This is a genomic window from Streptomyces sp. Isolate_45 (assembly GCF_024721315.2).
GTDB lineage: Bacteria > Actinomycetota > Actinomycetes > Streptomycetales > Streptomycetaceae > Streptomyces.
Genome location: NZ_JANFAK020000025.1, coordinates 1 through 55714, shown reverse-complemented (window position 1 = coordinate 55714; position 55714 = coordinate 1). Strand labels below are relative to the sequence as shown.

The following is a 55714-nucleotide window of genomic DNA, read 5'->3' as shown; positions in this document are numbered from 1 at the left end:
ATGACTTTCTGGCGGTACATCGCGGTCCCCCGATTTCAACGTCGTGTATGCAAGTGATGCTTCGCGGGCGCCGAGAGTTGCAGAGGGTTCCGGGATGTTGCGCCATTGTGACCAGAGGCCGTCGCGGGACGGTTCTACCAGCCCCCGGACCCGCCGTCGCGGCGGCGCCCCGGTGGCCCCGCCGTCGCGGTGTCCCAGCCCGCGAAACCCACTGGGGACAGGTGCGTACCTGTGCGACACTCCTGCCCATGCTGGGTGTCACAGACCTTCCTACGTACCTCGCCGGCCTGGTGCTGATCGTTCTGCTGCCGGGGCCGAACTCGCTCTACGTGCTGTCCGTCGCCGCGCGCGGCGGGGTGAAGGAGGGCTACAAGGCGGCCTGCGGGGTGTTCACCGGAGACACCGTCCTCATGGTGCTGACCGCGGCCGGCGCGGGCGCGCTGCTCCAGGCGAGCCCGCTGGTGTTCACCGTCGTCAAGTTCCTCGGCGCCGGATACCTGGGCTGGCTGGCCGTCGGCATGATGCGGGCGGCCTGGGGGATGTGGCGCGACCGCAAGGCCCACCAGGAGGAGTTGCTGGCCGGCGAGGCGCCGGCGGGCGGCGCCGAGCGCCCCTACCGGCGGGCGCTGGTGGTCAGCCTGGTCAACCCCAAGGCGATCCTGTTCCTGCTGTCGTTCTTCGTGCAGTTCGTGGATCCCGGCTACGCGTACCCGGCGCTGTCGTTCCTGCTGCTGGGCGTCGTGTCGCAGCTGGTGAGCCTCCTGTACCTGTCGACCCTGATCTTCACCGGGACCCGGCTGTCGGCCGCCTTCCGCCGCCGCAAGCGCCTCTCGGCCGGGGCGACCTCGGCGGCGGGCGTGCTCTTCCTGGGCTTCGCCGCCAAGCTCGCCACCAGCTGACCGGGGTCCTTCGGGTACCCCTCGGCTACGAACGGCCCCCGGTCGGCGCCCCGAACCGGCGCCGCAGGCGGTGCGCCACCCGGCGCACGGCCGGACTGCGGGGCAGGAACGCCAGTTGGGCGGGGATCCCTCCCGGCAGGCCGAGCGTGGTCAGCCGGCGGCGCCCGAAGTACCGCCGGGTGCCGTCGTCCGGGTTTCCGGCCAGGTAGCGCTCGGCGTCCGCGCGCCGCTCCGCCAGCACCTTCGGCTGCATGGTGAACCCGACCGCGGCGACGAGGCCGGGGAGATCGGCGGGGGCCGCCGCGGGAGCCGTCGCCCCGGCCGCCAGGTCCGGCACCAGCGCGTCCACCAGCGTCAGGGGGATCCGGTTGCTGTTCTGGTACGGGCTCAGGCGGGCCAGCACCGCCGCCGTTCCGGTGCGGGCGACCGGGATCCCGTACAGCGCCCGGGCCGTCAGCAGCCCCGTCGAGAAGCAGCCCACGACCAGCGCCGGGCGCAGCTGTTGGTACAGGGTCTCGGCCAGCACCGGGGCGTCCAGCACCGTCAGCCGCGCCCCGAGGCGCGCGGCCTCCGCCTCCGCCCGCCGGGAGTAGGCCGCGGGGGCGCTGGGATGCGGTTTGAAGACCAGGTCCCGGTGGCCCCGTCCGAAGGCTCCCCGCACCATCTCCACGTGCAGTTCCTCCTCCTCCGCCGGGGACAGCAGCTCCAGCGCGGACAGGTACTGGCCCAGCAGGAGGGCGGGGCCCCCACCCTCCTCCCCGGCGGACGGGCCGGGCAGCGCGGGGCCCGCCGGATCCGTCAGCTCCGCCAGTTCCGCCAGCACCTTGAGGACGGCCGGCGCCGGGACCACCTCCGCCGGAACCCCGAACTCGGTCAGCAGCAGCGGCTCCAGGCCCGGTACGAGGTCCAGGTGCAGGACGCGCCGCACCCGCATGCCGATCTGCGGGTCGAGCCGGAAGCGGGTGGGGCCGTAGGACATCAGCCCGTCCGCGTAGACCTCGACCGCGGCGCCCGGGAAGAGCCGGCACAGGCTCTGCGCGGGCGGCACCTGGAGGGACTCGACGATCAGCTCGATCCGGTCCTCGCCGAGCCCCCACAGGGTGCGCAGCTGGCGTTCCCACATCGGGACGTCCTCGGGCCGCGGGGCCCAGACGCTGGGGTGCTGCGGGGCGATGACGGCGTTCCAGTCCAGCACCTCGTCGAAACGGGTCCGCAGCGCGGCGAAGCCGGGCAGGGTGGGCAGGCCCGGGGTGATCTCGGGGGTGGGGGAGTGGTTGCTGGTCAGCAGGATCCGGCGGGCGGCCGGGGGCAGGGCGCCGGAGTCGAGGGCGGCGGCGAGCGTGGCCGTCCCGTAGAGGGTCGAGGCCAGGAACACCTGGGTCACTCCGGTGCCGTTCACGCGGCCACTCCCGAGGTCCGGGCGGTCCGCCCGGGGCGTGCGGATGCGCGGCGGCGCAGTTTGCGCAGGAGGGCCGAGCGTTCCGCGTCCATCGAGTCGAGGGCCCGGTCCAGTACCGGCCGGGGCATGCGGCCGAGCGCGTCCGCGCTCATGACACTGAGTTTTCCGGCCACGGCCGGTTCGAATCTTTCGATGGACCCGATATGGTGCGCGATAATCGCGCAATACGTTCGAACCGCTTTGTGGATCAAGAGTTCGCATTCCGGATCGGTGGCCGTGTCCGTCAGGACCTGATCGAATGCGCGGATGAAATCGAGCTGCCGTTCGTCACCGATCTGCGTCAAGGACGTGGAAATGCCGCGCCGGTAGAAGACCCCGGGCATTCCGACCGCGGCGAAGGAACGCGCCTCCCGGTGCAGCCGCCAGATCCACGGCCGGTCCTCGGCCGTCCGCAGTCCGTCGGTGAAGTGCAGCAGCCCGCGGTCCAAGAGTCGCCGGTGGTACATCCCGGCCCAGGCGTACGCGTAGTCCACGCCGGTGGCCCGCGAGACCGGCAGGATCGCCGCGCGCGGATCGGCCGGCACGCCCTGCGGCCCGTACGGAACGCGCTGCACGCTCCGGTTCCGGCCCGTGACCTGCACGTGGTCGGTCCGGACGAAGTCGCAGCCCAGGGCCTCGATGGCGGCCAGCGTACGGGCGAGGTGCCCCGGCTCCAGCCAGTCGTCGCCGTCCAGGAAGGTGACGTACTCCCCGCGGGCCGCGTCGAGACCGGTGTTGCGCGCCGCGGCCAGCCCGCCGTTGCGGTCCCGTCTGAGGTGCACCGCGCCGGGCAGCTCGGCGGCGGCCCGTTCCAGCAGCTCGGGCGTCCCGTCCGTGGAACGGTCGTCCACCAGCAGGAACTCGAAATCCTCACGGGCGTTCAGTTCGAGACTCTTCAGGGCATCCGGTGCGTATGTCTGCACGTTGTAGAACGGCACGACGACAGAGAGCTTGAGCACCTGCGAGACAATAGGGGGCGGTGCGTCATTCGCCATGGCCCGTACGCGGATTCCATGTGAACGACGGGCGGCGGGCACGTTAACCCGCACGCTTTCGCATTTCGTCGACGGGTTGTTAACCCACCGTTGTGCGTTCGTTGGGCCGAACACCGGAAATGCGGAATAGCTTCTGCCGGGTGCCAGTGCCACTCAGCAGCAGCCGAGCCGATCTCCGCATCGCCGTCATCGCCGATTCCGACACGCGATGGAAATGGGGCGCGCTCACGGCCCGCCGTCTCGCCCCCGACCCGGAACAACGCCGGGTCACCGGCTACCTGTTGCGCGGCCGGGCCACCCCCACGCCGCGCCAGCTCGGCGAGGTCGGGGTCGCGACCGACGGCCTGCCGACGGAGGTGACCTGCGCGGAGTTCCTCGACGTCCTCGGGCGCGAACGGTTCGACGTGGTCGTCCTCGCCCTCGTCGGCGGCGCCGTCCAGGCCGTCCTGCACGGGGTCCGCGCCCTGTGGCCGGGCCCGGCCGCCCGCCCCGTCCTCGTCACCGGGTACGTCGGCGTCGTCTACGAGAAGCTCGCCGACGGACTGCTGCTGCGGCACGGCGCCGACCTCGTCCTCGCCAACTCCCGCCACGACGCGGACCGTTTCCGCGCCGTGTACGAGGGCGTCGGCGCCGACCCGGACGCCGTCACCGAGACCGTCCTGCCCTTCCTCGGCGGGGCCCCGTACGCCCCCGCGGGCAGCCGCGCCCACACCGTCGTCTTCGCGGTGCAGCCCTCCGTTCCCGAGAGCCGCGCCGACCGGACCTACCTCCTGCGGCGGGCCGCCGGACACGCCCGGCTCCATCCGGGCCGCGAGGTGCTGATCAAGCTGCGCAGCAGGCCGGGGGAGCACACCACGCACCTGGAGGAACACCCCTACCAGCGCCTCGCCGACCGGCTCCCCGGCGGGCTGCCGGCCAACTGCCGCCCGGTGTACGGGAACATGGGCGAGGTCCTGGACGGCGCCGACCTGCTGGTCACGGTGTCCTCCACCGCCGCCCTGGAATCCCTGCACCGCGGCATCCCGACCGCCGTCCTGACCGACCTCGGCATCCGCGAGGCGCTCGGCAACCACCACTTCCTCGGCTCCGGCTGCCTGACCTCGTGGGACCGCCTCGACGAGGGCCTGCTCCCCCGGGCAGACCCGCACTGGCTCGCCGCCCAGGGCGTCACGGCCCGCCCACCGGACCCCACCCCGGCACCGGACGGGGCACCCGACGCCCACGCCGCCGCCCGGGCCCGTCTCGCCGAGCTGCTGTCCCGCGACCGGCTTCCCGCCGTCGCCCCCTACTACACCGCCGCCACCGCCCCCGGGTACCTCCCCGGCATCCTGGCCCGCCACCACCTCGACATCGACGGGACCCCGCTCCCCGGGGCCGCCCGACAGGCGCCCGCCGGGTCCGGGCCGCGCCGCTGGCTCCGCGCCCGACTGCGCGAGGGCGCCCGCGGGGCCTACCGGCACGGAGTCCAGCGCGTGGCCCCCGTCATCCGCCGGCTGGGGGAGCTGTGAGGGTCCTCGCGGTGATCCCGGCCCGGGGCGGCTCCAAGGGCGTGCCGGGGAAGAACACCGCCCCGGTCGGCGGCGTACCGCTCGTCGCCCGCGCCGTCCGCGCCTGCCTGGCCGCGCCCACCGTCACCGACGTCGCCGTCTCCACCGACTCCGACGCGGTCGCCGACGCCGCCCGCGCCGCCGGGGCCCGGGTGATCCGCCGCCCGGCCGGGATCTCCGGGGACACCGCGAGCAGCGAGGCCGCCGTCCTGCACGCCCTCGACGCCTTCGAGGGGGCCCGCGCCGCGACCGTGCACGTGGTCGTCCTGGTCCAGTGCACCAGCCCCTTCCTGACGCCCTCGGACGTCGAGTCCGTGGCCGCCGCCGTCGCGTCCGGGGCGGCCGACTCGGCCCTGACCGCGGCCCCGTTCCACGGGTTCCTGTGGCGCCGCGGACCCGACGGTTCCGGTACGGGGGTCAACCACGCGGCCGCGCACCGGCCCCGCCGCCAGGACCGCCCCGCGGAACTCCTGGAGACCGGCGCCGCCTACGCCATGTCCGTACCCGGCTTCCGCGCCGCCGGGCACCGCTTCTTCGGGCGGACCCTCCCCGTCGGCGCCGACCCGGCGCGGGTCCTGGAGATCGACGACCCCCACGACCTCGCCCGCGCCCGCCTCCTCGCCCCCCTCTTCGACACCACCCCCACGGCTGCGGCCGAGCTTCCCGAACCCCCGGCGCCCGCCGGGACCCCGCGCACCGAACGAAGGGCATCCCCCGCCATGACCGTCACCCCCGACTCCCGCCTCCGCGCCTTCGGTTCGCGCACCGCCGGCCCCGGCCGGCCCGTCTACGTCGTCGGCGAGATCGGCATCAACCACAACGGCGACCTCGGCACGGCCCTCGCCCTCGTCGACGCCGCCGCCGAAGCCGGCTGCGACGCCGTCAAGTTCCAGAAGCGCACCCCGGAGATCTGCACCCCGCGCGACCAGTGGGACATCGAACGCGACACCCCCTGGGGCCGGATGACGTACATCGACTACCGCCACCGCGTCGAGTTCGGCGAGGCCGAGTACCTCGCCATCGACGCGCACTGCGCCAAGCGCGGCATCGACTGGTTCGCCTCCCCCTGGGACACCGAGGCCGTCGCCTTCCTGGAGAAGTTCGACGTCCCCGCCCACAAGGTGGCCTCCGCCTGCCTCACCGACGACGAACTGCTGCGCACCCTGCGCGCCACCGGCCGCACCGTCGTGCTGTCCACCGGCATGTCCACCCCGAAGCAGATCCGGCACGCCGTCGAGGTGCTGGGCAGCGCCAACATCCTGCTCTGCCACGCCACTTCCACCTACCCGGCCAAGGCCGAGGAGCTCAACCTGCGGGTCATCAACACCCTCCAGGACGAGTACCCGAACGTCCCCATCGGCTACTCCGGCCACGAGACCGGCCTCCAGACGACCCTGGCCGCCGTCGCCCTCGGCGCCGGCTTCGTCGAGCGGCACATCACCCTCGACCGCGCCATGTGGGGCTCCGACCAGGCCGCCTCCGTCGAACCGGGCGGCCTCACCCGCCTCGTCCGCGACATCCGCACCATCGAGACCGCCCTCGGCGACGGGATCAAGCGCGTCTACGACTCCGAACTCGGCCCGATGAAGAAGCTGCGCCGCGTCCAGGCCCCGGTCCCGGCAGCCGTCTGACCTCCGCTCCGGCCCCGCACCCTGACGAGGAGTACGTGGTGTCCCCCTCCGCCTCCACCCTGGCTTTCGTCGAGAGTCCCGTCCAGCTCCTGAACGTGCTGGAGTGGGCGTACGCCCACGACGCCGCCCCCGCGGGCGCGGCCCCCACCGGCGCCGCCCCGCTGCTCGACGGCGTACCGCCCCAGCGCGACCGCCGCCCCGGCCCGACCCCGGCCGGCTCCCCGCCACGGATCGTGGTGCTGCCGCCCACCGACCCGATGTCCCGGGGCCAACTGCGCCGGGTCGCCTCCCTCGCCCGCGACGAGGGGTACGAGGTCCACTGGCAGGAGGCCCGCGGCGGCTCCGGCGCCCCCCTGAAGGCCCTGGCCTCGCTCGCCGTCGCCGTGCGCGGCGCCGAGCGGATCGTCGTCGGCGACCCGTTCTCCCGCTTCGTGCAACTCCTCCTGGCCCCGGCCCGCGCCACCGAACTCGTCGTCGTGGACGACGGCACCGCCACCATGGAGTTCGTCGCCCAGCTCGGGCGGGGCGAACGGCTGCGCCGCTGGCACCGAACCGGCGGCGGACCAGCGGCCCGAGCACGCGAGCTCGTGTACGCGCCGGTGTCCGGCACGGCCCGCCGCCGGCTGACCCCGGGGGCGCGCCGCCGGGTGGAGGTGTTCACGTCGATGCCCGTCGAGCCCCTCCCCGGCATGGAGCTGCGGGTCAACGACTTCGCGTGGACCCGCTCCCGGTTCGGGCCGCCGCGCCTGACCAGGGGCACCGATCTGGTCGGCACCTCCTTGGTGGAGACCGGCGTGGTGGACCCGGACCGCTACCTGGAGGCGGTGTGCGCCCTGACCCGCGAGCACGGCGTGACCCGCTACTTCGCGCACCGCCGGGAGTCCCCGGAGAAGCTGCGCGCGCTGAGCGAGGCGGCCGGGCTGGAGATCGTACGGCCCGACCTGCCGCTGGAGCTGATCGCCCGTCGGGGTCCGATCGGCCGGACCGTCGTCAGCTTTCCGTCCACCGTCGTCCACACGCTGCCGTACGCCCTGGCCGGTACCGGGGTGACCGTCGCCGTCCGCACCGTCGAGCCGGCCTGGCTCACCGAGGCCGCCTCGCCGAGGGCCCGGGGCTTCCTCGCCGGGGTCACCGACACCGCCCGCGATGTGCGCAGACTGCCCGCACAGGCCGCCCCCGCGGCCTGATGAGCGCGCGAGTTTACCCCCGCCTGCATCCGATCATGCGTCCAGAGGCGGGGATTCTTTCCCCTGACGGCATGAACTTTTTGTGATCTCCAGCCAGTTGGCCCGTTCGTGGGCCTACCCTTCAACGGGTGAACCAGTTGATGTCCCGCGAGTCCCAGACCGCCCTGCCCGGCACGCCCGACCGGCCCGAGCTGCCCGGCAAGCTTCCGGACCACCTGCGTGCCGAACTGATCGCCTTCCGACGGGACTTGCACATGCATCCCGAGCTAGGACACCAGGAGTTCCGCACCACGGCCGCGATCAAGGCCCGGCTGGAGAAGGCCGGCCTGCGCCCCCGCGTGCTGAAGTCCGGCACCGGCCTGATCTGTGACGTGGGGACATGGGACGGCGTACGGCCCATGCTTGCCCTGCGCGCGGACATCGACGCCCTGCCCATTCCCGACGCCAAGACGCACGTCGCGTACCGCTCCACCTTCCCCGACCGCGCGCACGCCTGCGGCCACGACGTCCACACCGCCGTCGTCCTCGGCGCAGGCCTGGTGCTCGCCGAGCTCGACCGGCAGGGTCTGCTGCCCCGGCCCGTACGCCTGCTCTTCCAGCCCGCCGAGGAGGTGCTGCCGGGCGGGGCGAGCGACGCCATCGAGTCCGGCGTGCTGGACGGCGTCGGCAAGATCATCGCGGTGCACTGCGACCCCCGCGTCGACGCGGGCCGGATCGGGCTCCGCCCCGGCCCGATCACCTCGGCCTGCGACCGCCTGGAGGTCAGCCTCTCCGGCGCCGGCGGCCACACCGCGCGCCCCCACCTCACCACCGACCTGGTGACCGCCGCCGCCCGCGTGGCCGTCGACGTCCCGGCGCTGCTCACCCGCCGGATGGACGCCCGCTCGGGGATGTCGGTCACCTGGGGCCGGATCGAGGCCGGGCACGCCTGCAACGTCATCCCGATGCACGCCGAACTGTCCGGAACCGTTCGCTGCCTGGACCTGGGCGCCTGGCACGAGGCCCCCGACATGATCCACGCGGCGATCGACGAGGTCGCGACCATGCACGGGGCCAAGTTCGAGATCAACCACGTCCGCGGGGTGCCGCCGGTGGTGAACGACCCGGCGGTCACCGAGTTGCTGCGCGAGGCCATGGCGGTCCGCCGCGGCGCCGACGCGGTCGAGGACACCGAGCAGAGCCTGGGCGGCGAGGACTTCTCCTGGTACCTGGAGCACGTCCCCGGCGCGATGGCCCGCCTCGGCACCCGCAAGCCCGGTGACACCACCAAGCGGGACCTGCACCGGGGCGACTTCGACGTGGACGAGTCCGCGATCGGCGTCGGCGTGGAGTTCTTCACCGCCGCCGTCCTGCTCGACGGCCTGCGCGCGGGGGCGAGCGCGGGCGCGACAGCGGGCGCGAACCGCTAGTCGGGAGCTGTTGGTCGAAACGGAGGGTCGAAACGGTCGTCGAAAGTCCCGTCGACAGTGCCGTCGATCGACCCGCCGGCGCCGTCGAACCGGACGACCGGCGGAGGTCTCTACAACATCGGCCGGAGATCCGGTGGAGGTGTCCAGCCCTTGGTACGCAAGGGCTGGACCACGACACAGTTACCGATCGGTCACTGTCCGGTTCGCGACGATCCGATAACGACTCATGAACGGGCCTTTAACTGACATCTACGCGCGTTACGATCGCCGCGAAACCAGCGCCGGTCGTGGCGCTTCGGTCAGGTTTTGAAGGAGCCTCCCCTTGCGCCGGATCACCAGGATCGCCACCGTGGGCATCGCGTCCGCGGCGCTGGCCCTCTCGGCCACCGCCTGTGGCGGTAAGAAGTCCTCGGACAGCACCTCGTCCTCGTCGAGCTCCGGCTCCCCCGAGGCCAGTGCCGCCATCGCGTACGACATCGGTGGCCGCGGCGACCAGTCGTTCAACGACGCCGCCTACGCGGGCCTCGAAAAGGCCGAGAAGGAACTGAAGGTCAAGGGCGCCGAGGCGGAGCCCACGGACGGTGAGGGCGAGGCCGACAAGGTCCAGCGCCTCACCGAGCTGGCCCGCAAGGGCAACAACCCGGTCATCGGCGTCGGTTTCGCCTACGGTCCGGCCATCAAGAAGGTCGCCCCGAAGTTCCCGAACACCACGTTCGGCATCATCGACGACACCTCGGTGCAGGACAAGAACGTCGCCAACCTGGTCTTCAACGAGGAGCAGGGCTCCTACCTGGCCGGCGTCGCCGCCGCCAAGGTCTCGAAGACCGGCACGGTCGGCTTCATCGGCGGCGTCGAGGTTCCGCTGATCAAGAAGTTCCAGGCGGGCTTCGAGCAGGGCGTCAAGGACACCAACCCGAACGCCAAGGTGCTCAGCACCTACCTGACCCAGCCGCCGAACTTCGACGGCTTCGCCAAGCCCGACCTGGGCAAGGCCGCCGCGCAGGGCCAGATCGACGGCGGCGCCGACGTGGTCTACGCGGCCGCGGGCCTCGCCGGCTCCGGTGCCATCGAGGCCGCTTCGGCCAAGGGCAAGTGGGCCATCGGCGTCGACTCCGACCAGTACAACCAGGCCGGTCTGTCGAAGTACAAGAACGCCATCCTGACCTCGGTCACGAAGGACGTCTCCGACTCCGTCTACGACCTGATCAAGTCGGTCAAGGACGGCAAGCCGACCACCGGTGAGATCCGCTACGGCCTGGACAAGGACGGCGTCGGCCTGGCCGACTCCAACCCGGAGTACAAGAAGATGACCGAGGTCATCGGCGCGGTGGACAAGGCCAAGGCCGACATCATCGCCAAGAAGATCACCGTCAAGACCACCCCGTAGGGTTCCGTCTGACAGTTCGACAGTTCGTTGTGGTACTCGGGGTTCGGGAAGCGGTCTTCGCCGCTCCCGGGCCCCGCACCTCGTCGGACACGTTCCGTGTTCACTCGTGGCCAGTTGGTCGCAAGTTTTCACTTTCGACAGTGCTACGCGCGTAGAGGCATCGGGGACGCGATACCGTCCAGCTCCCGCCCACCCGCCCGGCCGATCGACCGCCCTGTCCCCCCCTGCCTCCAGCTCCTTCCGCGCCAAGGAGAGTGCGTCATCAACGCGTCCAGCCCGCCCCCCGCCGTAGAACTGCACGGCATCACCAAGCGTTTCCCCGGCGTCGTCGCCAACAAAGACATCGCGATCACCGTTCGCAAGGGCACGGTCCATGCCCTGATCGGCGAGAACGGCGCCGGCAAGTCGACGCTGATGAAGATCCTCTACGGCATGCAGAAGCCGGACGAGGGAACCATCGCGATCGACGGGGAACAGGTCACCTTCTCCAGTCCCGGCGACGCCATCGCCCGGGGCATCGGCATGGTGCACCAGCACTTCATGCTCGCCGACAACCTCACCGTCCTGGAGAACGTGGTTCTCGGCGGCGAGAAGCTCTACGGCATCGGATCCAAGGCCCGCAAGAAGATCCTGGAGATCTCGAAGGCCTACGGTCTCGGCGTGCGCCCCGACGCCCTGGTCGAGGACCTCGGTGTCGCGGACCGGCAGCGCGTGGAGATCCTCAAGGTCCTCTACCGCGGCGCGCGGATCCTCATCCTCGACGAGCCGACCGCCGTGCTCGTGCCGCAGGAGGTGGACGCCCTCTTCGACAACCTGCGCGAGCTCAAGTCCGAAGGCCTGACGGTCATCTTCATCTCGCACAAGCTGGGCGAGGTCAAGAAGGTCGCCGACGACATCACCGTCATCCGGCGCGGCACCACGGTCGGCACCGCCGACCCGAAGACCGCCACCACCAAGCAGCTCGCCGAGCTGATGGTCGGCGCGGAACTGCCCTCGCCGGAGACCCGCGAGTCGACCGTGACGACCACCCCGATGCTGACGGTGTCGAACCTGACCGTCGCCGCCGGCGACGTCGTCACCGCCGAGCCGGAGACCATGGCGGGCGCGGACCCGGAGGACTCCTCCCTGCGCGAGCACGTCGCGGTGGGACGCCTCCTGCTGGACGACATCAGCTTCACCATCCACAAGGGCGAGATCCTCGGGATCGCCGGCGTCGAGGGCAACGGTCAGACCGAGCTCATCGAGTCGCTCATGGGCATGAGCGCCGCCGACTCCGGCGTGATCACGCTGGACGGCCGGGACATCACCAAGGAGACGGTGCGCAAGCGCCGCGTGGGCGGGATCGGCTACATCCCCGAGGACCGCCACCGGCACGGCCTGCTGCTGGAGTCCCCGCTGTGGGAGAACCGCATCCTGGGCCACGTCACCGAGGCGCCGAACTCGAAGAACGGCATCCTCGACCCGAAGGCCGCCCGCAAGGACACCGAGCGGATCGTGCGCGAGTACGACGTCCGCACCCCCGGCATCGACGTCACCGCGTCCTCGCTCTCCGGCGGCAACCAGCAGAAGCTGATCGTCGGCCGCGAGATGAGCCACAACCCGAAGTTCCTCATCGCCGCCCACCCCACCCGTGGCGTGGACGTCGGTGCGCAGGCGCAGATCTGGGACGCGATCCGCGAGGCCCGCCGCGAGGGCCTGGCCGTCCTGCTGATCTCCGCGGACCTGGACGAGCTGATCGGCCTGTCCGACACCCTGCGCGTGATCTACCGCGGCCGCCTGGTCGCGGACGCCGACCCCGCTACCGTCACCCCCGAAGAGCTCGGCACCGCCATGACGGGCGCCGCCTCCGGGCACCTGGAAGCCACCGACAACCACTCCGCCGCCGGTACCGACGCGGGTACCGCTGCACCGGAGGACGAGGCCCGATGAAGAAATTCGACAAGGACCGGCTGCTCCTCGGCTTCGCCGGGCCCGTGCTCGCCCTGGTGAGCGCCTTCCTGCTGACCGTGATCGTGCTGGCCGCGACGGGCATCGACCCGATCGAGCCGCTGCGCCTCATGGTGGAGAACGCCGGCTACGAGGACGTCCAGGTCCTGATCCTGAACCAGGCCGGTACGTACTACCTGGCAGCCCTGGCCGTGGCCATCGGCTTCCGGATGAACCTCTTCAACATCGGCGTCGACGGGCAGTACCGCCTCGCCGCGATGGTCTCCGCCGTGGTCGGCACCGCCGTCGCGCTGCCCGGTCCGCTGCACATCCTGCTGATCGTGGTCGTCGCCATGCTCACCGGTGCGTTCTGGGCCGGCATCGCGGGCGTGCTGAAGGCCAAGCGCGGCGTCAGCGAGGTCGTCTCGACGATCATGCTGAACGCCATCGCGACCAGCCTCATCGCCTGGCTGATCCTGCCGACGAACCTGGGCGTCCAGCCCGAGGGCTCCAACGACCTGACGACCGGCGACATCGCCCAGTCCGGCTGGTTCCCGGCCCTGACGATCGGCGACGGCCTGGAGGTCTACGGCTTCACGTTCGTGGCCTTCGCGCTCGGCATCGTCTACTGGTTCGTCCTCAACCGCACCCGCTTCGGCTTCGACCTGCGCGCCACCGGCGCCAGCGAGTCCGCCGCCCAGGCGTCCGGTGTCGACGCCAAGAAGATGATCATCACCTCGATGCTCATCTCGGGCGCGGTCGCGGGCCTGTCCGGCATGCCGCAGCTGCTGGGCGAGACCCACACGTACAACCTGTCCTTCCCGGTGGGCGTCGGCTTCACCGGCATCACCATCGCGCTGCTCGGCCGCAACAGCCCGGTCGGCATCCTCTTCGCCGCGTTCCTGATGGCCTTCATCGACAAGGCCTCGGCCTCGCTCGACACCGAGGGGTACGCGAAGGAGATCGGCACGATCATGAAGGGCCTGATCGTGATCGCGGTCGTGGTCTCGTACGAACTCGTCCGCCGCTACGGAATCCGCCGCCAGCAGCAGAAGGTCGGCGCGGAACTGGCCGCGGGCCACGCCATCAAGACCGACAAGGAGGTCGCGGCGTGAGCACCAGCACCGTTTCCGCGAAATCCGCCGCCCCGAAGAAGCCGGGCGGCCGCAAGAAGCTCACCCTCCCCTGGATCATGCTGATCATCGCGGGCGGGCTCGCGCTGGTCTCCCTGGTCCGCCTGATCAGCGGGGCCGACGACCTGACCTCGGTCGGCCAGGTCTCCGGCGCCCTCTCCCTCGCGGTCCCGATCGGCCTCGCCGGCCTCGGTGGCCTGTGGGCCGAGCGCGCGGGCGTCGTCAACATCGGCCTCGAAGGCATGATGATCCTCGGCACCTGGTTCGGTGCCTGGGCCGGCTACCAGTGGGGCCCGTGGACCGGCGTCCTCGTCGGCATCGCCGGCGGTGCCATCGGCGGCCTGCTGCACGCGATCATCACGGTCACCTTCAACGTGAACCACATCGTCTCCGGTGTGGCCATCAACATCCTCGCGCTGGGCTTCACCCAGTACCTGTCGAACTTCACGTTCGCCGAGGCGGAGGGCGGCTCCTCCAAGCAGTCGCCGCGCGTCGAGGAGATCTACAAGATCACGGTGCCGGGGCTGTCCGACTGGATGAAGGACCTCCAGGGCAAGCACTGGTTCTTCGTCTCCGACCTCGCCGGCGTCATCGGCGGCCTGGTCACCGAGCTGTCGCTGCTGACCGTCGTCGCCCTGCTGCTGATCCCCGGCACCTGGTGGGTGCTGTGGCGCACCACCTTCGGCCTGCGGCTGCGTTCCTGCGGTGAGAACCCCGTCGCCGCCGAGTCGCTCGGCGTCAACGTCTACAAGTACAAGTACATCGCCGTGATCGTCTCGGGCGGCCTCGCCGGACTCGGCGGCGCGTTCCTGTCGATCGTCGCCAGCCCCATCTACCAGGAGGGGCAGACCGGCGGCCGCGGCTACATCGGTCTCGCCGCGATGATCTTCGGTAACTGGATGCCGGGCGGCATGGCGCTGGGCGCGGGCCTCTTCGGCTTCACCGACAGCCTCAAGCTGCGCGGCGGCGCGGAGAACGTCCACGCCATGCTGCTGCTGGTCGCGATCCTGCTCACGCTCCTCCTCGCCTGGCAGCTGTACAAGAAGAAGTACGTCCAGGCCGGCATCTCGGGCGCCTTCGCCGTGCTGCTGTACCTCTGGTACGCCTTCACGGACTCCGTGCCCAGCCAGTTCGTGGACGCCGCCCCGTACCTGACGACGCTCTTCGTGCTCGTCCTGTCGGCGCAGCGCCTGCGCATGCCCAAGGCGGACGGCATGCCGTACCGCAAGGGTCAGGGCAAGTGACCCCGCCCCAGGCGGCGGACTGGGAAGCCCTGCGGACGTACGCCCGGGACGCGATGACCCGGGCGTACGCCCCCTACTCCGGCTTCCCGGTCGGCGTCGCGGCCCTGGTGGACGACGGCCGCGTCGTGACCGGCTGCAACGTCGAGAACGCCAGCTACGGCCTCGGCCTGTGCGCCGAGTGCGGTCTGGTCTCCTCCCTCCAGGCCACGGGCGGCGGCCGGCTCACGCACTTCACGTGCGTGGACGGCAAGGGCGAGATCCTCGTCCCGTGCGGGCGCTGCCGCCAGCTGCTGTTCGAGTTCGGCGGGCCGGAGCTGCTCGTCGAGACGCCGGACGGGATCCTGCCGCTGAGCGCGATGCTCCCGCAGGCCTTCGGGCCCGACCACCTGAGATAGCCGCGCCGACGGCCCTCCGCCCCCCGCCGGGGCGGAGGGCCGTCGGTTTCTCCTCCCCCACGTTCCACCCCTCATCTCTATGCGCGTAGAAGGAAGTCACCTCATGGACGTCATCTCCGTCATCCGGACCAAGCGGGACCGCGGTGAGCTGAGCCCCGAGCAGATCGACTGGGTCATCGACGCGTACACGCGCGGTGTCGTCGCCGACGAGCAGATGTCGGCGCTGGCGATGGCCATCCTGCTGAACGGCATGAACCGGGCCGAGATCGCCCGCTGGACCGCCGCGATGATCGCCTCCGGCGAGCGGATGAACTTCGACTCCCTCTCCCGCCCGACCGCCGACAAGCACTCCACCGGCGGCGTCGGCGACAAGATCACCCTCCCGCTCGCCCCGCTCGTCGCCGCCTGCGGCGCGGCCGTACCGCAGCTGTCGGGCCGCGGCCTCGGCCACACCGGCGGCACCCTCGACAAGCTGGAGTCCATCCCCGGCTGGCGCGCGCTGCTGTCCAACGAGGAGATGCTGAACGTCCTCGACACCACCGGCGCCGTCATCTGCGCGGCGGGCGACGGTCTGGCCCCCGCCGACAAGAAGCTCTACGCCCTGCGCGACGTCACCGGCACCGTCGAGGCCATCCCGCTGATCGCGTCCTCGATCATGTCGAAGAAGATCGCCGAGGGCACGGGCTCGCTCGTCCTCGACGTCAAGGTCGGCTCCGGCGCCTTCATGAAGAACATCGAGGACGCGCGCGAACTCGCCTCCACGATGGTCGCCCTCGGCACCGACAGCGGCGTCAAGACGATCGCCCTGCTCACGGACATGTCCACCCCGCTCGGCCTCACCGCCGGCAACGCCCTGGAGATCCGCGAGTCCGTCGAGGTCCTCGCCGGCGGCGGCCCCTCCGACGTCGTCGAGCTGACCCTGGCCCTGGCCCGCGAGATGCTCGAAGCCGCCGGGATCAAGGACGCCGACCCGGCCAAGGCCCTGGCCGACGGCTCCGCGATGGACGTGTGGCGCCGGATGATCTCCGCCCAGGGCGGCGACCCGGACGCGGCCCTGCCCGTCGCCCGCGAGCAGCACGTCGTCACCGCCTCCGCCTCGGGCGTCCTGACCCGCCTCGACGCGTACGCCGTCGGCGTCGGCGCCTGGCGCCTGGGCGCGGGCCGCGCCCGCAAGGAGGACCCGGTCCAGGCCGGCGCCGGCATCGAGCTGCACGCCAAGCCGGGCGACACGGTCACCGCGGGCCAGCCCCTGATGACCCTGCACACGGACACCCCGGAGAAGTTCGAGTACGCCCTCGCCTCCCTGGAGGGCTCCTACGACGTGGCCCCGGCCGGCACGGCCTTCTCCGCCACGCCGATCGTCCTGGACCGCATCGCCTGACCTGCGGCTTCCCTTTCGGGTGAACGGGATCGGTGGACGCTCACCGGTCCCGTTCGCCATGCTGGGATCGGTGCCAACAGCTTGAGGAGCACACCATGAGCGCACTCACCGTCCAGCAGGGGCCGACGAACGGCGACGGCTGGGACGACCTGATCCGTCTCTGGGAGGAGACGGACGGGCCGGAGGGCTGCAAGGTGGAGATCATCGAGGGGATCATCACCGTGGCACCATCGCCCGCCAATTCGCACAACGGGATCGCCGAGCGGATCCAACGGCGGCTCTATGCCGTCATCCCCGATGAATGGGGCATCTACCAGACCCTCGGCGTGGCCGTCCCCTCGCGCAGTGGCCTGTTCATCCCCGATCTGGTGGTCGCGCCGCGCGCCGTCACGGATGAGCCCGGCCACTTCGTCCCCGCCGCGTCCGCGGAATTCGTCGCCGAGGTCACCTCGAAGTCGAACGCGTCCCACGACCGCATCGCCAAGGCGGCGGCCTACGCCCACGCCGGCATCCCGCTCTACCTGCTCATCGACGGCTACGCCCCAGGCGGCCCGACCATCACCCTCTACGGCGAACCCAACGGCGGCGGCTACCGCGTTCTCCAGGCCGGCAAGTTCGGCGAGACCTTCCACCTCCCGGCCCCGTTCGACCTGAAGCTGGACACCTCCGCCTTCCCCACGCCGTGAGGTGAGCGCCCGCCGCCGATGAGTTCGGTCGGCCCCGGCAGTCACCCCTGCGTGGAGATCATGCGACTCGTCCTGCCCGGCCCCGGACCGGCCCCGCAGGACGTGGCGGGGTTGTGCGCCCGCCTGGAGCTGCTGTACGCGGCCGGCGCGGCCGCGGTGGTGTGCGACGCCGGGGCCGTCACCGCCCCGGGCCTGGGCGCCGTCGAGGCGCTGGCCCGGCTGCGGCTCACCGCCCGCGACCGGCCCTTCCGGGTCACCGGAGCGGGCCCGCCCCTGCGCGGTCTACTGAGCCTCGTCGGTCTCGTCGAGCTTCTCGGGGAGCCCGAAGAGCGGGAACCACCGGGCGGTGTCCAGGAAGGCGTTCAGCCCGACGATCCGCCCCTGTGAGACCTCCAGCACCTGGAGCGCCCACGGCGTGTGCCCCTTGCCCGAGGGGTCCGGCCGGTACTGGCCGAACGCCGGCATGCCGTTCGCCGTCGTCGGCACCAGCCGGGAGCCCTTGCAGCCGATGCCCTGGTTGAGGTGCCAAGCCGCGATGTCCGCGGGCCCCTGGAGCCACAGGTCGAACGGCGGCATCGACAGCACCGCGTCCTCGTGCAGCAGGGTGGTGAGCCGGGAGATGTCGTACGCCTCGAAGGCGGCCAGGTACTGCTCCAGCAGCTTCGCCTGGTCCGTGTCCAGTGGGTCCGCCGCCTCGGTCTCGCGGATCCGCTGATCGGCGAGCGTCGCCCGGGCCCGCTGGAGCGCGCTGTTCACCGAGGCCACCGTGCTGTCCAGGAGTTGGGCGACCTCATCGGCCTTCCAGGCCAGTACCTCGCGCAGGATCAGCACGGCCCGCTGCCTGGCCGGCAGGTGCTGGAGCGCCGCGACGAACGCCAGCCGGACGGACTCCTTGGCCAGCGCCATCTCCGCCGGGTCGGCGGTCTGCGGCAGCACCCGCCCGTCGGGCACCGGCTCCAGCCAGGTCACCTCGGGCCGCTCGCCGAGCACGGCGGAGGCCTGGTGCTGCGGGGCGGTGAGGTCCATCGGACGGGCCCGCTTGTTCCCGGCGCTCAGCAGGTCCAGGCAGACGTTCGTGGCGATCCGGTACAGCCACGAGCGCAGCGAGGAGCGGCCCTCGAACTTGTCGAAGCCGCGCCAGGCGCGGATGTACGTGTCCTGCACCGCGTCCTCGGCGTCGAAGGACGAGCCGAGCATCCGGTAGCAGTATCCGGTCAGTTCCACCCGGTAGCGGTCCATCGCGGCGTCGAGGTCCGCTTCCGGTGGTGTCGTCGCGAGGTCACTCATGGCTGCCGTCCCCAGAAGGATTCCGATGCTTCGGAACCTACCCGAGGGCACCGACAACGGCAGCCGCGAGCGACCGGGTCGATCAGGTTCCGGGCTTGCGCCCGTACACGAACACGTCCTCGCCGTTGCCCAGCATGCTCCAGTACGCCTTGGCGTCGGCGGTGGTCATGTTGACGCAGCCGCCCGACCCCGGCGGGTTCCACATGCTCTTGGGCGTCGAGTGGAAGGCGATCCCGCCGTCGAAGAACTGCGAGTACGGCATCGCGACGTTGTAGAGCGTCGACCAGTGGTTGATGCTGCGGTAGTAGATCTTCTTCAGGCCGGTCCGCGTCGGGGTTCCGGCCTTGCCCGTGCGCACGGGCACCGGCCCGTACTTCAGCGTCGCGCCGTCCTGGATCCAGGTCAGCTGCCGGGTCAGGTCGACGCACGCGATCCGGCCCAGGTTGGTCGGGCACTTCTTGTCGGCGTTCGGGTTCTTCCCGGCCGCCCGCTGCGCCAGCATCGTGTTCATCGTCTGCCAGGTCAGCGGTCCCGCGTACCCCGCGGTGGGGGTGATTCCGTGGGTGGCCTGGAAGGACCGGATGGCATCGCAGTCGGCCGCCGACTGAACGCCGTCCACCGGCCTGCCCAGGAACTGTTCCACCTGCCTCTGGTACGGCCCCGTGGTCACGTTGCAGGATGCGGCCTGGGCCGCCCCGCCTCCCGCGACCACCAGGGGCGCGGCCAGTGCCAACGCCCCGCCGAACACCACTGCTGCCCGTCTTTTCGCACGCGTGCGTATCGCGGCCATTCGCCCTCCCCATGTCCTGCACCGCATCTTGAGGCACGGATGCGCGCGAAGACAGGGGAAGTTGTGTAACGACCTGGGATTTCCCGGCACCGACCGCACCGGAACCCCTTTTGTCTCCTCCTGGCCCCTCCAGGACCCTCCCGCCTCAGCGGGCGGTCGCCGCCGACAGCGAGATCCGCCGCTCGACGCGGGCCGCGTGGGACCCGTAGAGGGTGATCGAGGCGACGCCCACCACCGCCAGTAGCGCGATGCCGACCGTGGCCGCCCACCCCGAGGCGTGGTACGCCAGCGCGCCCAGCGTGCCGCCCGCGCTGGATCCCAGGTAGTACGCGGACTGGTAGAGGGCGGAGGCCTGGGCCCGGCCCGTCCTCGCCGTGCGGCTGACCGCCGCGGAGGCCACCGCGTGGCCCGCGAAGAAGCCCGCCGTGATCAGCACCAGCCCGACCAGGATCGCGGGCAGCGAGTCCGCGAGGGACAGCAGCAGGCCCAGGGCCGTCGTCGTGACGGCCAGGTACAGCGCGCCGCGCCGCCCGGTGCGGGCCACCAGCTTCCCGGCGGCCGCCGAGGAGACCGTACCGACCAGGTAGACCAGGAACACCGAGCCGACGACGCCCTGCCCCAGCGAGAACGGCGCGTCCACCAGCCGGTAGCCGATCACCGTGTACACCGCGCCGAAGACGGTCATGAACAGCGCGCCGATCCCGTACAGCCGCAGCAGCAGCGGATCGCGCAGGTGACCGGCGACGGTACGTCCCACCGCGCGCGGGTTCAGCGAGGCCGGCCGGAAGAACCGGGCCCGGGGCAGCAGCACCAGGAAGGCCACCGCGCAGGCCAGCGCCATCAGGCCGACGCTCAACAGCCCGGCCCGCCAACCCCACAGCTGCGCCGCCCAACCGGTGACGATGCGACCGCTCATCCCGCCGATGGAGTTGCCCGCCACGAACAGGCCGATCGCGCCGACCAGCGCCTTCGGCCGGACCTCCTCCGCCAGGTACGCCATCGCGGACGCCGGGATGCCGGCGATCGCCGCACCCTGCACCGCGCGGAGCACCACCAGCCACTCCAGGTTCGGCGCGAACGGCACCAGCAGGCCGACGCCGACGGCGAGCACCATCGACCAGGTCATCATCCGGGTCCGTCCGAACCGCTCGGACAGCGCGCTGAGCGGCAGGACGAAGAGGGCGAGGGCGCCGGTGGCCGCGGACACCGTCCAGCTGGCCTGACCCGCCGTCACGCCGAACCCGGCGGAGATCGCGGGCAGCAGGGCCTGGGTGGAGTAGAGGAGGGCGAAGGTCGCCAGGCCCGCGGCGAAGAGCGCCAGGCTCATCCGGCGGTAACCGGGGCGGCCGGGGGAGAGGGGTCCGTCCGCGGTGTCGGGGGCGGGCGCGAGCGGGGACGACAGGGTGGAGGCACCCGAGGTGACGGGTGCCCCGGTATGAGCGGGAGGCATACGACGACCGTAGGCCCGCCTTTTTCATGCGTCCAATGCACAGATTCGCCATAATCGATCCACTCACGCATCACCACAGCTCAGAGCGGCGGATGTCAATGAACCGTTACGAAGAAGACATGGCCGTGACACGCCAGCTGGCCCCCCGGCTCGCCCATTTCGTGGCCGTCGCCCGGCACGAACACGTCACGCGTGCGGCGCACGAGCTGGGTGTTCCCCAGTCCACCCTGTCGCGGGCCATGGTCCGCCTCGAACAGGACCTGGGCGTCACGCTGTTCGCCCGCAAGGGCCGCACCGTCTCCCTCACCACGGCCGGTCGGACCTTCCTGGCCTCCGCCGAGCAGGCCCTCGAAGGGATCGCGCGCGCCGCCGAGTCCGTGCAGCAGGACGCCGACCCGGCCTTCGGCAAGGTCGCGTTCGGGTTCCTGCACACCCTGGGGCCGGAGACCGTGCCGGGTCTGATCCGCGCCTTCCGGTCCGACCACCCCCGCGTGCGGTTCTCCCTCGTGCAGAACTACGGCGAGGCCATGCTGGAGAAGCTTCGGGCCGGTGAACTCGACCTCTGCCTCACCTCACCGCTGCCCGACGCCCCCGACCTCATCGCCCGCCGGCTCGACGAGCAGCGGCTGCGCCTGGTCGTCCCGGACGACCACCGTCTCGCCGGGCGCAAGCGCATCCGGCTCGCCGAGGCCGCCGAGGAAACCTTCGTCACCCTCGAAGCGGGCTACGGCCTGCGCCGCATCACCGACGACCTGTGCGCGGAGGCCGGCTTCGCGCCCAAGGTCGCCTTCGAGGGCGAGGAGGCCGAAACCCTGCGCGGCCTCGTCGCGGCCGGCCTGGGCGTGGCCCTGCTGCCCCCGCCCGCGGTGCCCCGACCGGGGGTGGTCGAGCTGACGGTCACGGCCCCGCGCGCGGTGCGCGAGATCGGTGTCGCCTGGCTCGACGGACACCCGGACACCCCGCCGGTCGCGGAGTTCAAGCGCTTCCTGCTGTCCCGGCGCGGTCGCCTGATCGCGGAGTTGGAGCCCCCGGCCTGACCGGCCTGACCGGCCCGACGGCCCTCCCCGGCCGCGCCCCGACCGAGCCCCGGCGCCGGCGGCCCCGACCGCGCCCGGGCTCCCGACCGCGCCTACCGGGGCGGCGTCACGGCCGGGGACAACAAGTACCCGGCCTGGAAGCGCGACTTGGCGCCCACCGCCCGCATGATCTCCGCGATGTGCCGCTGGCAGGTCCGCTCGGACATGCCGAGGCGCCGCGCGATCACCTTGTCCTCCAGGCCCTCCGACAGCAGCCGCACGATCGTCTGCCGCAGCTCGTCCGAGATCGACCGGGCCGCGTCCGGGCCCACCGTCGTCGGGAACGGCTCGGCCCCCAACCAGGACCGCTCGAAGGCCGCCGTCATGAAGTGCACGACGTTCGGCTCGCGCACCACCAGCGCCGCCCCGGTCCGGTCCGGCACCGCCATCAACCCCGTGTGCTGGTCGAAGATCAGCATCCGCATCAGCCCGTCGCCGAGCGTGCGCACCTGCGCCCCCAGCGCCGTCACCCGCTCGACGTACGCCGCGGTCGGCCGCGAGTACCGGGCCGTGTGCTGGTAGATCGTCCGCATCCGCACCCCGCGCGTCAGCAGCGACTCGTCCCGCCCGACCGCGTCCTCCAACGTCTCCAGCGGCCGGCCCCCGCCCGGCTGCGAGGTCAGCAGCTCCCGTTCGCACCCCGCCGCCAGCTCGGTGATCAGCCCACGCACCGCGCCCAGGTCCGTCACCAGCTCCAGGTGCCCCGAACCGCTCAGCTCCCGGAACGCCGCCCCCGCCTCGTACGCCGGCACCAGCGCCTCCAGCCGCCCGCGCAGCCGGTCCATCTCGTCGTGGGTCTCCCGCACGAGCAGGGCCAGCGGGGCGAGCACCCGCGCGGCCGCCGCCCGGGGCGCCACCGCGCTCCACCGCTCCGGCCCGTCGCCCGGGGCCCGCTGGAGCAGCTGCGCCGCGGCCAGCTCGGTGATCGCCGCGCCCGCCCGGGCACCCAGCGCCGCCGTGGCCTCCGCCGCCGTGAAGGCGTGCCGCTCCACGGCGTACGCGTACAGGCGCCGCGCGGCGGGAGTCAGCTCGCCCATGTGGTCCCGGTGGTCCCCGCGGCCCCCTCGGCCCCCGTGGAGGCCCTCGGTCCCGTTCACCCCATCGACTCCGTCGGCATCGGCTGGCATATGCGTATTCGTCCCTGCATGTGACCGTTTATAAACCCCTCGTGTTCCCGCAAGGCGGCAACTCGACGCGTGCGCGGCCGCTCCCGGCATATGCCGAACCGGCACAGTGGGGGCACGGCGTGACGGGGGGAGCGCGGTATGCGGCAAGGACCGACCGGCCAACGGCACCAACCCGTGGCAGTCCTGCTGAGCCCGCGCCCCGCCGAGGTTGCCGCCGCCCGCCGAGCGGGCGCGCGCACCGTGGTGGTCGCGCCGGATCCATCGGTGCCATCCGACCGTGAGGGGGCGGAGCGGCGGGTACGGACGGACTGGCGCGACCACCCCCGCCTCGTCGAGGACGTCGGCCGACTGGCGGAGGTCCGGGGCGGTCGGGCCCGCGTCTTCGGCTTCGGCCCCGCCGCGACGCTGGCCGCGGCCCGCGCCAACGAGGCCCTCGGCCTGCCGGGCACCCCCACCACCGCCGTCACCGCCCTCATGGACAAGGCCGCCCTCCGCGCCCGCTCCAACACCCTGCACCCCGCCCGGCCGGTCTCCTTCGCCCGCTGCGGCCGCGCCGCGCTGCTCCCCTTCCTGACCACCCTCATCGGATACCCCTGCGTCATCAAGCCCCGAGCGGGCGCCGAAGGAGAAGGGGTACGGCTCGTCGGCGACGCGGCCGCGGCGGAGGCCGCCGCCCCGCAGTACCCGGAGATCACCGACCTGCTGGTCGAGGAGTACCTGGAAGGCCCCGAGCTGGCGGTTGAAGCCCTCTCCCGCGAGGGCCGCCACCGGATCCTCGGCTGGACCCGACGCCTGCCCGGCCCCGGCCTCACCGCGGCGGGCCACGACCTGCCCGTCGCCCTCGACCCGGCCACCGCCGGGGCCGTACGGAACCTCGTGCGCGGAGTCCTGGACCTCACCGGCCACCACGACGGCCCCTCCCACACCGAGGTCGTCCTCACGCCCCGCGGCCCCCGCCTGGTCGAGGCCCACGCCCGGCCCGGAGCCGAGGAACTGACGCAGCTGCTGCGCCTCGCGCACGGCACCGACGTGCTCGCCCTCGCGTTCGCGGCGGGGCTGGGCCTCCCGGAGCCGGTGCGCCGCCCCCGCGCCGCCCACGCGGGCCTGCGGTACGTGGACTTCCCGCCCGGTCGGAGGCTGGCCGAGGCGGGCCCCCGCCTGGCGGCGGCCCGCGCCGTCCCCGGCGTGGTCCGGGCGCGGCTGACGGTGCCGCCGGACACGGTCGTCCGGGCGGCCCCGACGGGTGGCCACCACCACGCCCAACTCCTGGCCACCGCCGCGACGGCCGCGTTATTGAGGAGCACCCTCGACGACGCCGCGGACCTGCTCGCGCGGGACCCGCGGGACCCGGCGCCGGGGCGGCCCTGCCGGCCGCCGCGTCAGCCCGACCGCGGCTTCGCGTAGTCCCCGAACCCCGTCCAGTCCAGGACCACGCACGCTTCGTCGCCCACGACCCAGGCGTCGTGTCCCGGCGCGACCTCCATGAAGTCACCGGCGCCGTACTCGGTGCTCTCGCCGTCGTCCATCACGATCTTCATCCGGCCGCTCACCATGTACCCCGTGTGCGCCGCCGTGCAGCGGTCCGTGCCGACCAGCGGGCCGACGTGTTCCGTCCAGTGCCATCCCGGCTCGAACACCGCGCGGCCCACCGGCCCGCCGTTCGTCATCAGCAGGTCCAGCCGGCCCGTGCCGTCCTGGAACGGCCGGGTCTCGTCGGCGCTGTCGAAGTTCCTGCGCACCAGTCCGGCCATGACGCGTCGCCGCCTCCCGGTGAGGAGTGCCCCGAGTCCACTCCTCACCCTACGCGCCCGCAACCGCCCGTGGGCGGGCGTGGTCAGCCCCGCAGGGACCGGCCGAAGCCCGAGGCCAGCGGCATTCGAAGGCCCAGCGGCGGCGGCGCCGCGAGGGCGTCCGTGACCGGCCGCGAGTACCGCCCCGACACCATGGCCCCCATCACGAAGTCCACCCCGAGGGCGACCACTTCGGCCTGGTGCTCGCGCAGCCCGTGCCCGTCGGAGTGCACCTCGAACCGGCAGGTGGAACGGTTCGCCTTCTTCGCCCGGACCGCCAGCAGGAAGGAGGACTCCGGGTCGCTGCGCGCGTCGTTCGTGCCGTGCACGATCAGGACCTGGCGCCCCGCGAGGTGCTTCACCGGTTCGGGGGAGTCCTCCCCGCCCGCGTCCCCGAGACATGGGGCCAGTGCCAGGACGGTGTTGACGGCGCCGTGGCCGCCCGCGCGCAGCGCCGCCCGGCCGCCCGCCCCGTACCCGGCCAGGCACACGGGAACGTCCCCGTACCTCCTCAGGGCCTCGTCCGCCGCCCAGCCGGCGGCCTCCTCCCGCGGCCCCGAGCCGTGCTGGACGGTGTGCGCGACCAGGCCGTCCGTCCCGCCCGCCCGGGCCAGCGCCCGCGCGAGCGGGCGCAGCGGGCCGGGGGAGAATCTGGACGCCCCGGGGAGCAGGAGCACCACACCACTGACCGTCGAAACCGAACCGTTCGCTCCGGCGGGCCGCCCCAGGCGGACCCCGCGCGCCGGCGGCGCATGCTGTGCCATGGCGGAACAGTCTCAGACCGCCAGGTGTACGCCACCCGTCCGGACGGTCACTGTTACATATCGGCGACCGTTGCCGGGGCTACGCTCTACGCGCGTAGGAGCTAGAGTGCCCAGATGACGAGCGAGACCCCCACCCTGCCCACGCCGGACCAGATCCGCCGCTCCCCGAAGGTGCTCCTGCACGACCACCTCGACGGTGGGCTGCGCCCCGGGACCATCATCGAGCTGGCCCGCGAGGTCGGCTACGAGAACCTCCCCGAGACCGAAGCCGACAAGCTCGGCATCTGGTTCCGCGAAGCCGCCGACTCCGGCTCCCTCCCGCGCTACCTGGAGACGTTCGCGCACACCTGCGCCGTCATGCAGACGAAGGAGGCGCTCTTCCGGGTCGCCGCCGAGTGCGCCGAGGACCTGGCCGAGGACGGCGTCGTGTACGCCGAGGTCCGGTACGCCCCCGAGCAGCACCTGGAAGCCGGCCTGACCCTCGAAGAGGTCGTCGAGGCGGTGAACGACGGCTTCCGCGAGGGCGAGCGCCGCGCCAAGGCCAACGGCCACCGCATCCGCGTCGGCGCCCTGCTGACCGCGATGCGCCACGCGGCGCGCGCGCTGGAGATCGCCGAGCTGGCGAACCGCTACCGGGACAACGGCGTCGTCGGCTTCGACATCGCCGGCGCCGAGGCCGGGTTCCCTCCCACCCGCCACCTCGACGCCTTCGAGTACCTCAAGCGCGAGAACAACCACTTCACGATCCACGCGGGCGAGGCCTTCGGCCTGCCGTCGATCTGGCAGGCCCTGCAGTGGTGCGGCGCCGACCGGCTCGGCCACGGCGTGAAGATCATCGACGACATCGAGGTCGCCGAGGACGGTTCGGTCACGCTGGGCCGCCTGGCCTCGTACGTCCGGGACAAGCGCATCCCCCTGGAGATGTGCCCGACCTCGAACCTCCAGACGGCCGCGGCCGCCTCGTACGCCGAGCACCCGATCGGTCTGCTGCGGAAGCTGCACTTCAGGCTCACCGTGAACACCGACAACCGGCTGATGAGCGGTACCAGCATGAGCCGCGAGTTCGAGCACCTGGTCGACACCTTCGGCTACTCGCTCGACGACATGCAGTGGTTCACCGTCAATGCGATGAAGTCCGCGTTCATTCCTTTCGATGAACGACTGGCCATGATCAACGACGTCATCAAGCCCGGTTACGCCGAGCTGAAGTCGGAATGGCTGTTCCGTCAGACGGTCTCGACCAGCGGTTCCGTCTCGGCCTAGGCCACGGCATGACGTACTGAAAGCGCCCGGGAGGAGCAATTCCCGGGCGCTTTCTCGTATTTGATGATGTTTGCGGTCGAGGGTTTCAAGTGACTAGTTTGCGGAGCCGCTCAATTCCCCGTCGCAAGGACGATCTTTCATGAAGCAGTCTGCTGCCAAGTCCCTCGGTGTCGCTGTCATTGGTGCCGCCCTCGCCGCGGGTGCCGCCGGCACCGCCTCCGCCGCCGGTCTTCCGGCCGCGAACCTGACGGACGCCCTCGGCGCCGTCACCAGCGCCACCAGCTCGGTCACCAACCAGACCCAGGAGGGGCAGGAGGGCCAGTCGTCCGACCCCGCCGCCCCCGTCACCGGCCTCCTCGGCGGTCTGCCCGCACTGGCCGGCGGTCTGCCCGTCGGCGGCTGACCTGCTGCGACGCGTACACGTGTGCGGCTGGCGCACGCCTCTTCGAGGAGGTGTGCGTCGCGCCGCGCGGTGTGCCACGATCGCCCGTAACTGCCGCTCGACGTACGGGGTGTGAAGTTCCGTCATGCGCATCAAGGCACGATCCACAGCGCCGGTGACGACGATCGCGCTGCTTCCCGCGCTGCTCCTGGCAGCGGTCGGATGCAGCAGCGCGGACTCCCCCGCGTCCGGCAAGGTCCCGGATCCCAAGGGCTCCGCCGCCGTCCCCGCCCCGGGTGCGCCCGGCGCGTCGGCGTCCGGCTCCGCGAAGCCCGGAGCCGCGCCCGTCGGACTGGAGCGGGCCGCCCTCGTCCAGGGCGACCTGCCCGGCTACCAGGTGTCCGCCCAGGGCAAGAACCCCAACGCCCCCGACGGCCAGCCGCAGGCCGACAAGAAGGCCTGCCAGCCCCTCGCCGACATCATGGGCGACAAGCCCGACCCGGCCGCGCGCGAGACCGTGAACCGCGGCATCGGCTCCCAGAAGCAGGTCGGCCTCGCCGTCTCCGCCTCCGTCAGCTCCTACTCCGAGGACGACGCCAAGCGGCTCGTCTCCCGGCTGCGCGACGCCGTCGCCGCCTGCGGCACCGGATTCGCCGCCACCGTGGAGAAGCAGACCGGCAGCTACCGGGACGTGAAGGCGGTCCCGTACAGGACCGCGGCGGACGAGAGCGTCAGCTGGACCACGATCGCCGCCGCCGGCGGGGTCTCGGCCCAGGTGCACCTGGTCGTCGCGCGGGAGGGCGACACCGTCGTCCGGCTGATGGCGCTCAACGTCGCCGGCGCCGGTCAGCAGGCGACCGTCCCGCAGGAGGTCGCCGACAAGCAGCTGGAGAAGGTCGCCAAGGCCGGCTGACCGGCGGAACTACCAGGCGGTGCCGGCGACGCCCGTGGTCCCGTGCTTCTCGTTGGGCAGCAGCAGCCACAGCGCCAGGTAGATCAGGAACTGCGGGCCGGGCAGCAGGCACGAGACCACGAAGATGATCCGCATCGTCTTCGTCTTCATGCCGAAGCGCCGCGCGAGACCGGCGCAGACGCCACCGATCATCCGTCCGTCACGGGGGCGGGCAATCGCGCTCATGGCTTTCTCCTTCGTAGGGTGACCGCGCTCCGGGAAGCCCCTGCGCGATGCCTCAATACTCGCGCGGCACCGCCGAGAGAACCTCGGTCCAGCGGCCGAGCCCGACCCTGGTAATTCTCGGGGTGGGCCCCTGAGACCGCCTCATCCTGGCCCTCAGGGCCGGCACGACGGCCAGGTGCGCGAGCACCATTCCGGCGGTGTTCAGCAGCACGGAATCCACGTCCACGACCTGCCCGGGGACGGCCGTCTGCAGCATTTCGATGGAGAGGGAGACCAGTACGCCGGCTGCGGCGGTCCGGGCCAACGAGGACCACGCGGACAGCGGCGTGGGCGCGAGCCGCCCCCCGGCCAGCGGCAGCAGCACCCCCAGCGGTGCCAGCAGGGCCAGCCCCTCGCCGATCCGCCGGGCGGCCTCCAGCGGCCCGTACGCCAGGTCCGCCCTGATCCCCTCCAGCGGGGTCAGATTGGCGGCGGCGGCCCAGGGCACGTCCAGTGGACGCAGGGTCAGCCATGCCACGAGGACCAGATGCGCGGCCAGCAGGGCCCCGCTCAGGATTCGGGGCCGGAGCGGGAGCTGTGTGGCGGTGGCGGCGCTGCCGCTGCCCTCATGACGGTGCACACCTGCGAGGACGCGCCCCCCGGTGGCGGTGGTTCCGCCTCAGCCGGTGACGAGCAGCACGATCAGCAGCACCACGCCCGCGACGGCCGGCGCGATGATCTCGAAGGACCACGTCACGTCGACGGAGCCCTGTGCGCCGGGCCGCGCCGCACCGCGCTCCGCGAGCTCGCGCAGTTCGTCGACGACCTTGTCGGCCGAGGCCCGCTCCGGCTCCTTCGGTGCGGCGTCGCCGTCCTTCGCCGTTCCCCTGCCGCTGAGCGCCTCCCGCCGGCTGAGCTGCCGACTGGCCTTCTTGCGTTCGCGCAGCGACACGGGGACCGACCAGAGCTGGTACTTCGACCCCTCCGCCAGGACCTCCGCCGAGTACCCGGCGCGCACCGCGTCCACGGCGGCCCACGGCAGCTCGATGACGCGGAACGGGTTGCGCACCCGCATCCGGTCGTCATTGGCGAAGACGGCCGGTCGGATGGTGAAGGCCACGGTCAGCGGCACCGCGAACAGGGCGATGGCCAGCCCGATCCAACGGCCCGGGCCCTCGCCCCGTACGACGGCGTCCCCGCACAGCCACGCGATCACGGCGAGCATGAGCACCCCGGTGACGACGGCCATGGGGGAGCGGTAGACGCGGTCGTCGTAGACCGGCTCGTGGGGGGAGGGCGTAGTCATGCCGCCGATTGTGCCGTACGCACGCGCGAGCGCGACAAGGGCTCCGCACCGATGGCGGATGTCACGCCCATATGTGCACGGTGGGGGGTGACAGGAAGCTACGCGCGTAGATATGCTCCTCTGGTGACCATGCCCACCACCCTCACCGCATTCGCTGACGTGACGACGTCCGACAGCGCGCTGCGCCGCTTCCTGCACGGGTTGCCCGGCGTAGACGCAGTCGGCCTGGAGGCCCGCGCGGCCTCCCTCGGCACCCGCTCGATCAAGACGACGGCCAAGGCGTACGCCATCGACCTGGCCATCTCGATGATCGACCTGACGACGCTTGAGGGTGCTGACACCCCGGGCAAGGTCCGGGCGCTCTCCACGAAGGCCGTCCACCCCGACCCGACCGACCGCACGACGCCGATGACCGCCGCCGTCTGCGTCTACCCCGACATGGTGGCCACCGCCAAGGCGGCCCTGAACGGCGCCGACGTCAAGGTCGCCTCCGTCGCCACCGCCTTCCCGGCCGGCCGCGCCGCCCTGCCCGTGAAGCTCGCCGACACCCGTGACGCCGTCGCCGCCGGCGCCGACGAGATCGACATGGTCATCGACCGTGGCGCCTTCCTCGCCGGCCGCTACCTGGACACGTACGAGCTGATCAAGGCCGTCAAGGAGGCCTGCGTCCGCGAGGACGGCACGGCCGCCCGACTCAAGGTGATCTTCGAGACCGGCGAGCTGTCCACCTACGACAACATCCGCCGCGCCTCCTGGATCGGCATGCTCGCGGGCGCGGACTTCATCAAGACGTCCACCGGCAAGGTCGGCGTCAACGCCACCCCCGCCAACACCCTGCTCATGCTCGAAGCCGTCCGCGACTTCAAGGCGCAGACCGGAATCCAGATCGGCGTGAAGCCCGCCGGTGGCATCCGCACCACCAAGGACGCCCTCAAGTTCCTGGTCCTGGTCAACGAGACCGTCGGCGAGGACTGGCTGTCCAACCACTGGTTCCGTTTCGGCGCCTCCAGCCTGCTGAACGACCTGCTCATGCAGCGCCAGAAGCTGAGCACCGGACGCTACTCCGGTCCCGACTACGTGACGGTGGACTGATCACCATGGGTTCTGTTTTCGAGTACGCACCGGCTCCCGAGTCCCGCTCGGTCGTCGACATCGCCCCCGCCTACGGCCTCTTCATCGACGGCGAGTTCACCGACGCCGCCGACGGCAAGGTCTTCAAGACCGTCTCGCCGTCCTCCGAGGAGGTGCTCGCCGAGGTCGCGCAGGCGGGCGCGGCCGATGTGGACCGCGCGGTGAAGGCGGCCCGCAAGGCCTTCGAGAAGTGGTCCGCGCTGCCCGGCTCCGAGCGCGCCAAGTACCTCTTCCGCATCGCCCGGATCATTCAGGAGCGCAGCCGCGAGCTGGCCGTCCTGGAGACCCTGGACAACGGCAAGCCGATCAAGGAGACCCGCGACGCGGACCTCCCGCTCGTCGCCGCGCACTTCTTCTACTACGCGGGCTGGGCCGACAAGCTCGACCACGCCGGCTACGGCGCCAACCCGCGCCCGCTCGGCGTGGCCGGCCAGGTCATCCCCTGGAACTTCCCGCTGCTGATGCTGGCGTGGAAGATCGCCCCGGCGCTCGCCACCGGCAACACCGTCGTGCTGAAGCCCGCCGAGACCACGCCCCTGTCGGCGCTCTTCTTCGCGGACATCTGCCGCCAGGCGGGCCTGCCCAAGGGCGTCGTCAACATCCTGACCGGCCACGGCGACGCGGGCGCCGCCCTCGTCGCGCACCCGGACGTCGACAAGGTCGCCTTCACCGGCTCGACCGCGGTCGGCAAGGCCATCGCCCGCCAGATCGCGGGCACCGACAAGAAGGTCACCCTGGAGCTGGGCGGCAAGGGCGCCAACATCGTCTTCGACGACGCCCCCATCGACCAGGCCGTCGAGGGCATCGTCAACGGCATCTTCTTCAACCAGGGCCAGGTCTGCTGCGCGGGCTCCCGCCTGCTGGTCCAGGAGTCGATCCAGGACGAGCTGCTCGACTCCCTCAAGCGGCGCCTGTCCACCCTGCGCCTGGGCGACCCGCTCGACAAGAACACCGACATCGGCGCGATCAACTCCGCCGAGCAGCTCGCCCGGATCACCGCGCTCGCGGAGACCGGCGAGGCCGAGGGCGCCGAGCGCTGGTCCCCGGCCTGCGAGCTGCCGTCCGCCGGCTACTGGTTCGCCCCGACGCTCTTCACGAACGTCACCCAGGCGCACACCGTCGCCCGCGACGAGATCTTCGGGCCGGTGCTGTCCGTCCTGAGCTTCCGGACCCCGGACGAGGCCGTCGCCAAGGCCAACAACAGCCAGTACGGCCTGTCCGCCGGCATCTGGACGGAGAAGGGCTCGCGCATCCTCGCGGTCGCGGGCAAGCTCCGCGCGGGCGTCGTCTGGGCCAACACGTTCAACAAGTTCGACCCGACCTCGCCGTTCGGCGGCTACAAGGAATCGGGCTTCGGCCGCGAAGGCGGTCGCCACGGCCTGGAGGGGTACCTCGATGTCTGAGTCGTCGTCGACGCGTCTGAGTGTCTTCAAGACCTACAAGCTGTACGTCGGGGGCAAGTTCCCCCGCTCCGAGAGCGGCCGGGTGTACGAAGTGACCGACTCGAAGGGCAAGTGGCTGGCCAACGCCCCGCTGTCGTCCCGCAAGGACGCCCGTGACGCGGTCGTCGCCGCCCGCAAGGCGTTCGGCGGCTGGTCCGGCGCGACCGCCTACAACCGCGGTCAGGTCCTCTACCGCGTCGCCGAGATGCTGGAGGGCCGCCGCGAGCAGTTCGTCCGCGAGGTCGGCGAGGCGGAGGGCCTGTCCAAGTCGAAGGCCGCGGCCGTCGTGGACGCGGCGATCGACCGCTGGGTCTGGTACGCCGGTTGGACCGACAAGATCGGCCAGATCGTCGGCGGGGCCAACCCGGTCGCTGGCCCGTTCTTCAACCTCTCCACCCCGGAGCCCACCGGTGTCGTCACCGTCGTGGCCCCGCAGGACTCGTCGTTCCTGGGCCTGATCTCGGTCATCGCCCCCGTGATCGCGACGGGCAACACCGCCGTCGTGATCACCTCGGAGAAGGCCCCGCTGCCCGCCCTGTCCCTGGGCGAGGTGCTGGCCACCTCCGACCTGCCCGGCGGCGTGGTCAACATCCTGTCCGGAAAGGCCTCCGAGATGGGCCCGCACCTGGCGTCCCACCAGGACGTCAACGCGATCGACCTGGCGGGCGCCGACGCGGCCCTCGCCAAGGAGCTGGAGATCGCGGCGGCCGACAACCTCAAGCGCGTCCTGCGTCCACAGCCTGTGGACGACTGGAACGCCGACCCGGGCACGTCGCGCATGACCGCCTTCCTGGAGACCAAGACGGTCTGGCACCCGACGGGTTCGCTCGGCGCGGGCGGTTCCTCCTACTAGAGGCACCCCGCCCATGGACCGGCCCCGGCAGCGACCCCCGCGCTGTCGGGGCCTTCCCGTGCGCTCGACGCCCCGCCTCGCCCTACCCCTTCGGGAGCACCGGACCCAGCAGCGAGGACACCGCCGCCGTGGGCAGCTCACCGACCGACGGACCTCGCGTCAGGGCCCCCGTCACCATGCCCGTGCCGACGGACGGGAAGTCCGCGACCTGCGTGGCGACCCCGTTGTCGAGGGGGTCCACGCCGGTGTTCGCGAGCGGGTTCACCTTCAGGTTCGTGACCGGGTCGGTCACCCCCGCCAGCGCCGCGGGGACGGAGAGTTCACCGGCCTGGGCGCCGCCCGCCGCCATCGCCAGGGCCGCCCCGGCCATGGACAGGGTCAGCCCGGCGGCGCGGAGGCGCTTCGGAGGGGTGGGAGCTGCGTGACGTGCCATGGGTTCCCGCCTGTGGTCGTAGTCGCGTGCGCACACAGGGTAGTCGAGGCGGCTTCCCCGATTCCAACCGGCGGACCGCGCCCCGTGTGAGGCCCGTCGCAGGCGCCGTCACGGGTGTGCCGTTACGGCCGGTCATGCCTCACACTGGTGTCCCGTGAGCTGTTCATCTCCCCTCCCCACGCGCGTCGTGCTGCTGACCGGTCCCTCGGGATCCGGGAAGTCCTCGCTCGCGGCCCGTTCCGGGCTGCCCGTCCTGCGCCTGGACGACTTCTACAAGGAGGGGACGGACCCGACCCTCCCGCTGGTCGAGGGCAGTTCCGACATCGACTGGGACTCCCCGCTGTCGTGGGACGCGGAAGCCGCCGTCGCCGCCATCGCGGAACTCTGCTCCACGGGCCGCACGCAGGTGCCGGAGTACTCCATCGCGTCGTCCTCGCGCACCGGCACCGAGACCCTGGACATAGCGCGGACCCCGCTGTTCATCGCGGAGGGCATCTTCGCCGCCGACGTCGTGGCCCGCTGTCAGGAACTCGGCCTGCTCGCCGACGCGCTCTGCCTGCGCGGCCGCCCCTCGACCACCTTCCGCCGGCGCCTGGCCCGCGACCTGCGCGAGGGCCGCAAGTCCCTGCCGTTCCTGCTGCGCCGCGGCTGGCGCCTGATGCGGGCCGAACGCGGCATCGTCGCCCGGCACACCGCCCTCGGCGCCCACGCCTGCGGCCGCGACGAGGCCCTCGGCCGGCTGGCCGCCGCCGCGGCGGGCCGCCACCGCACCGCGACCACCTCGGCCTGACCCCCCGGCACACGAAAAGGCGGGCACGCGAAAAGGCGGGATCACGCGGACCCCCGGCCGCTTGATCCCGCCTCTTCTCCCCCCGCAAGCCCCCGTCCCACCCCCGTAGGACGGCCCCCTGGGCCCGTGGTCCTTGGTTACGCGACGAGCTCCCCGAAGGACTCCGCCTCGTCACGCCCGAAGCTCAGCACCTCGTCGTCCCGCAGCCGGCGCAGCGACCGCCAGATGCTCGACTTCACGGTGCCGACGCTGATGCCCAGGATCTCGGCGATCTCCGGGTCGGTCCGGCCCTCGTAGTAGCGCAGCACCAGCATCGTGCGCTGCGGCTCCGGGATCCGGGCCAGCGCCTGCCACAGCACCGCGCGCAGTTCCGTACCGCGCATCGCGTCCGTGTCCGAGGCCGTCTCCGGCAGTTCCTCGGTCGGGTACTCGTTGAGCTTGCGCCGCCGCCACGCGCTGATGTGCAGGTTCGTCATCGTGCGCCGCAGGTAGCCGCCGACGGCCGCCTTGTCGCTGATCCGGTCCCAGGCCCGGTACGTGGAGAACAGCGCGCTCTGCAACAGGTCCTCGGCCTCGTGCCGGTCACCGGTGAGGTGGAAGGCGGTGGCGAAGAGGGCCGCGCGGCGCTCCTGGACGTACGCCGTGAACTCGGCCTCCGAGGTGGAGGAAGGAGTACGCGGTGCGGGAACCGTCTGGTACTGGTTCGCGTCAATGGCTGTGACGTGCACCGGCCGCGGACGGGCGACCGGCGCCGTACGGACACCCGCCCGGCGGTTCACATCGTGCAGCCGCGTGACAACCGCGCTGGTCGTGGTGCTGTGCAGCGTGTTCATCTCGCGCCCCCCGTCGTGGAGTCTGCTTCGGTCCGTGTTGCGATGACAGAAGCCTGCCCGCCGGACATAACCGGGGTGTCCTTCGACTGTCACAGGCCTGTCACAGCGGATCGTGACCGGATCCGAGGCGCCCGACGGTCGAAGTCCCAACGGCCGATGGGACAGAATGAGCGCGTGCCTTTCCTGTTGCTGATCGAGGACGACGACGCCATCCGCACGGCCCTCGAACTCTCCCTGTCACGCCAGGGCCACCGTGTGGCCACCGCGGCGACGGGCGAGGACGGCCTGAAACTGCTGCGCGAGCAGCGGCCGGACCTGATCGTGCTCGACGTGATGCTGCCCGGTATCGACGGCTTCGAGGTGTGCCGGCGGATCCGCCGCACCGACCAGCTGCCGATCATCCTGCTGACCGCGCGCAGCGACGACATCGATGTCGTCGTGGGCCTGGAGTCGGGAGCCGACGACTACGTCGTCAAGCCCGTCCAGGGCCGCGTGCTCGACGCCCGGATCCGGGCCGTGCTGCGCCGGGGCGAACGCGAGGCGAGCGACTCCGCCGTCTTCGGGTCCCTGGTCATCGACCGGGCCGCGATGACCGTGACGAAGAACGGCGAGGACCTCCAGCTCACCCCGACCGAGCTGCGGCTGCTGCTCGAACTCAGCCGCCGGCCCGGCCAGGCCCTCTCGCGCCAGCAGCTGCTGCGCCTGGTCTGGGAGCACGACTACCTCGGCGACTCGCGGCTCGTCGACGCCTGCGTGCAGCGGCTGCGCGCCAAGGTCGAGGAAGTCCCGTCCTCGCCCACCCTGATCCGTACCGTCCGGGGTGTCGGATACCGGCTGGACTCGCCGCAGTGATCCGAGCCCTGTTCGCGGGCAGGCGCTGGACCAGCCTGCGGCTGCGGCTCCTGGTCGTGTTCTGCCTGGTCGCGCTGACGGCCGCCGTCTCCGCCTCCGGGATCGCCTACTGGCTCAACCGCGAGGCCGTGCTCACCCGTACCCAGGACGCGGCCCTCGGCGACTTCCGCCAGGAGATGCAGCTCCGGGCCGCGGGGCTGCCCGCCGAGCCGACGCCCCAGGAGATGCAGCGCACCGCCGAGTTGATGGCGGGCAGCAGCCCCGGGTACAGCGTCCTGCTGGTGCACGAGCGCAAGGACGGCCGGAAGGTGTTCGGCGCGGCGGGGGCGGCGACCTTCGGGCTGGACGACGTACCGAAGTCGCTCCAGCACGCGGTGAACGACCGGCAGAAGACCACGGCCGCCAACGACGCCGAGTACCACATGTACTGGCAGCGGACGAAGCCGCAGGGCAACCCGTACCTGGTGGGCGGCACGCGGATCGTGGGCGGCGGGCCGACCGGCTACATGTACAAGTCGCTGGCCACCGAGCGCGACGACCTGAACGCGCTGGGCTGGTCGCTGACCATCGCCACCGGACTGGCACTGCTCGGATCCGCGCTGCTGGCGCAGGCGGCGGCGCGGACCGTGCTCAAGCCGATCCAGCGGCTCGGGGACGCGGCGCGCCGGCTTGGCGAGGGCGAACTCGACCACCGGCTGGACGTGTCGGGCACGGACGAACTCGCCGACCTCTCGCACACGTTCAACAAGACGGCCGAGGCGCTGGAGAAGAAGGTCGCCGACATGAGCGCGCGCGAGGAGGCCAGCCGCCGCTTCGTCGCCGACATGTCCCACGAACTTCGCACGCCGCTGACGGCGTTGACCGCGGTGGCCGAGGTGCTGGAGGAGGAGGTCGACGACCTCGATCCGATGATCGCGCCCGCGGTGGGGCTGGTGGTGAGCGAGACGCGGCGGCTCAACGTGCTGGTGGAGAACCTGATGGAGGTCACCCGCTTCGACGCGGGCACGGCGCGCCTGGTGCTGGACGACGTGAACGTCGCCGACCAGGTCACGGCGTGCATCGACGCGCGCGCGTGGCTGGACGCGGTGGAACTCGACGCCGGGCGGGGGATCGTGGCACGGCTGGATCCGCGCCGCCTCGACGTGATCCTGGCGAACCTGATCGGCAACGCGCTCAAGCACGGCGGTTCGCCGGTGCGGGTGTCGGTGGCGTTGGAGACGGCCGACACCGACTGGCTGGTGGTGACCATCCGGGACAACGGTCCGGGCATTCCGGAGGAGGTCCTGCCGCACGTCTTCGACCGGTTCTACAAGGCGAGCGCCTCCCGGCCGAAGTCGGACGGCAGCGGTCTGGGCCTGTCGATCGCGATGGAGAACGCGCACATCCACGGCGGTGACATCACGGCGGAGAACGGGGCGGACGGCGGGGCCGTCTTCACCCTGCGGCTGCCGGGGGACGTGGGGAAGGTGAGCACGGATGACGTGGACGCGTAGGGCTCTGCCGAGGGTCGTGGCGGCGGTGCTGCTGTGCGGGACCTCGGCGTGCGGGATCCGGGCGACGACCGTGCCGGTGGACGTGGGCGCGGCCCCTTCGCGGGTGTCCTGCGAAACCCCGGAGCGGCCCGCCGGACAGAGCGGCGTGCCGGGGTTCCGGGCCACGGTGGAACTGGTCTGCGGATCGCAGCTGGTGGGCGTGGAGCGAATCGTTCCGGTGCCCGAGAAGAGGCCGGCCAAGGAGGCCGAGGTCCTGGTGGCGCAGGCGCTGCTGGAGCAGTTGGAGCGGACCTCGGCGGACGAGCGCAGCGCCGGCTTCACCACCGGGGTGAGCGGCGGCCTGGCGGTCGCCCCGCCGCGGACCGGGGACCCGGCGGGGACGGTCCGGCTCACCCGCCGGCCCGAGGACCTGCCGCCGGTGGCGCTGTCGCAGATCGTGTGCACCCTGGCCGGCAGCGACGCGATCTCGGCCGGGCCCGGGCCGGTGGTGCTGGGCGGGCCGGACGCGGACCCGCCGCGCGCCTGGGAGTGCACGGAGGCCGTCCGCTCCCGCCCGGAGTCGGTGCCGACGCTCGGCGAGCTGGTCCGGCCCTCGCCCTCCTGACGGACGCCGACGGCCCCCCGGGCCGGAGCTCGGGGGGCCGTCGGACGTCGTGGTGGGTCAGATCCCGGCGGCGGCCGAGAGGTCCTTCTTGATCGCGTCCAGGACGCCCTGGCCGCGGGTGCGGGCCGCGGCGAGGTCGGAGGCCCCCGCCACGGGGACCACGACCTCCAGGTAGCACTTCAGCTTCGGCTCCGTACCGGACGGGCGGACGATGACCCGGGCCTTGTGGTCGCCGTCGAGGTGGTAGCGCAGGCCGTCCGTCGGCGGCAGCGCGGCCGAGCCGACCGTGAGGTCCTCGGCCGAGACGACCCGCAGGCCCGCGAGGGAGACCGGGGGCTCCGCGCGCAGCGCGGCCATCGCGTCGGCGATCACCGACAGGTCGGAGACGCGGACCGAGAGCTGGTCGGTGGCGTGCAGGCCGTGGGCCAGCGCCAGGTCGTCCAGCAGGTCGGTCAGGCCGCGCCCCTGTTCCTTGAGCTCGGAGGCCAGCTCCGCCACCAGCAGGGCGGCGGTGATGCCGTCCTTGTCGCGGACGCCCTCGGGATCCACGCAGTAGCCGAGCGCCTCCTCGTAGCCGTAGCGCAGGCCCTCGACGCGGGCGATCCACTTGAAGCCCGTCAGGGTCTCCTGGTAGCCGACGCCCGCGGCCTCGGCGATCCGGCCCAACAGGCTGGACGAGACGATCGACTCGGCGAAGACGCCGCTGACGCCCTTGCGGACGAGGTGGGCCGCCAGCAGCGCGCCGACCTCGTCGCCGCGCAGCATGCGCCAGCCCGTGGGGGTCGACGCGTCCGGCACGGCCACCGCGCAGCGGTCGGCGTCCGGGTCGTTGGCGATCACGATGTCGGGCCGGACCTCGGCGGCCTTCGCGAAGGACAGGTCCATCGCGCCCGGCTCCTCCGGGTTGGGGAAGGCCACCGTCGGGAAGGCCGGGTCCGGTTCCGCCTGCTCGGCGACCAGGACCGGCTCCGGGAAGCCGTGCCGGGCGAAGGCCGCCATGACGACGTCCTTCCCGACGCCGTGCATGGCCGTGTAGACGGTCCGCACGCCCCGGGGCGAGCCGGGGGTCAGGACGGCGTCCGTACGGGCCAGGTAGGCCTCCAGGACGTCGTCGCCGAGCTCGTGCCAGCCCGAGTCCGGGCGCGGCACGGAGGCGAGGGTCTCGACGCGGTCGATCCGCGCCGCGATCTCGACGTCGGCCGGGGAGACGATCTGCGAGCCGTCGCCGAGGTACACCTTGTAGCCGTTGTCCCGCGGGGGGTTGTGGCTCGCGGTCACCTCGACGCCGGCGACGGCGCCCAGGTGCCTTATGGCGTACGCGAGGACGGGCGTGGGCAGCGGGCGGGGCAGGACGGCCGCGCGGAGCCCGGCGCCGGTCATGACGGCCGCGGTGTCGCGGGCGAAGTCCGCCGACTTGTAGCGGGCGTCGTAGCCGACGACGACGAGGCCGCCCGCGTGCCCCTGGGCCTTCAGGTAGGCCGCGAGGCCCGCGGCGGCCCGGATGACCACGCCGCGGTTCATCCGCATCGGGCCCGCGCCGATCTCGCCGCGCAGTCCGGCGGTGCCGAACTGGAGCGTGCCGGCGAACCGGTCCGCGAGTTCGGCGGTGTCGCCCGACTCGATGATCCCGGCGAGTTCGGCCGCCGTCTCCGGGTCCGGGTCCTCGGCGAGCCAGGCCCGCGCCCGGGTGATCAGGTCGTCCTGTACCTGTTCCTGCACTGCTTCCGCCTTACCTCTCGTACGTCGATCAGATGCGGGCGAGGACCTGCGTCAGCAGCGTGCCCATGCGGGCAGCCGAGTCGCGGCCGGCCTGGAGGACCTCTTCGTGGTTCAGCGGCTCGCCGGACAGGCCGGCGGCCAGGTTGGTGACCAGGGAGATGCCGAGCACCTCGGCGCCGGCCTCACGGGCGGCGATGGCCTCCAGCACGGTGGACATGCCGACCAGGTCGGCGCCCATCACGCGGATCATGTTGATCTCGGCCGGGGTCTCGTAGTGCGGGCCGGGGAACTGGACGTAGACGCCCTCTTCGAGGCTCGCGTCGATCTCCTTGCACATCGCGCGCAGGCGCGGCGAGTACAGGTCGGTGAGGTCGACGAAGTTCGCGCCGACGATCGGCGAGGTGGCCGTCAGGTTGAGGTGGTCGCTGATCAGGACGGGCTGGCCGGGCTTCATGCCCTCGCGCAGGCCGCCGCAGCCGTTGGTCAGGACGATGGTCTTGCAGCCGGCGGCCACCGCGGTGCGCACGCCGTGGGCGACGGCGGCGACGCCGCGGCCCTCGTAGTAGTGGGTCCGGCCGAGGAAGACCAGGGCGCGCTTCTCGCCGATCTTGTACGAGCGGATCTTGCCGCCGTGGCCCTCGACCGCGGCGGGCGGGAAGCCGGGCAGCTCGGTGACGAGGAACTCGGCCTCGGGGGCGCCCAGGGCCTCTGCGGCGGGGGCCCAGCCGGAGCCCATGACGAGGGCGACATCGTGGGAATCGACGCCGGTCAGCTCGCGCAGGCGGGTGGCGGCGGCGTCGGCGGCGGCGAAGGGGTCGGTAACAGATGCGTTCACGCGGACGAGCGTAACCGCTCTCGGCCTACGCGCGTAGATGGCGCAGCTCACGGTGTTCGGATCGTTGCCTTGTCGTTTCCACCGAATCGTCCCGGGGCCGGTCGGGACCGGGTCGAGACCGGGCCGGGATCCGGTCCGGGTTCAGCAGGGGCGCTTGCGGAGTTCCATCGCGTAGTCGTGCGGGGCGCCCGCGGCTTCGGCGGCGTCGGCGATCTCGCCCAGGTAGCGCGCCGAGGGCAGTCCGCCCTCGTACCCGTTGAGGACGTACACCCAGGCGGCCTCCTCGCCGTCGAGCGTGTGCACGCGCACCCGCATCCGACGGTAGATGTCCATCCCGACGCCCTCCCAGCGGTCCATGGAGTCCTCGTCCAGGGGAGCGATGTCGTAGAGGGCGACGAAGACCTGGTGGCGGGGGGCTTCGACGATGGTGGCGAGGGCTCCCTCCCACCCCATCTGCTCGCCGCCGAAGGTCAGCCGCCAGTCGTTGATCCAGCCCGTGCCGCGCAGCGGCGAATGGGGAGCGCGGCGCGTCATCAGCCGCGGGTCGAGGTTGCCGGCGTACGCGGCGTAGAGCGACATGTGGTCGAGAGTACGGGAGGGCCGGCCCGCCGCGCGTGCCCGGATGGCGGGACCGGGGGCGAAGCACCGTGGCGCGTGCGGGACAATGGAGCACGGAATGCATCCCCCGGGGAGACCCCCCGGAACACCGGCCGGGGCGGCAGCCGGCCGGGTAGACGTGAGGCGGACTTTTCGTGACCCGGATCGTGATCATCGGCGGCGGACCCGGCGGGTATGAGGCGGCCCTGGTGGGGGCCCAGCTCGGCGCGGAGGTGACCGTCGTCGACTGCGACGGTCTGGGCGGGGCGTCGGTACTCACCGACTGCGTGCCATCGAAGACCCTCATCGCGACCGCCGAGGTCATGACGACCTTCGACTCGTCGTACGAGGAGCTCGGGATCGTCGTCGCGGACGACACCCCGCACATAGAACAGGCCGCGCGCGTCGTCGGCGTCGACCTCGGCAAGGTGAACCGACGCGTCAAGCGCCTCGCGCTCGCCCAGTCCCACGACATCACCGCCTCCGTGACCCGGGCCGGCGCCCGCGTCCTGCGCGGCCGCGGCAAGCTCGGCGGGCCGCAGGGCATCGACGGAACGCGCGACGTCATCGTCACCGCGGCCGACGGCACGGAGACGATCCTCACCGCCGACGCCGTCCTGATCGCCACCGGCGGGCACCCCCGGGAGATCCCGGACGCGATGCCCGACGGCGAGCGGATCCTCAACTGGACCCAGGTCTACGACCTGGAGGAGCTCCCCGAGGAGCTCATCGTGGTCGGCTCCGGCGTCACCGGCGCCGAGTTCGCCGGCGCGTACCAGGCCCTCGGTTCCCGGGTGACCCTGGTGTCCTCCCGCGACCGCGTGCTGCCGGGCGAGGACCCGGACGCGGCCGCCGTCCTGGAGGACGTCTTCCGCCGCCGCGGCATGAACGTCGTCGGCCGCTCGCGCGCCGAGTCCGCCAAGCGGGTCGGCGACCGGGTCGAGGTCACGCTGTCCGACGGGCGCGTCATCACCGGCACGCACTGCCTGATGGCCGTCGGCGCGATCCCGAACACCAAGGACATGAACCTGGAGGAGTCCGGGGTCCGGCTCAAGGAGTCCGGCCACATCTGGACCGACAAGGTCTCCCGCACCTCCTCGCCCGGCGTGTACGCGGCCGGCGACGTCACCGGCATCTTCGCGCTGGCGTCCGTGGCGGCCATGCAGGGCCGGATCGCGATGTACCACTTCCTGGGCGACGCGGTGACCCCGCTCAACCTCAAGACGGTCTCCTCGAACGTCTTCACCGACCCCGAGATCGCCACCGTCGGCTACACCCAGGCCGACGTGGACTCCGGCAGGATCGACGCCCGCGTGGTGAAGCTCCCGCTGCTGCGCAACCCGCGCGCGAAGATGCAGGGCATCCGCGACGGTTTCGTGAAGATGTTCTGCCGCCCGGGCACCGGCATCGTCGTCGGCGGCGTGGTCGTCGCGCCCCGCGCGAGCGAGCTCATCCACCCGATTTCGATCGCCGTCGACAACAACCTGACGGTCGAGCAGATCGCAAACGCGTTCACCGTGTACCCCTCGCTGTCCGGTTCGATCGCCGAGGTCGCCCGCCAGCTGCACACCCGCAAGGCCGCGGGCGAGGCGTAGGAACCGCCAACCACCCCTCCTCACATGGAGGTTGGGGTGGCCGCGGGGCCTCGCCCCGGATTCCCGCCGGACGGGAGAGGCCCCGTCCGGCGGCGTATACCACTTGTCGACCGGTTTTACGGACAACTTCGGTATTCCGGTGCAAGGAGCTGAAAGCAGACGGTCACCCGGGTTACTGTCAGTTTCGTGTTCGCTGCAGAACGTCGCCAATTGATCCTCGAAATGGTGCGGGCCAACGGAGCGGTATCGCTCCGGGAGCTCGCCCGCGTCGTCCAGACCTCCGAAGTGACCGTACGGCGGGACGTGCGGGCGCTGGAGGCAGAAGGACTCCTCGACCGCCGGCACGGCGGTGCGGTATTGCCGGGTGGTTTCACGCGGGAATCCGGCTTTCCGCAGAAATCCCATCTCGCCACGGCGGAGAAGACCGCCATCGCCGATGTCGCGGCCGGACTCGTCGAAGAGGGCGAGGCCATCGTCGTCGGTGCCGGCACCACGACCCAGGAGCTGGCCCGCCGGCTCGCGCGGGTGCCCGGCCTGACCGTGGTCACCAACTCGCTGCTCGTCGCCCAGGCGCTGGCGCATGCCAACCGGGTGGAGGTGGTGATGACCGGCGGAACCCTGCGGGGCTCCAACTACGCCCTCGTGGGCAGTGGCGCGGAACAGTCCCTCCAGGGGCTGCGGGTCTCGCGGGCCTTCCTGTCCGGCAGTGGTCTGACCGCCGAACGCGGGCTGTCCACCTCCAACATGCTCTCCGCGAGCGTGGACCGGGCCCTGGTGCAGGCCGCGGCCGAGGTGGTGGTCCTCGCCGACCACACGAAGCTCGGCACCGACACCATGTTCCAGACCGTGCCGACGGACGTCATGACCCGGCTCGTCACCGACGAGCCGCCGCCGCACGACGACCGGGCGGGCACCGAGCTCCAGGCCCTCGCCGACCAGGGCGTACAGATCACCGTGGCCGGAGCGGCCGTGGCCTCCGGCGGAGGTCCCGGCGGCGGGGCGGGCGGCGACGGGATGCAGGGGCGCCGACCCCGGCGCGACTCCCCGCTCCCCGTCCAGCGGCGCGGCGGGCCCGGCGCGCTCCGGTCGGCCGCGATGGCCGAACCGAGCGAGCGGGCGAGGGTCGCGGACCTGCGCCGACGGTGACCGGACGGGTCGCCCGGACGCCGCCCGGAAGCGGCGGCCGGGCGACCCGTACCGGAACGCCGGCAGGTGCCGACGCCCGGGGCGTTCCGGACCGGAACCGAGTGCCCGGAACGCACCTCCCCGGCCGTCGGACGGCCCCCGACGCACGCCCCCGACGCACGCCCCGGACGCGCGAAGGCCCCGACCGGGCGGACCGGGCGGGGCCTTCGCGTACGGCGTGTCGCGGACGTCAGTCCTTGATCTCGCAGATGGTGGCGCCGGAGGTGACGGACGCGCCGACCTCGGCGCTCAGCCCGACGACGGTGCCGGAGCGGTGCGCGTTCAGCGGCTGCTCCATCTTCATGGCCTCCAGGACGACGACCAGGTCTCCCTCGTTGACCTGCTGGCCCTCCTCGACAGCCACCTTGACGATGGTGCCCTGCATCGGGGAGGCGAGGGTGTCACCGGAGGCGGCCGGCCCGGACTTCTTCGCCGCGCGGCGCTTGGGCTTGGCCCCGCCCGCGGCGGCCGTGCGCGCCAGGGTCATGCCCAGCGAGGACGGGAGGGAGACCTCCAGGCGCTTGCCGCCGACCTCGACGACGACCGTCTCGCGGCCGGGCTCGTCCTCGGTGTCCTCGGCGGCGGGAGCGGCGAAGGCCTTGATGTCGTTGACGAACTCGGTCTCGATCCACCGGGTGTGGACCGTGAACGGGTTGCCGCCCTCGGGGGCGAACGCCGGGTCGACGACCACCGCGCGGTGGAAGGGGATGGCCGTGGCCATGCCCTCGACGTTGAACTCGGCGAGCGCGCGGGCGGCGCGCTGGAGGGCCTGCTCACGGGTGGCACCGGTGACGATGAGCTTGGCCAGGAGGGAGTCCCAGGCCGGGCCGATCACCGAACCGGTCTCGACGCCGGCGTCGAGACGGACACCGGGGCCGGACGGCGCGTCGAACTTCGTGACGGTGCCCGGCGCGGGGAGGAAACCGCGGCCCGGGTCCTCGCCGTTGATGCGGAACTCGAAGGAGTGGCCGCGCAGGACGGGGTCCCCGTAGCCGAGCTCCTCGCCGTCGGCGATCCGGAACATCTCGCGGACCAGGTCGATGCCCGCGACCTCTTCGGTGACGGGGTGCTCGACCTGGAGGCGGGTGTTGACCTCCAGGAACGAGATCAGGCCGTCGGCGGAGACGAGGAACTCGACGGTGCCGGCGCCGACGTAGCCGGCCTCCTTGAGGATGGCCTTCGACGCGGCGTACAGCTCGGCGTTCTGGGCCTCGGAGAGGAACGGCGCCGGGGCCTCCTCCACCAGCTTCTGGTGGCGGCGCTGCAGCGAGCAGTCACGGGTCGAGACGACGACGACGTTGCCGTGCGAGTCGGCGAGGCACTGGGTCTCGACGTGACGCGGCTTGTCGAGGTAGCGCTCGACGAAGCACTCGCCGCGGCCGAAGGCGGCGACGGCCTCGCGGACGGCCGATTCGTAGAGCTCGGGCACCTCTTCGAGGGTGCGGGCGACCTTCAGGCCGCGGCCGCCACCACCGAAGGCCGCCTTGATGGCGATCGGCAGACCGTGCTGCTCGGCGAACGCGACGACCTCGTCGGCCCCCGAGACCGGGTCGGGCGTGCCCGCGACGAGGGGGGCCCCGGCGCGCTGCGCGATGTGACGGGCGGCGACCTTGTCGCCGAGGTCGCGGATGGCCTGCGGCGGCGGCCCGATCCAGGTGAGTCCGGCGTCGATGACGGCCTGCGCGAAGTCGGCGTTCTCCGACAGGAAGCCGTAGCCGGGGTGAATGGCGTCGGCCCCGGAATCGGCGGCGGCCTGCAGGACCTTCGCGATGTCGAGGTAGCTGGCGGCCGGGGTGTCACCGCCCAACGCGAAAGCTTCGTCTGCCGCGCGGACGTGCAGGGCATCCCGGTCCGGATCGGCGTAGACGGCTACGCTCGCGATCCCTGCATCCCGGCATGCCCGAGCAACGCGGACAGCGATTTCGCCACGGTTGGCGATGAGCACCTTGCGCACGATGGCTCCCTCCTTGAAACAAGCTGAGTTTAGGGATAGTCGACACGGCCTTTCGACCCTTTCCCGGAGGTGAGCTTGCCCACACGGAGCGTGATTCGAGGCAGGCTCTAGTCCGAAAACCCTTGTGTCGCCCCAGGTCAGGGAGATCCCAGACTGCACAGTAACCCTGATGGACGGCGAAGGTCTCTGTTCTGCGGGTCAGCCGCCCCCGCTGATTCTTTGTGGAGTCCCTACGAACGGCCTATGCATTCTTTGCGTGAGAGCCGTCACGGAGGGGCTCCGTAACGAAGCCGCCCCGACCCCTTGTCCACAGGTTTACTCGTTAGTAGCCTCCAGGTCGTCGAACACGCTTGTGCCGTGTCGGGGGATGGGGGCGTCGTGCTGCGCAGATTCGTGGCCGGGCTGGCCGCGGTCGTGCTCGCCGCCGAGGCGGCGCTGCTCGTACTCGTCCACCTGGTGCTGGGCCGGACCACCGAGAACCAGTCCATGTCCATCGCGGGCAGCGACCCGGACCTCATGTCCACGGCCACCTACGTGATGGGCGCCGGCATCGGCGCGTTCCTGTTGCTGTGCGCCGTCCTGCTCGCCGTCGCCGCCGTACGGGACCGGTCGCCGGGCCGCGCCGGCCGCGTCCTGCTGATCGTCGCGGCCGTCCTGCACGCGCTGCTCGGCACGCTCGCCGTCGGGTTGGCCGGCTGGCCGGTCTGGGGCGCGCTGATGCTGGTCCTGTGCCTGCTCGTGCTGAGCCTGCTGCTCTACGCCAGGACCGACGGGGACGCCCCCGGCGCCCGGCCGAAGGCGCCCACCGGGCCGGTCGGGGAGTTCAGGCCCACAAGTCCGTGATGGACACGTCCAGTTCGCCCAGCAGGGAGCGCAGCAACGGCAGCGACAGGCCGATGACGTTGCCCGGGTCGCCGTCGATGCCGTCGATGAAGGGTGCCGACAGGCCGTCCAGGGTGAACGCCCCGGCGACGTGCAGCGGTTCCCCGCTGGCCACGTAGGCGGCCACCTCGGCGTCCGTGGGCTCGCCGAAGCGGACCGTGGTGGAGGCGGTCGCCGAGACCTGACGGCCGGTGGCGGTGTCGACCACGCAGTGGCCCGTGCGCAGCACGCCCGACCGGCCCCGCATGGACTTCCAACGGGCGGTGGCCTCCGTCGCGTCGGCCGGCTTGCCGAGCGCCTCGCCGTCCAGTTCCAGCACCGAGTCGCAGCCGATCACCAGGGCGCCCGCGGCCTCCGGGAGGGCAGCCACCACGGCGGCCTTGGCCTCGGCGAGGGCCAGCGCCAGGGCGGCCGGCTCGTCGTGGTCCAGGGTGTCCTCGTCGAAGCCGCTGACGATCACGTGCGGGGCGAGCCCGGCCTGCCGCAGCAGGTTCAGCCGGGCGGGGGAGGCGGAGGCGAGGACCAGCGTGCGCGGGCTCGCGGGCAGTGGGGTTGCGGTCATGGGGGCCATCGTAGGGCGGCCCCGGAGAGCGTCTAGAACGGGGCGACGCCCAGCAGGTAGACGCCCACCACCATCGCGAGGACGAGGACCACGAGCAGCCGCCGGAGCATCGCCTGCGCGTCGCGCATGTCCTTCGGCGGCTCGTCCTTCGGGTCTGACCAGAGCATGGTTCGATCCTGGCGCCGGTACGCCGGTGGCGCCTGAGTACTCGTACTCAGGCGCCACCGTGCGTTCACGTCATCCTCGCCCTGCCCGTCCCGCGGCCGGGGGCGGGACGGGGCTCAGCCTTGGCCGGGCCAGTACGTACGACCCCAGGCGCGGGGCCCCGGCCGCGGCAGGCGGCGGCGGGCCACCCGGCCCGGCGCGGCCCACTCGTCCGGAACCCGGGGCGCGCCCGACGGGGCCGAGGCCAGCGCCGCCGCGCGCGCTTGGACCACCGCCAGTGCGGCGGCCAGCTCCTCGGGGGTCGGATTGCCCTTGACGACCTTGATCACCACAGAGACCTCCTCGGGGGCTTACAGGGGGATGTTGCCGTGCTTCTTCGGGGGCAGGGACTCCCGCTTGGTGCGCAGCTGGCGCAGGCCCTTCACCACGTGCGCGCGGGTCTCGGACGGCATGACCACCGCGTCGACGTAGCCGCGCTCGGCCGCCGTGTAGGGGTTGAGCAGGGCGTCCTCGTACTCGGTGATGAGGCGTGCCCGGGTCTCGTCGGCGGTGCCGGCCTGCTCCGCCTCGGCGATGGCCCGCCGGTGCAGGATGTTCACCGCGCCCTGGGCGCCCATGACGGCGATCTGGGCGGTCGGCCAGGCCAGGTTGAGGTCCGCGCCGAGGTGCTTGGAGCCCATGACGTCGTACGCGCCGCCGAAGGCCTTGCGGGTGATGACGGTGATCAGGGGGACGGTGGCCTCGGCGTAGGCGTAGATGAGCTTCGCGCCGCGCCGGATGATGCCGTTGTACTCCTGGTCGGTGCCGGGCAGGAAGCCAGGAACGTCCACGAACGTCAGCACGGGCACATTGAAAGCGTCGCACGTTCGGACGAATCGCGCAGCCTTCTCGGAGGCGTTGATGTCCAGGCAGCCGGCGAACTGCATCGGCTGGTTCGCGACGATGCCCACCGGGTGTCCCTCGACGCGGCCGAAGCCGGTGAGGATGTTCGGCGCGAACAGCGACTGCGTCTCCAGGAACTCCGCGTCGTCGAGCACGTGCTCGATCACGGTGTGCATGTCGTACGGCTGGTTCGCGCTGTCCGGGATCAGCGTGTCGAGTTCGAGGTCGGTACCGGAGACCTCCGTGTCCGCCTCCTCCGGGAACGCGGGCGGCTCGGAGAGGTTGTTCGACGGCAGGTACGCCAGCAGGGACTTGACGTACTCGATGGCGTCCTTCTCGTCGCCCGCCATGTGGTGGGCGACGCCGGACGTGCTGTTGTGCGTCCGGGCTCCGCCGAGTTCCTCGAAGCCGACGTCCTCGCCGGTGACGGTCTTGATGACGTCCGGGCCGGTGATGAACATGTGCGAGGTCTGATCGACCATCACGGTGAAGTCGGTGATGGCGGGCGAGTACACGGCGCCGCCCGCGCAGGGGCCGACGACCAGGCTGATCTGCGGGATCACGCCGGACGCGTGGACGTTGCGGCGGAAGATCTCGCCGTACATGCCGAGCGCGCTGACGCCCTCCTGGATGCGGGCGCCGCCGGAGTCGTTGATGCCGACGAGCGGACATCCGGTCTTCAGCGCGAAGTCCATGACCTTCATGATCTTCTGGCCGTAGACCTCGCCGAGGGCTCCGCCGAAGACGGTGAAGTCCTGGGAGAACACGGCCACCGGGCGGCCGTCCACCGTGCCGTAGCCGGTGACGACGCCGTCGCCGTAGGGCCGGGTCTTCTCCAGCCCGAAGTTGGTGGACCGGTGCCGGGCGAACTCGTCGAGCTCTACGAAGGACCCCTCGTCCAGCAGCAGTGCCACCCGCTCGCGTGCCGTCAGCTTGCCCTTGGCGTGCTGCTTCTCCACGGCGCGTTCGGAACCTGCGTGGGTGGCTTCCTCGACTCGGCGCCGCAGATCCGCGAGCTTGCCCGCGGTCGTGTGGATGTCGATCGGCTCTGAGGGTTGGGACATCGGGGTCGCGGCTCCCTGTGTGGTGTCAACTGCCTGGTCAATTGATTGACTGCTGCTGGCTACTGGTGCGTAGCGTATCGGCGGGCATGGCGCTCGGCAGTGCGGCGTTTGACACACCTACATTGACTTGCATGACGCCATCAGATGCTCCAACCGGAGCTTCCGCGGGACGCTGGTCGAGCCTGGACCGTCCTCCCCTGAACACCGCAGCCCTGCAGCGCGCCCTCGTGGTCGACGGGGGCCTGTGGACCTCCCTGGAGGTCGTCCCCGCCACCGGGTCGACCAACACCGATCTCGCGGCGCGGGCCGCCTCGCTGCCCGAGGGGGCGGTGCTCGTCGCCGAGGAGCAGACGGCGGGGCGCGGGCGCCTCGACCGCAGCTGGACGGCGCCGGCCCGGTCAGGGCTGTTCTTCTCCGTCCTCCTCAAGCCGGGGCCGGGCGTGCCGGAGGAGCGGTGGGGGTGGCTGACCCTGCTGGCCGGCGTGGCCACCGCGACCGGGCTGTCCCGGGCGGCGGGCGTGGACACCATGCTCAAGTGGCCCAACGACCTGCTGGTCGCCGTGGACGGTGACGAGCGCAAGACCGGCGGCATCCTCGCGGAGCGCGTCGCGGACGGGGTGGTCCTCGGGATCGGCCTCAACGTGACCCTCACGGAGGACGAGCTGCCCGTACCGACGGCCGGTTCGCTCCTGCTGGCCAAGGCGTCGGCGACGGACCGGGACCCGCTGCTGAAGACCGTGCTGCGCTCGCTGGAGCAGTGGTACGGGAACTGGCGCGACGCGGCGGGCGACCCCGGGGCCAGCGGCCTCCAGGAGGCGTACGCGGCGGGCTGCGCGACGCTGGGCAGGCACGTACGGGCGGACCTGCCGGGCGGGCGCACCCTCACCGGAACGGCCGAAGCGGTGGACGCGGACGGGCGGCTGGTGATCCGTACGGTCGAGGGCGAGCGGGAGGCCGTGGGCGCGGGCGACGTGGTGCACCTTCGGTCCGTGCGCTGACCCTGGCCGGGTGGGGGTGGGGGTTGGGGGGCTTGCTCCCGGCTCGCCGGGTCGGAGGGTGCGGCCGGGTTGCCGGGGGCTCCGCCCCCGGGCCCCCGCGCCTCAAGCGCCGGCGGGGCTGGAAGGTCGCCTCAAGCGCCGGCGGGGCTGGAAGGGTCGGTCGGATTTTCCGGGCGGGTCGGCTTTCCCGGTGGGGATGGCCGGGACCTTGAAGTGGAGGAGTGAGCTACGGCACACCTGCCGTATGGTTTAGGCGATCCCGGTCCTCCCGGTGATCACCCGGTTCGGCAGTGCGCACGGAATGGACAGGAGGCGGCCCTTGACCGTCGACGACCCTACGTCCAGCGCGTCCGGGGCCGGCTCCGGGAGCGGCCCGGGGACCCCCATCGGGCGGGACCAGCACACGCCGCACCACGAGGTCGACCACACGGCGCAGCCGACGGCCGATCCGCTGGCCATTCGGCTGGAGCAGCTGATCCTCGGTGCCGAGCGCCGGTACACGCCCTTCCAGGCGGCCCGTAGCGCCGGTGTGTCGATGGAGCTGGCCTCGCGCTTCTGGCGGGCCATGGGCTTCGCGGACATCGGCCAGGCCAAGGCGCTGACGGAGGCCGACGTACTGGCCCTGCGGCGGCTCGCGGGTCTGGTGGAGGCGGGGCTGCTGTCCGAGCCGATGGCGGTGCAGGTGGCCCGGTCCACGGGGCAGACGACCGCCCGACTGGCCGAATGGCAGATCGATTCCTTCCTGGAGGGGCTGACGGAGCCGCCCGAGCCGGGGATGACCCGTACCGAGGTCACGTACCCGCTGGTCGAGCTGCTGCTGCCGGAGCTGGAGGAGTTCCTCGTCTACGTGTGGCGGCGCCAGCTGGCGGCCGCGACGGGGCGGGTCGTGCAGGTCGCGGACGACGAGGAGATGGTCGACCGGCGCCTGGCGGTGGGCTTCGCGGACCTGGTCGGTTTCACCCGGCTGACCCGGCGGCTGGAGGAGGAGGAGCTCGGCGAGCTCGTCGAGGCCTTCGAGACGACGGCGGCCGACCTGGTGGCGGCGCACGGCGGCCGGTTGATCAAGACCCTGGGCGACGAGGTGCTGTACTGCGCCGACGACGCGGCGACCGCCGCGGAGATCGCGCTGCGGCTGATCGAGACGATGGAGGCCGATCCGCAGATGCCCGAGCTGCGGGTCGGGATCGCCTTCGGCACGGTGACGACGCGGATGGGCGACGTCTTCGGGACCACGGTGAACCTCGCGAGCCGGTTGACGTCCATAGCGCCGAAGGACGCGGTCCTGGTCGACGGGGCGATGGCCGAGGAGCTCGGCCGGACCGGCGCGGCGCCGCTCTCGGAGAAGTCGGCGGAGCTGGAGGAGGGCGGCGGCGCCTACCGGTTCGCGCTCCAGCCGATGTGGCAGCGGCCCGTCCGCGGACTGGGCGTCGTGGAGCCCTGGTCGTTGACGCGGAGGAAGCCTAAGATCCCCGGGTAACGTTCGTTAACCGGGAGGGTGGCGTGGCTGTGGACGAGGTCCGGTTCGGGGAGTTCGTCGCGGTGCGGCGCCACGGCGACGGCGGTGCGGTCGCCGAGCTGGTGCTGGACCGCCCCAAGGCGATGAACGCCGTGTCGACGGAGATGGCGCGCTCGATCGGCTCGGCGTGCGCGGCGCTGGCCGCCGACGCCTCCGTACGGGTCGTGGTGCTGTCCTCGACGCACGAGCGGGCCTTCTGCGTCGGCGCCGACCTCAAGGAGCGCAACTCCTTCTCCGACGCCGAGCTGGTGCGGCAGCGGCCGACCACCCGCGGGGCGTACGGGGGCGTACTGGAGCTGCCGATGCCCACCATCGCGGCCGTGCACGGCTTCGCGCTCGGCGGCGGCTTCGAGCTGGCGCTGGCCTGCGACGTGATCGTGGCCGACGGGACGGCCGTGGTCGGCCTCCCCGAGGTGTCCGTGGGCGTGATCCCGGGCGGCGGCGGCACGCAGCTCCTGCCGCGCCGGGTCGGGGCGGCGCGGGCCGCCGAGCTGATCTTCACCGCGCGCCGGGTCGAGGCCGCCGAGGCGCTCTCGCTGGGCCTGGTGGACTCGCTGGCCCCGGAGGGCGAGGACCGCACGGAGGCCCTGGCGCTGGCCGCCCGGATGGCGGCGAACTCCCCGGTCGGGCTGCGCGCGGCCAAGCGGGCCCTGCGGCTGGGGCACGGGATGGACCTCGCGGCGGGGCTGGAGATCGAGGACGCGGCCTGGCGGACGGTCGCCTTCTCGGGGGACCGGGCCGAGGGCGTGGCCGCGTTCAACGAGAAGCGCAAGCCGAACTGGCCCGGGCAGTAGCCGACGGAGCCGAATGCCGCACCGCCCATCACCGAATCGGACAAAACTCCCTAATCTGGAGTGATGGGAGTTGACGGGCGGCTGAGAGCCGTCGTGGGCCTCGCGCAGGCCATGGCGGCCGCCTGTGCGCCGCGGGACAGCGTCCGGGCGGCGGCGCGCGGCGCGCGCCTGGCGATGGACGGCTCCTTCGCCGCGATCTCCGCCTGGGAACGCGAGCGGGGTCGCCTGCGGGTCCTCGTCAACGAGGGGGAGCGGCGGGCCGGGGAGGAGGAGTTCCCCGAGGACGAGTCCTACCCCGTGCACGACTTCCCGGAGATCACCGAGTTTCTCCACGAACGCTGGGTCGGCGGCGGCGGACCCCACGCCTGGGTCGAGAGCGCCGTCGGCGAGCGCCCCGGGCGGCGGGGCGAGGCGCTGCGCCGCCGCGGCCGCGGGACCTGCGTGGTCGCGCCGATCGTGCTCAGCGGCCGGGCCTGGGGGGAGCTCTACGTCGCCCGGGACGAGGGGCTGCCGGACTTCGACGAGGACGACGCGGAGTTCGCGACCGTGCTCGCCGCCGTCGTCGCCGCGGGACTCGCGCAGAACGAACGCCTCGAAGAGGCGCGGCGGCTCGCCTTCACCGACCCCCTCACCGGTCTCGCCAACCGTCGGTCCGTGGACATGCGCCTCGACGAGGCCCTGGAGGAACACCGCCGGACCGGGGTCGTCGTGAGCCTGGTCGTGTGCGACCTCAACGGGCTCAAGAAGGTCAACGACACGCTCGGCCACGCCATGGGCGACCGCCTCCTCGAACGCTTCGGATCGGTCCTCAGCCTGTGCGGCGCGATGCTCGCGGGCACCCTCGTGGCGCGGCTCGGCGGCGACGAGTTCTGCCTCGTCAGCGTCGGACCGTCCGCCGACGAGGTCGTCCGCGTCACCGAGGAGGTGTGCCGGCGGGCCGCCGCGCTCGAACTCGGGGAGGGCGTGGCCTGCGGGGTCGCCTCCACCGGGGACCCCATCGGGCTCGTCAAGTCCTCCCGGCGGCTGTTCCGGCTCGCCGACGCCGCCCAGTACAAGGCCAAGGCGGCCCGCTCGCCGCAGCCCGTCGTCGCGGGTCGCGACACCGCCGTCGTGCGCCTCGCGGACACCGCCGAGCAGGAGGGCCCGGGCGAACGCCGCCGGTTCCGGGGCAGGGGGTGACGGCGGCGCGGGGCGGCGAGGAAGTAAGGGGTGGTCGTGCGGCTCGATCGTGACGATTCTGGGTGGTGACATGAAGGGATTCAGTCCGTAGGGTGCTGAATATGGATATGCACACTGTCGTGGTGGGGACGTCCGGGACCACCGCCGAGGACGTCATCGCCGTCGCCCGCGGCAACGCGCGGGTCGAGCTGTCCGGCGAGGCGCTCGAAGCCCTCGCCCGCGCCCGCGCCATCGTCGACGCGCTGGCCGCCAAGCCCGAGCCCGTCTACGGGGTCTCCACCGGCTTCGGCGCCCTCGCCTCCCGGCACATCAGCCCCGAGCTGCGCGCCCAGCTCCAGCGCAACATCGTCCGCTCGCACGCCGCCGGCATGGGCCCGCGCGTCGAGCGCGAGGTCGTGCGCGCCCTGATGTTCCTGCGGCTGAAGACCGTGGCCTCCGGGCACACCGGCGTCCGCCCCTCCGTCGCGCAGACCATGGCCGACGTACTGAACGCCGGGATCACCCCCGTCGTCCACGAGTACGGCTCCCTCGGCTGCTCCGGCGACCTCGCCCCGCTCTCCCACTGCGCGCTCGCGCTCATGGGCGAGGGCGACGCGGAGGGCCCCGACGGCGTCGTCCGCCCGGCGGGCGAGTTGCTCGCCGAGGCCGGCATCGAGCCCGTCGAGCTCCGCGAGAAGGAGGGCCTCGCCCTCCTCAACGGCACCGACGGCATGCTCGGCATGCTGATCATGGCCCTCGCCGACCTGGGCACGCTGTACACCTCCGCCGACATCACCGCCGCCCTCACCCTGGAGGCGCTGCTCGGTACGGAGAAGGTCCTCCAGCCCGAGCTGCACGCCATCCGCCCGCACCCCGGCCAGGGCGCTTCGGCCGCCAACATGGCCGCCGTGCTGAAGGGCTCCGGGCTGACCGGGCACTTCCAGGAGGAGTCCGCCCCGCGCGTCCAGGACGCCTACTCGGTGCGCTGCGCCCCGCAGGTCGCCGGCGCCGGCCGGGACACCATGGCGCACGCCGCGACGGTCGCCTCCCGCGAGTTGGCCGCCGCCGTCGACAACCCGGTGGTCCTGCCCGACGGGCGCGTGGAGTCCAACGGCAACTTCCACGGCGCCCCCGTCGCGTACGTGCTGGACTTCCTGGCCATCGCCGCGGCCGACCTCGGCTCGATCGCCGAGCGCCGCACCGACCGCCTCCTCGACAAGAACCGCAGCCACGGCCTGCCGCCGTTCCTCGCGGACGACGCCGGCGTCGACTCCGGCCTGATGATCGCCCAGTACACCCAGGCGGCCCTGGTCAGCGAGATGAAGCGGCTCGCGGTTCCGGCCTCCGCCGACTCGATCCCCTCCTCCGCCATGCAGGAGGACCACGTCTCCATGGGCTGGTCGGCGGCGCGCAAGCTGCGCACGGCGATCGACAACCTGACCCGGATCATCGCGATCGAGCTCTACGCGGCCACCCGGGCCATCGAGCTCCGCCACGGCCTGACCCCGGCGCCGGCCAGCAGGGCCGCCATCGGGGCGGCGCGCGCGGCGGGCGTGCAGGGTCCCGGGCCGGATCGTTTCCTCGCCCCCGACCTGGCCGCCGCCGACGCGTTCGTCCGCGCGGGCGGGCTCGTCGCCGCGGTGGAGCCGGTGACGGGCCCCCTCGCCTGACGGGCGGCGCACCCGACGCGGAAGGGGGGGGGGGGGGGGGGGGGGGGGGGGGGGGGGGGGGGGGGGGGGGGGGGGGGGGGGGGGGGGGGGGGGGGGG

At 72.3% G+C, this 55714-nt stretch carries 55 protein-coding genes and 1 pseudogene (1 of these 56 cut by a window edge); 34 read left to right on the top strand and 22 right to left on the bottom strand.

Features of this window, described 5'->3' with window-relative positions:
- Positions 1 to 20 carry the beginning of a L,D-transpeptidase family protein gene (locus NOD94_RS11265; RefSeq protein ID WP_281205677.1) on the bottom strand. It extends 838 nt beyond the left edge of the window, so 20 of the gene's 858 nt are visible here — the first part of the coding sequence; it begins with the start codon at positions 18 to 20; its stop codon lies beyond the left edge, outside the window.
- Between the two features lie 228 nt (positions 21 to 248).
- Between NOD94_RS11265 and leuE the strand changes: the two genes are divergently transcribed.
- Positions 249 to 899, top strand: coding sequence for a leucine efflux protein LeuE (gene leuE / locus NOD94_RS11260; protein WP_281205676.1), 651 nt, complete (start codon positions 249 to 251; stop codon positions 897 to 899).
- Positions 900 to 924: 25 nt separating this feature from the next.
- On the opposite strand, the gene NOD94_RS11255 is transcribed toward leuE, so the two are convergent.
- A complete protein-coding gene (locus NOD94_RS11255) occupies positions 925 to 2298 on the bottom strand; it encodes a polysialyltransferase family glycosyltransferase (protein WP_281205675.1) in 1374 nt (457 codons plus the stop codon).
- Complete coding sequence (locus NOD94_RS11250) at positions 2295 to 3296, bottom strand: glycosyltransferase family 2 protein (RefSeq protein WP_281205702.1); 1002 nt, start codon at positions 3294 to 3296, stop codon at positions 2295 to 2297. Before NOD94_RS11250 ends, NOD94_RS11255 begins: the two co-directional genes overlap by 4 nt.
- 155 nt (positions 3297 to 3451) lie before the next feature.
- On the opposite strand from NOD94_RS11250, the gene NOD94_RS11245 reads away from it, so the two are divergent.
- The 13 genes and pseudogenes from NOD94_RS11245 (at position 3452) to NOD94_RS11185 (ending at position 17645) form a co-directional block, all read left to right on the top strand.
- Positions 3452 to 4840 carry a DUF6716 putative glycosyltransferase gene (locus NOD94_RS11245; RefSeq protein ID WP_281205674.1) on the top strand — a complete coding sequence of 463 codons (1389 nt, stop codon included), beginning with the start codon at positions 3452 to 3454 and terminating at the stop codon, positions 4838 to 4840.
- Positions 4837 to 5205: pseudogene (locus NOD94_RS11240) on the top strand (NTP transferase domain-containing protein); the annotation flags it as partial. The gene NOD94_RS11245 and the pseudogene NOD94_RS11240, both read left to right, overlap by 4 nt.
- 393 nt (positions 5206 to 5598) lie before the next feature.
- The gene (locus NOD94_RS11235) at positions 5599 to 6510 is read left to right on the top strand and encodes an N-acetylneuraminate synthase family protein (RefSeq protein ID WP_281205701.1); all 912 of its coding nucleotides are present in this window, start codon (positions 5599 to 5601) and stop codon (positions 6508 to 6510) included.
- A gap of 38 nt (positions 6511 to 6548) precedes the next feature.
- The gene (locus tag NOD94_RS11230) at positions 6549 to 7697 is read left to right on the top strand and encodes a hypothetical protein (protein WP_281205673.1); all 1149 of its coding nucleotides are present in this window, start codon (positions 6549 to 6551) and stop codon (positions 7695 to 7697) included.
- Between the two features lie 140 nt (positions 7698 to 7837).
- A complete protein-coding gene (locus NOD94_RS11225; protein WP_281205700.1) occupies positions 7838 to 9106 on the top strand; it encodes an amidohydrolase in 1269 nt (422 codons plus the stop codon).
- A gap of 322 nt (positions 9107 to 9428) precedes the next feature.
- On the top strand, positions 9429 to 10493 hold the full coding sequence (locus NOD94_RS11220) for a BMP family ABC transporter substrate-binding protein (RefSeq protein ID WP_281205672.1): 1065 nt from the start codon (positions 9429 to 9431) through the stop codon (positions 10491 to 10493).
- A gap of 294 nt (positions 10494 to 10787) precedes the next feature.
- Positions 10788 to 12422: an ABC transporter ATP-binding protein gene (locus tag NOD94_RS11215; protein WP_281205699.1), complete on the top strand. Its 1635-nt coding sequence runs from the start codon at positions 10788 to 10790 to the stop codon at positions 12420 to 12422.
- Positions 12419 to 13534: an ABC transporter permease gene (locus NOD94_RS11210; protein ID WP_281205671.1), complete on the top strand. Its 1116-nt coding sequence runs from the start codon at positions 12419 to 12421 to the stop codon at positions 13532 to 13534. Before NOD94_RS11215 ends, NOD94_RS11210 begins: the two co-directional genes overlap by 4 nt.
- Positions 13531 to 14796, top strand: coding sequence for an ABC transporter permease (locus NOD94_RS11205; RefSeq protein WP_281205670.1), 1266 nt, complete (start codon positions 13531 to 13533; stop codon positions 14794 to 14796). Before NOD94_RS11210 ends, NOD94_RS11205 begins: the two co-directional genes overlap by 4 nt.
- On the top strand, positions 14793 to 15191 hold the full coding sequence (locus tag NOD94_RS11200; RefSeq protein WP_281205669.1) for a cytidine deaminase: 399 nt from the start codon (positions 14793 to 14795) through the stop codon (positions 15189 to 15191). Before NOD94_RS11205 ends, NOD94_RS11200 begins: the two co-directional genes overlap by 4 nt.
- A 103-nt stretch (positions 15192 to 15294) precedes the next feature.
- Positions 15295 to 16572 carry a thymidine phosphorylase gene (locus NOD94_RS11195; RefSeq protein WP_281205668.1) on the top strand — a complete coding sequence of 426 codons (1278 nt, stop codon included), beginning with the start codon at positions 15295 to 15297 and terminating at the stop codon, positions 16570 to 16572.
- A 95-nt stretch (positions 16573 to 16667) separates the two neighbouring features.
- The gene (locus tag NOD94_RS11190) at positions 16668 to 17258 is read left to right on the top strand and encodes a Uma2 family endonuclease (RefSeq protein ID WP_281205667.1); all 591 of its coding nucleotides are present in this window, start codon (positions 16668 to 16670) and stop codon (positions 17256 to 17258) included.
- A gap of 18 nt (positions 17259 to 17276) precedes the next feature.
- A complete protein-coding gene (locus NOD94_RS11185; protein ID WP_281205666.1) occupies positions 17277 to 17645 on the top strand; it encodes an STAS domain-containing protein in 369 nt (122 codons plus the stop codon).
- Here NOD94_RS11185 and NOD94_RS11180 read toward each other — a convergent pair.
- From NOD94_RS11180 to NOD94_RS11170, 3 genes are all read right to left on the bottom strand, one after another.
- Positions 17541 to 18545: a sigma-70 family RNA polymerase sigma factor gene (locus NOD94_RS11180; RefSeq protein WP_281205665.1), complete on the bottom strand. Its 1005-nt coding sequence runs from the start codon at positions 18543 to 18545 to the stop codon at positions 17541 to 17543. The two genes, NOD94_RS11185 and NOD94_RS11180, sit on opposite strands and share 105 nt — an antisense overlap.
- An 82-nt stretch (positions 18546 to 18627) precedes the next feature.
- On the bottom strand, positions 18628 to 19335 hold the full coding sequence (locus tag NOD94_RS11175; protein ID WP_281205664.1) for a L,D-transpeptidase family protein: 708 nt from the start codon (positions 19333 to 19335) through the stop codon (positions 18628 to 18630).
- A gap of 145 nt (positions 19336 to 19480) precedes the next feature.
- Positions 19481 to 20785: an MFS transporter gene (locus NOD94_RS11170; protein ID WP_281205663.1), complete on the bottom strand. Its 1305-nt coding sequence runs from the start codon at positions 20783 to 20785 to the stop codon at positions 19481 to 19483.
- Positions 20786 to 20883: 98 nt separating this feature from the next.
- Here NOD94_RS11170 and NOD94_RS11165 point away from each other — a divergent pair, with 98 nt between their 5' ends.
- The gene (locus NOD94_RS11165) at positions 20884 to 21822 is read left to right on the top strand and encodes a LysR family transcriptional regulator (RefSeq protein ID WP_281205662.1); all 939 of its coding nucleotides are present in this window, start codon (positions 20884 to 20886) and stop codon (positions 21820 to 21822) included.
- A 92-nt stretch (positions 21823 to 21914) separates the two neighbouring features.
- Here NOD94_RS11165 and NOD94_RS11160 read toward each other — a convergent pair whose 3' ends face one another.
- Complete coding sequence (locus NOD94_RS11160) at positions 21915 to 22898, bottom strand: helix-turn-helix transcriptional regulator (protein ID WP_281205661.1); 984 nt, start codon at positions 22896 to 22898, stop codon at positions 21915 to 21917.
- A gap of 354 nt (positions 22899 to 23252) precedes the next feature.
- Here NOD94_RS11160 and NOD94_RS11155 point away from each other — a divergent pair, with 354 nt between their 5' ends.
- Positions 23253 to 24392 carry an ATP-grasp domain-containing protein gene (locus tag NOD94_RS11155; RefSeq protein ID WP_281205660.1) on the top strand — a complete coding sequence of 380 codons (1140 nt, stop codon included), beginning with the start codon at positions 23253 to 23255 and terminating at the stop codon, positions 24390 to 24392.
- Here the strand turns inward: NOD94_RS11155 and NOD94_RS11150 are convergent.
- Both NOD94_RS11150 and NOD94_RS11145 read right to left on the bottom strand, forming a co-directional pair.
- Positions 24368 to 24739 (bottom strand): cupin domain-containing protein, encoded by a 372-nt coding sequence (locus tag NOD94_RS11150; RefSeq protein ID WP_281205659.1) that lies wholly within the window; start codon positions 24737 to 24739, stop codon positions 24368 to 24370. The genes NOD94_RS11155 and NOD94_RS11150 overlap by 25 nt on opposite strands.
- Before the next feature lie 83 nt (positions 24740 to 24822).
- Positions 24823 to 25542: an alpha/beta hydrolase gene (locus tag NOD94_RS11145; protein WP_281205658.1), complete on the bottom strand. Its 720-nt coding sequence runs from the start codon at positions 25540 to 25542 to the stop codon at positions 24823 to 24825.
- 114 nt (positions 25543 to 25656) lie between these two features.
- On the opposite strand from NOD94_RS11145, the gene NOD94_RS11140 reads away from it, so the two are divergent.
- The 3 genes from NOD94_RS11140 to NOD94_RS11130 all read left to right on the top strand — a co-directional run bounded on the left by NOD94_RS11140 (position 25657) and on the right by NOD94_RS11130 (position 28100).
- Complete coding sequence (locus NOD94_RS11140; RefSeq protein WP_281205657.1) at positions 25657 to 26805, top strand: adenosine deaminase; 1149 nt, start codon at positions 25657 to 25659, stop codon at positions 26803 to 26805.
- Between the two features lie 139 nt (positions 26806 to 26944).
- On the top strand, positions 26945 to 27208 hold the full coding sequence (locus tag NOD94_RS11135) for a hypothetical protein (protein WP_281205656.1): 264 nt from the start codon (positions 26945 to 26947) through the stop codon (positions 27206 to 27208).
- 124 nt (positions 27209 to 27332) lie between these two features.
- Positions 27333 to 28100, top strand: a complete 768-nt coding sequence (locus NOD94_RS11130) for a hypothetical protein (RefSeq protein ID WP_281205655.1) — start codon at positions 27333 to 27335, stop codon at positions 28098 to 28100.
- Positions 28101 to 28109: 9 nt separating this feature from the next.
- On the opposite strand, the gene NOD94_RS11125 is transcribed toward NOD94_RS11130, so the two are convergent.
- The 3 genes from NOD94_RS11125 to NOD94_RS11115 all read right to left on the bottom strand — a co-directional run bounded on the left by NOD94_RS11125 (position 28110) and on the right by NOD94_RS11115 (position 29610).
- On the bottom strand, positions 28110 to 28325 hold the full coding sequence (locus NOD94_RS11125; RefSeq protein WP_281205654.1) for a PspC domain-containing protein: 216 nt from the start codon (positions 28323 to 28325) through the stop codon (positions 28110 to 28112).
- 52 nt (positions 28326 to 28377) lie between these two features.
- Entirely contained in the window at positions 28378 to 28881 is a 504-nt protein-coding gene (locus NOD94_RS11120) for a VanZ family protein (protein WP_281205698.1), read from the bottom strand.
- A 102-nt stretch (positions 28882 to 28983) separates the two neighbouring features.
- Positions 28984 to 29610, bottom strand: a complete 627-nt coding sequence (locus NOD94_RS11115) for a PH domain-containing protein (RefSeq protein WP_281205653.1) — start codon at positions 29608 to 29610, stop codon at positions 28984 to 28986.
- Between the two features lie 129 nt (positions 29611 to 29739).
- On the opposite strand from NOD94_RS11115, the gene deoC reads away from it, so the two are divergent.
- Genes deoC through NOD94_RS11100 form a run of 3 tightly spaced genes read left to right on the top strand, consistent with a single transcriptional unit; the run spans position 29740 to position 33036 of the window.
- The gene (gene deoC, locus NOD94_RS11110; protein WP_281205697.1) at positions 29740 to 30702 is read left to right on the top strand and encodes a deoxyribose-phosphate aldolase; all 963 of its coding nucleotides are present in this window, start codon (positions 29740 to 29742) and stop codon (positions 30700 to 30702) included.
- Positions 30703 to 30707: 5 nt separating this feature from the next.
- Complete coding sequence (locus tag NOD94_RS11105) at positions 30708 to 32144, top strand: aldehyde dehydrogenase family protein (protein ID WP_281205652.1); 1437 nt, start codon at positions 30708 to 30710, stop codon at positions 32142 to 32144.
- On the top strand, positions 32137 to 33036 hold the full coding sequence (locus tag NOD94_RS11100; protein ID WP_281205651.1) for an aldehyde dehydrogenase family protein: 900 nt from the start codon (positions 32137 to 32139) through the stop codon (positions 33034 to 33036). Before NOD94_RS11105 ends, NOD94_RS11100 begins: the two co-directional genes overlap by 8 nt.
- 82 nt (positions 33037 to 33118) lie before the next feature.
- Here NOD94_RS11100 and NOD94_RS11095 read toward each other — a convergent pair whose 3' ends face one another.
- Positions 33119 to 33469, bottom strand: coding sequence for a hypothetical protein (locus NOD94_RS11095; RefSeq protein ID WP_281205650.1), 351 nt, complete (start codon positions 33467 to 33469; stop codon positions 33119 to 33121).
- Positions 33470 to 33623: 154 nt separating this feature from the next.
- Between NOD94_RS11095 and NOD94_RS11090 the strand changes: the two genes are divergently transcribed.
- A complete protein-coding gene (locus tag NOD94_RS11090; protein ID WP_281205649.1) occupies positions 33624 to 34259 on the top strand; it encodes an ATP-binding protein in 636 nt (211 codons plus the stop codon).
- A gap of 137 nt (positions 34260 to 34396) precedes the next feature.
- On the opposite strand, the gene NOD94_RS11085 is transcribed toward NOD94_RS11090, so the two are convergent.
- Positions 34397 to 35092: a SigE family RNA polymerase sigma factor gene (locus NOD94_RS11085; protein ID WP_281205648.1), complete on the bottom strand. Its 696-nt coding sequence runs from the start codon at positions 35090 to 35092 to the stop codon at positions 34397 to 34399.
- Positions 35093 to 35266: 174 nt separating this feature from the next.
- Here NOD94_RS11085 and afsQ1 point away from each other — a divergent pair, with 174 nt between their 5' ends.
- From afsQ1 to NOD94_RS11070, 3 genes are read left to right on the top strand one after another with little or no spacing between them, the layout of a single operon-like run.
- The gene (gene afsQ1, locus NOD94_RS11080; RefSeq protein ID WP_180291024.1) at positions 35267 to 35944 is read left to right on the top strand and encodes a two-component system response regulator AfsQ1; all 678 of its coding nucleotides are present in this window, start codon (positions 35267 to 35269) and stop codon (positions 35942 to 35944) included.
- Positions 35941 to 37437 carry a HAMP domain-containing sensor histidine kinase gene (locus NOD94_RS11075; protein WP_281205647.1) on the top strand — a complete coding sequence of 499 codons (1497 nt, stop codon included), beginning with the start codon at positions 35941 to 35943 and terminating at the stop codon, positions 37435 to 37437. Before afsQ1 ends, NOD94_RS11075 begins: the two co-directional genes overlap by 4 nt.
- Positions 37421 to 38041: a hypothetical protein gene (locus NOD94_RS11070; RefSeq protein ID WP_281205646.1), complete on the top strand. Its 621-nt coding sequence runs from the start codon at positions 37421 to 37423 to the stop codon at positions 38039 to 38041. Before NOD94_RS11075 ends, NOD94_RS11070 begins: the two co-directional genes overlap by 17 nt.
- A 57-nt stretch (positions 38042 to 38098) precedes the next feature.
- Here the strand turns inward: NOD94_RS11070 and NOD94_RS11065 are convergent, their stop codons facing one another.
- The 3 genes from NOD94_RS11065 to NOD94_RS11055 form a co-directional block, all read right to left on the bottom strand.
- Positions 38099 to 39760 carry a phospho-sugar mutase gene (locus NOD94_RS11065; RefSeq protein ID WP_281205644.1) on the bottom strand — a complete coding sequence of 554 codons (1662 nt, stop codon included), beginning with the start codon at positions 39758 to 39760 and terminating at the stop codon, positions 38099 to 38101.
- A 28-nt stretch (positions 39761 to 39788) separates the two neighbouring features.
- Positions 39789 to 40595 (bottom strand): purine-nucleoside phosphorylase, encoded by an 807-nt coding sequence (locus NOD94_RS11060; protein ID WP_281205643.1) that lies wholly within the window; start codon positions 40593 to 40595, stop codon positions 39789 to 39791.
- Between the two features lie 141 nt (positions 40596 to 40736).
- Complete coding sequence (locus tag NOD94_RS11055; RefSeq protein WP_281205642.1) at positions 40737 to 41174, bottom strand: gamma-glutamylcyclotransferase; 438 nt, start codon at positions 41172 to 41174, stop codon at positions 40737 to 40739.
- Between the two features lie 173 nt (positions 41175 to 41347).
- On the opposite strand from NOD94_RS11055, the gene NOD94_RS11050 reads away from it, so the two are divergent.
- Together NOD94_RS11050 and NOD94_RS11045 are read left to right on the top strand one after the other, a co-directional pair.
- Positions 41348 to 42787, top strand: coding sequence for an NAD(P)H-quinone dehydrogenase (locus tag NOD94_RS11050; protein ID WP_281205641.1), 1440 nt, complete (start codon positions 41348 to 41350; stop codon positions 42785 to 42787).
- 186 nt (positions 42788 to 42973) lie between these two features.
- Positions 42974 to 43933: a DeoR/GlpR family DNA-binding transcription regulator gene (locus tag NOD94_RS11045; RefSeq protein ID WP_281205640.1), complete on the top strand. Its 960-nt coding sequence runs from the start codon at positions 42974 to 42976 to the stop codon at positions 43931 to 43933.
- Between the two features lie 229 nt (positions 43934 to 44162).
- Here NOD94_RS11045 and NOD94_RS11040 read toward each other — a convergent pair whose 3' ends face one another.
- On the bottom strand, positions 44163 to 45926 hold the full coding sequence (locus tag NOD94_RS11040) for a biotin carboxylase N-terminal domain-containing protein (protein ID WP_281205639.1): 1764 nt from the start codon (positions 45924 to 45926) through the stop codon (positions 44163 to 44165).
- 357 nt (positions 45927 to 46283) lie between these two features.
- Between NOD94_RS11040 and NOD94_RS11035 the strand changes: the two genes are divergently transcribed.
- A complete protein-coding gene (locus NOD94_RS11035; RefSeq protein WP_281205638.1) occupies positions 46284 to 46769 on the top strand; it encodes a hypothetical protein in 486 nt (161 codons plus the stop codon).
- Here NOD94_RS11035 and NOD94_RS11030 read toward each other — a convergent pair.
- The 4 genes from NOD94_RS11030 to NOD94_RS11015 form a co-directional block, all read right to left on the bottom strand.
- A complete protein-coding gene (locus tag NOD94_RS11030; RefSeq protein WP_281205637.1) occupies positions 46750 to 47370 on the bottom strand; it encodes a nucleoside triphosphate pyrophosphatase in 621 nt (206 codons plus the stop codon). The two genes, NOD94_RS11035 and NOD94_RS11030, sit on opposite strands and share 20 nt — an antisense overlap.
- Positions 47371 to 47402: 32 nt before the next feature.
- Positions 47403 to 47537 (bottom strand): hypothetical protein, encoded by a 135-nt coding sequence (locus NOD94_RS11025; RefSeq protein WP_281205636.1) that lies wholly within the window; start codon positions 47535 to 47537, stop codon positions 47403 to 47405.
- 114 nt (positions 47538 to 47651) lie between these two features.
- The gene (locus tag NOD94_RS11020) at positions 47652 to 47864 is read right to left on the bottom strand and encodes an acyl-CoA carboxylase epsilon subunit (RefSeq protein ID WP_281205696.1); all 213 of its coding nucleotides are present in this window, start codon (positions 47862 to 47864) and stop codon (positions 47652 to 47654) included.
- A gap of 21 nt (positions 47865 to 47885) precedes the next feature.
- Complete coding sequence (locus tag NOD94_RS11015) at positions 47886 to 49481, bottom strand: acyl-CoA carboxylase subunit beta (RefSeq protein ID WP_281205635.1); 1596 nt, start codon at positions 49479 to 49481, stop codon at positions 47886 to 47888.
- Positions 49482 to 49612: 131 nt separating this feature from the next.
- On the opposite strand from NOD94_RS11015, the gene NOD94_RS11010 reads away from it, so the two are divergent.
- The 5 genes from NOD94_RS11010 to hutH all read left to right on the top strand — a co-directional run bounded on the left by NOD94_RS11010 (position 49613) and on the right by hutH (position 55617).
- On the top strand, positions 49613 to 50479 hold the full coding sequence (locus NOD94_RS11010; protein WP_281205634.1) for a biotin--[acetyl-CoA-carboxylase] ligase: 867 nt from the start codon (positions 49613 to 49615) through the stop codon (positions 50477 to 50479).
- A 319-nt stretch (positions 50480 to 50798) separates the two neighbouring features.
- Complete coding sequence (locus tag NOD94_RS11005; protein WP_281205633.1) at positions 50799 to 51956, top strand: adenylate/guanylate cyclase domain-containing protein; 1158 nt, start codon at positions 50799 to 50801, stop codon at positions 51954 to 51956.
- A 29-nt stretch (positions 51957 to 51985) separates the two neighbouring features.
- The gene (locus NOD94_RS11000; protein ID WP_281205695.1) at positions 51986 to 52789 is read left to right on the top strand and encodes an enoyl-CoA hydratase-related protein; all 804 of its coding nucleotides are present in this window, start codon (positions 51986 to 51988) and stop codon (positions 52787 to 52789) included.
- A 63-nt stretch (positions 52790 to 52852) separates the two neighbouring features.
- A complete protein-coding gene (locus NOD94_RS10995) occupies positions 52853 to 53968 on the top strand; it encodes a GGDEF domain-containing protein (RefSeq protein ID WP_281205632.1) in 1116 nt (371 codons plus the stop codon).
- A 107-nt stretch (positions 53969 to 54075) separates the two neighbouring features.
- Complete coding sequence (gene hutH, locus NOD94_RS10990; protein ID WP_281205694.1) at positions 54076 to 55617, top strand: histidine ammonia-lyase; 1542 nt, start codon at positions 54076 to 54078, stop codon at positions 55615 to 55617.
- The last annotated feature ends 97 nt before the right edge of the window (positions 55618 to 55714 follow it).

Bases quoted from the DNA above. Each gene is read 5' to 3' on its own strand.
- leuE (WP_281205676.1), top strand. From the start codon at position 249: ATGCTGGGTGTCACAGACCTTCCTACGTACCTCGCCGGCCTGGTGCTG.
- NOD94_RS11245 (WP_281205674.1), top strand. From the start codon at position 3,452: ATGCGGAATAGCTTCTGCCGGGTGCCAGTGCCACTCAGCAGCAGCCGA.
- NOD94_RS11235 (WP_281205701.1), top strand. From the start codon at position 5,599: ATGACCGTCACCCCCGACTCCCGCCTCCGCGCCTTCGGTTCGCGCACC.
- NOD94_RS11225 (WP_281205700.1), top strand. From the start codon at position 7,838: ATGTCCCGCGAGTCCCAGACCGCCCTGCCCGGCACGCCCGACCGGCCC.
- NOD94_RS11210 (WP_281205671.1), top strand. From the start codon at position 12,419: ATGAAGAAATTCGACAAGGACCGGCTGCTCCTCGGCTTCGCCGGGCCC.
- NOD94_RS11195 (WP_281205668.1), top strand. From the start codon at position 15,295: ATGGACGTCATCTCCGTCATCCGGACCAAGCGGGACCGCGGTGAGCTG.
- NOD94_RS11190 (WP_281205667.1), top strand. From the start codon at position 16,668: ATGAGCGCACTCACCGTCCAGCAGGGGCCGACGAACGGCGACGGCTGG.
- NOD94_RS11185 (WP_281205666.1), top strand. From the start codon at position 17,277: ATGAGTTCGGTCGGCCCCGGCAGTCACCCCTGCGTGGAGATCATGCGA.
- NOD94_RS11180 (WP_281205665.1), bottom strand. From the start codon at position 18,545: ATGAGTGACCTCGCGACGACACCACCGGAAGCGGACCTCGACGCCGCG.
- NOD94_RS11175 (WP_281205664.1), bottom strand. From the start codon at position 19,335: ATGGCCGCGATACGCACGCGTGCGAAAAGACGGGCAGCAGTGGTGTTC.
- NOD94_RS11170 (WP_281205663.1), bottom strand. From the start codon at position 20,785: ATGCCTCCCGCTCATACCGGGGCACCCGTCACCTCGGGTGCCTCCACC.
- NOD94_RS11165 (WP_281205662.1), top strand. From the start codon at position 20,884: ATGAACCGTTACGAAGAAGACATGGCCGTGACACGCCAGCTGGCCCCC.
- NOD94_RS11160 (WP_281205661.1), bottom strand. From the start codon at position 22,898: ATGGGCGAGCTGACTCCCGCCGCGCGGCGCCTGTACGCGTACGCCGTG.
- NOD94_RS11150 (WP_281205659.1), bottom strand. From the start codon at position 24,739: ATGGCCGGACTGGTGCGCAGGAACTTCGACAGCGCCGACGAGACCCGG.
- NOD94_RS11145 (WP_281205658.1), bottom strand. From the start codon at position 25,542: ATGGCACAGCATGCGCCGCCGGCGCGCGGGGTCCGCCTGGGGCGGCCC.
- NOD94_RS11140 (WP_281205657.1), top strand. From the start codon at position 25,657: ATGACGAGCGAGACCCCCACCCTGCCCACGCCGGACCAGATCCGCCGC.
- NOD94_RS11135 (WP_281205656.1), top strand. From the start codon at position 26,945: ATGAAGCAGTCTGCTGCCAAGTCCCTCGGTGTCGCTGTCATTGGTGCC.
- NOD94_RS11130 (WP_281205655.1), top strand. From the start codon at position 27,333: ATGCGCATCAAGGCACGATCCACAGCGCCGGTGACGACGATCGCGCTG.
- NOD94_RS11125 (WP_281205654.1), bottom strand. From the start codon at position 28,325: ATGAGCGCGATTGCCCGCCCCCGTGACGGACGGATGATCGGTGGCGTC.
- NOD94_RS11115 (WP_281205653.1), bottom strand. From the start codon at position 29,610: ATGACTACGCCCTCCCCCCACGAGCCGGTCTACGACGACCGCGTCTAC.
- deoC (WP_281205697.1), top strand. From the start codon at position 29,740: ATGCCCACCACCCTCACCGCATTCGCTGACGTGACGACGTCCGACAGC.
- NOD94_RS11105 (WP_281205652.1), top strand. From the start codon at position 30,708: ATGGGTTCTGTTTTCGAGTACGCACCGGCTCCCGAGTCCCGCTCGGTC.
- NOD94_RS11100 (WP_281205651.1), top strand. From the start codon at position 32,137: ATGTCTGAGTCGTCGTCGACGCGTCTGAGTGTCTTCAAGACCTACAAG.
- NOD94_RS11095 (WP_281205650.1), bottom strand. From the start codon at position 33,469: ATGGCACGTCACGCAGCTCCCACCCCTCCGAAGCGCCTCCGCGCCGCC.
- NOD94_RS11085 (WP_281205648.1), bottom strand. From the start codon at position 35,092: ATGAACACGCTGCACAGCACCACGACCAGCGCGGTTGTCACGCGGCTG.
- NOD94_RS11070 (WP_281205646.1), top strand. From the start codon at position 37,421: ATGACGTGGACGCGTAGGGCTCTGCCGAGGGTCGTGGCGGCGGTGCTG.
- NOD94_RS11055 (WP_281205642.1), bottom strand. From the start codon at position 41,174: ATGTCGCTCTACGCCGCGTACGCCGGCAACCTCGACCCGCGGCTGATG.
- NOD94_RS11030 (WP_281205637.1), bottom strand. From the start codon at position 47,370: ATGACCGCAACCCCACTGCCCGCGAGCCCGCGCACGCTGGTCCTCGCC.
- NOD94_RS11025 (WP_281205636.1), bottom strand. From the start codon at position 47,537: ATGCTCTGGTCAGACCCGAAGGACGAGCCGCCGAAGGACATGCGCGAC.
- NOD94_RS11015 (WP_281205635.1), bottom strand. From the start codon at position 49,481: ATGTCCCAACCCTCAGAGCCGATCGACATCCACACGACCGCGGGCAAG.
- NOD94_RS11010 (WP_281205634.1), top strand. From the start codon at position 49,613: ATGACGCCATCAGATGCTCCAACCGGAGCTTCCGCGGGACGCTGGTCG.
- NOD94_RS10995 (WP_281205632.1), top strand. From the start codon at position 52,853: ATGGGAGTTGACGGGCGGCTGAGAGCCGTCGTGGGCCTCGCGCAGGCC.
- hutH (WP_281205694.1), top strand. From the start codon at position 54,076: ATGCACACTGTCGTGGTGGGGACGTCCGGGACCACCGCCGAGGACGTC.